A 56,342-nucleotide genomic window follows, 5' to 3' on the forward strand; every position below is an offset into this window, starting at 1 on the left:
TGGCCGGCGAGGTCCTGCCCGGTGCGCGGTTCGACTGCGAGCGAGAGCTGCCGGGCTTGTTCGGCACCCTGGAGATGATCCACGACCGCGGGCTGGCTCTGGACTGGCAGGCGCCGCCGGGCTTGCGTCTGCCCTGGGACCGGGAGGATGTGCTGGAGCTGCTCGGCAATCTGCTGGACAACGCCTGCAAATGGGCGCGGAGCCGGGTACGGCTGCGTATCGAGACGATGGCGGCGGGTTATCGGTTCAGGATCGACGACGACGGCCCGGGTATCGCCGCTGCGCGCCGCCATGAGGTGCTGAGCCGCGGCACCCGCCTGGATGAGCAGGTCAGCGGGCATGGGTTGGGCCTGGGCATAGTCCGCGACATAGTCGAAGCCTGGGGAGGACGCCTCGAGCTGCACGACAGCGACCTGGGCGGTCTGGGTGTGCGCATCGAGCTGCCCCTAGGGGCGGAGGTCGGCCGCCGGGCTTGAGCGGCGGCCATGGTGCCGTCACATGCCGTTGGCGAAGGCCCGGTTGTCCAGGTCGATGCTTTCACGCACCGGCCTCAGAGCCCTGGCGTACTTGGCCAGGATGTCCAGGTCATAGTCGATGCGGGCACGTAGGCGAAGGTCGTCCTCGTCGGCAGGCTCGGGGCCGTTCAGCACGCTCTCGACATGGCGCACGATCAGATGCTCGGGCAGGTAGCAGAGCCGGCAGTTCTTGTAGCTGGAGGCCCGCAGCTCGCTGATCGGGTAGGCGCCACCTATTCCCGCGGAGACGCCGACCAGCAGCGCGGGCTTGTGCGCCAGCTCGCTCTTGCCGGCGTAGATGAAGAAGTTCTTGATCGCCGGGCAGGCCATGCCGTTCCACTCCGGGGCGACGATCAGCACGGCATCGGCCGCTTGCAGCTGCTGCTGGTAGAGGCCCCAGGGGCCGCTATCCTCGGCGGGCCACAGCGGCAGCGGGGCGAGGCCCAGATCGATCAGGCTGCTGGAGTCCCGATCGACCAGCTCCAATTGCAGCAGACGCTGGCGGAGAAAACGGGCGACCTTGCCTGACTGGCTATTGCTGCGGCTGGAGCCGGCCACTAGAGCGATATTCAGCATTTTGCTATCCCTGAAATTAAAGCGCCCAGGCTAGCGGCGCCTGGCCCGGACGGCAAGGGCCGGGCCAGGCGTACAGGCCCATGGCAAGGAGCCTGTACACCAGTCCGCAGGCGCAACTTCAGACGCGGAACTGATCCATCAGGCTCTGCTGGTGGTTGGCCAGGCGATTGAGGTTCTGACTGACCTGCGCCGATTCGTCGGCCTGGCTGGAAATCGATTCGGTGACGTCGCGGATCGAGGCGACGTTGCGGTTGATCTCCTCGGCCACCGAGCTCTGTTCCTCGGCGGCGCTGGCGATCTGCAGGTTCATGTCGGTGATCACGCTGACCGCCTGGCCGATGCGCTGCAGGGCGGCGACCGCCTGTTCGACCTGCTCGACGCTGCCCTGGGCCTGGCGGTGGCTGCTGTGCATGCTGCTGACCACCTCGCGGGTGCCGCTCTGTAGGCCCTCGATCACCTGGCGGATCTCTTCCACCGAGTCCTGGGTGCGCTTGGCCAGGTTGCGCACCTCATCGGCGACCACGGCGAAGCCGCGGCCGGCCTCGCCGGCGCGGGCCGCCTCGATGGCGGCGTTGAGTGCCAGCAGGTTGGTCTGCTCGGCGATCGAGCGGATCACCTCCAGCACCGAGCCGATCTGCTCGCTGCTGCTGGCCAGGCCCTCGACCTCCTGCATGGCCTGGCTCATGGCGCTGGCCAGCCGTTCGATGGAAGCGGTGGTCTGGTCGATCACTCCGAGGCCTTCGCGGCTGGCCTGATCGGCGCTGCGCGCGGCTTCGGCGGCCTGGGCGGCGTTGTGGGCGACGTCCTGGGCGGTGGCGCTCATTTCCTGGAAGGCGGTGGCGACCTGATCGACCTCGCGGAACTGCTGCTGCATGCCGGCGCTGGTCTGGCTGGCGATGGCGGCCGACTGGTCGGCGGTGCCGCGGGCATCCTGCACGCTGCGTTTGACGTCGGCGATCACCGGCTGCAGCTTGTCGAGGAGGCGGTTGAACCAGCCGGCCAGCTCGCCCAGCTCGTCCTGCTTGCCGTAGTCCAGGCGCCGGGTCAGGTCGCCTTCGCCGCTGGCGATGTCCTCGAGCATGGCGGCCACACCGAGGATCGGCCGGGTCACGCCGCGGGCGGTCAGCCACATCAGCAGCAGGCCGGCCACGACCGCGGCCAGGCCGATCAGCAGGCTCAGGCTGCTATCGGCGGTGCGCTGGGCGTCGAGTTGCTGCTCCAGTTGCAGGGCCGGGCCGAGCAGGACCTGCTCGGGCACCTCCAGCAGCACACTCCAGGGTTCGGCTGCGGGGATCGGCTTGAAGGGCTGCAGCACGCGCATCATGTCGCCATGCTGCAGCTCTGCTTGGTCGCCGCTGTTGATCAGCGGGCGCAACTCGGCGGCAAACTCGCCATAGGCCTTGTCGACCGAGCTACCGAGCGCGTCGGCGTCGCGGCTGTGACCGGCCAGCAGCGCCGCGGGGCTGAAGATGCTGATATGGCCTGCGCCCGCGTAGAGGTCGCGATTGGCCTCCTGGCTCAGCTGCTGCAGGCTGTCCAGGCTGATGTCCACACCCATGACGCCGATCACCTTGCCGTCCAGCTCCAGGGGGAAGGCGATGCTGGTCATCAGTACCCGCTTGCCGCCGACCTCGTCGAAGTAGGGCTCCAGCACACAGGTCTTGCGACTGTCGCGCGGGCAGGTGTACCAGGCGTTGTAGGGATCGCCGCTGGGGCCGATCTTGGTGTCGCCGAGCATCTCCTCGTTCATCGACTCGGACTCCAGCTGGCCCGGCGAGGGCTGCGCCCAGTACAGCGAGAAGCGCCCCTGGTCGTTGCTGCCCAGTTCGGCCTGCTCGGCGAACAACTCGTCCTTGCCGTCCAGGGCATTGGGCTCGAACACCAGATAGAGGCCGAGCAGGGCCGGGTTGGCCTCCAGGCTGCTGCGTACCTGGCGGGTCAGGTCTTCGCGCAGGTCGAAGGCATCGAGGAAGCGCTTCTCGGCCTGGTCACGGAGGAACAGGATCTGCCGGGAAAAGCCCTTGCCGTACTGGTAGGCATCCATGAAGTAGCGCTGGATGCGGATCGCCTGCAGCTCGCCCCGGGCCTGCAGGCGCAGCTTGGCGCTGTCCTTGAGCATGGCGCTGCTGGAGTCGCGTACCAACGCGGCGCTGCGCGTGGATTGCAACAGCGAAGTTCCCACCAGCAGGGTGACGATGAAAATCAGGCAGAGACCGGCCAGGAGGCTGATTTTCAACTGGATGGACAGGCGGCTGGGCGACATGCAGCGCTCCCTTTATCTGAATGATGATTGGCGTGATCGGCCGACCGGCGACTTTCTTGATAGATCCGGTGCAGGTGGCACGGATGTTCGGCGATAGGAAGCGGTCGGTCTGCCGGGTGCTGAATTATGCACGATGCGATCAGTATTTCGCACGGCGTGATTTTGACAGCCACCGGTGCTTGCGGCAGAGTACGCCGCTTTTTTCCGGGCGCACGGGTAGTCGCTGCGCTCCTTGTTTCAGCGCAAGCCCCTGGGAGGGCTCTTATGAATGCAGTAATCGCAGCGGTTGGCGTCATGCTGATCCTCAGCCTGTGCCGCGTGCACGTGGTGGTCGCCCTGATCGTCGGTGCGCTGCTCGGCGGCCTGCTCGGCGGTCTGGGGGTCGAGGGCTCGCTGGCGGCCTTCAACCGGGGGCTGGGCGGGGGGGGCACCGTGGCCCTGTCCTATGCGCTGCTCGGGGCCTTCGCCGTGGCCATCGCCAAGTCCGGGTTGGCCCATGCCCTGGCCGACAGGGCGCTGGCCATGGTCGGCAAGCAGCAGGGCGAGGGCGGCACGCTGCTCAAGTGGCTGCTGATCGCCCTGCTGATGGCGGTGGCCATCGCCTCGCAGAACATCCTGCCGATCCATATCGCCTTCATCCCGCTGCTGGTGCCGCCGCTGCTCTATGTGCTGAGCAAGCTGCGGGTCGACCGGCGGCTGGTCGCCTGCGTGCTGACCTTCGGCCTGGTCACCCCCTATATGTTCCTGCCGGTGGGTTTCGGCGGGATCTTCTTGAACGAGATCCTGCTGGCCAACGTGGCCAATGCCGGGGTGGACGTCAGTGACGTCAGCCTTAGCCGGGCCATGGCCATTCCGGCACTGGGCATGCTGTTCGGGCTGCTGGTGGCGGTGCTGCTGAGCTATCGCGGCAAGCGGGTGTACGACCTGGCGAAGATCGAACGGGTCGAGCGGGTCGATGTCGCCTACAACCCCCTGAGCCTGCTGGTGGCCGGCGTGGCGATAGGCGCGGCCTTCGCGGTGCAGCTGTGGCTGGACTCGATGATCATCGGCGCGCTGGTGGGCTTCGTGATCTTCTCGCTGTCAGGGGTGGTGCGCTGGAGGGAGGCCGACGGCCTGTTCACCGAGGGCATGAAGATGATGGCGATGATCGGCTTCATCATGATCGCCGCCGCCGGCTTCGCCGAGGTGATGAAGGCCACCGGCGAGGTGAAGACCCTGGTCGACGGCGCGGCCGAGCTGATCGGCCACGACAAGGCCATCGGCGCGCTGCTGATGCTGCTGGTCGGCCTGCTGGTGACCATGGGCATCGGCTCGTCCTTCTCCACCATCCCGATCATCGCCGCGATCTTCGTGCCCCTGGGGCTGCAACTGGGCTTCAGCCCGCTGGCCATCGTCAGCATAGTCGGTACCGCCGGCGCCCTCGGCGATGCCGGCTCGCCGGCCTCCGACTCGACCCTGGGACCCACCGCGGGGCTGAACGTCGACGGTCAGCACAACCACATCTGGGACAGCGTGGTGCCGACCTTCCTGCACTACAACCTGCCGTTGCTGGCGTTCGGCTGGTTGGCGGCGATGGTGCTCTGAGGCATAGGGGCGGCATGTTGCGGCGGGGTTGCCGGGGATTCGGCGACCCCGCTTTCGTTCAGCCCAGGCTGATGGTGCTGAGCATGGCCAGTAGCGGTTGCGGGTAGACGCCGATGGCGAAGGCCAGCACCGCCACCAGCAGCAGCATCATGCCGCCGGCGCGCTGGCCCCAGTTGAACGGCGCGTCGTGGCGGCGCAGGTTGGGCTCGTTGAGGAACAGGGTGACCATCACCCGCAGGTAGTAGAACACGGCGATGGCGCTGCCCAGCACCAGGGCGCCCAGCAGCCACCAGAGCTGGGCCTGCACGCCGGCGGCGATGACGTAGAACTTGCCGATGAAGCCGGCGGTGAGGGGGATGCCGGCCAGCGACAGCAGCATCACCGTGAGCACCGCAGTCAGGTAGGGGCGGCGCCAGAACAGTCCGCGGTATTCGTACAGGGCGTCGGCATCGCGGCCGTTGTAGGGCGTCGACATCAGGGTGATCACACCGAACGCACCGAGGCTGGTCAGCACGTAGGTGGCCAGGTAGACGCCGATGGCCTCCACCGCCAAGCCCTTGCTGGCCACCAGTGCCACCAGCAGGTAGCCGAAGTGGGCGATGGAGGAATAGCCCAACAGGCGCTTGAGGTTGCTCTGCAGCAGGGCCAGCAGGTTGCCGAACAGGATCGAGGCGATGGCGATCAGGGTCAGCAGGTCGTTCAGCCAGCCGCCGGCGGTGGCCGGGGATATCTGGTACAGGCGCAGCAGCACGGCGAACACCGCGACCTTGCTGGCCGTGGCCAGGAAGGCCGCCACGGGCGCCGGCGCACCCTCGTAGACGTCCGGGGTCCACAGGTGGAAGGGCACCAGCGACAGCTTGAAGGCCAGGCCGATCAGCATCATGCCGATGCCGATCTGCACCAGCAGGCCGCTGCCGGCGGCGAGGCTGGCGCCGATCTGGCTGAAGCCGAGGCTGCCGGAGTCGGCATAGAGTAGGGCCATGCCGAACAGCAGGAAGGCGCTGCCGGCGGCCGACAGCACCATGTACTTGATGCCCGCTTCCAGCGAGTGCTTGTCGAAGAAGGCATAGGCCACCAGGCCGTAGATCGGCACCGACAGCAGCTCCAGGCCGATGAACAGGCCCGCCAGGTGCTGCGCGCCGGCCAGGACCAGGCCGCCGGCGGCCGACAGCAGCATCAGCAGGTACATCTCCTCGCGGTTGCCCGGATACCCCTGGCGGCTGCCCTGGCCGGTGCTCAGGGTGGCCTCGCCGAGGTAGGCGTGGGTCAGGGTCACGCAGGCCAGGGTGGCGACCAATATCAGGGCCATGTAGTAGCAGGCGAAGCGGTCCACCAGCAGCAGGGGCGTGACCTGTATCGGGGCGATACCGAGCACCGGGACGATCGACAGCAGGGCCAGGTTGAGGCCGAGCACCGAGAGTACGAAGGTCAGGCCGTGGTTGCGCTTCCAGGCGATGGCCAGCATCACCAGGATCAGCGTTGCGCCGGTCACCAGCAGCGGCAGCAGGGCGATGGCGTGCTGGAGGGTAAATTGCGTGGCGCTGCTTTCCATAGACCTTTACCTGACCGAGGCGAATTGGCTGAGGCTGTGGCTGAACCACTGCTGCACGCCCTGCATGCTGGCCGCCGAGGTGTCGAGCACCGGCTGCGGGTAGAGGCCGAGCAGCGTCAGCAGCATGGCCAGCCCCAGCACCATGCCCAGCTCGCGGGGTTTGAGGCCGAGCAGGGTGCCTTCCGCCTTGGCCGGGCCGAAGAAGGCGCGGTGGATCATGATCAGCGAGTAGACCGAGCCGAACACCAGGCCGCTGGCGGCCAGCACGGTGACCCAGGGCGCGCTGGGGAAGGTGCCGACGAGGATGAGGAACTCGCCGATGAAGTTGCCGGTGCCGGGCAGGCCCAGCGCCGCGGCGGCGAAGAACAGGCACAGCGCCGGCAGCCAGGGCATGCGCGCCCAGATGCCGCCCATCTCGCGCATGTCGCGGCTGTGCAGGCGCTCGTAGAGCTGGCCGCAGAGGATGAACAGCGCGGCGGCGGACAGGCCGTGGGCGAGCATCTGCACCACCGCGCCCTGCAGGGCGATCTGGCTGCCGGAGTAGATGGCGATCAGCACGAAGCCCATGTGCGACACGCTGGAATAGGCCACCAGGCGTTTGATGTCGGTCTGGGCAAAGGACAGCAGGGCGCCGTAGACGATGGCGAACACGCCCAGGCCCATGGCGACCGGGGCGAACTCCACCGAGGCGTTGGGGAACAGCGGCAGGGCGAAACGGATCATGCCGTAGGCGGCGGTCTTCAGCAGGATGCCGGCCAGGTCCACGGAACCGGCGGTCGGCGCCTGGGCGTGGGCGTCCGGCAGCCAGGAGTGGAACGGCACCACCGGGAACTTCACGGCGAAGGCGACGAAGAAGCCCAGCATCAGCAGGTATTCGGTGCCCGGCGTCAGCTCGGTCTTGAGCAGGTCGGCATAGTTGAAGGTCAGCACGCCGGTGCCGTTGTAGTGGACGAACACCAGGGCGAGGATCGCCACCAGCATGATCAGGCCGCTGGCCTGGGTGTAGATGAAGAACTTGGTGGCGGCGGTGATGCGGGTCTTGCCGGCGCTGCCGCTGTGGCCCCAGAGCGCGATGAGGAAATACATCGGCACCAGCATCATTTCCCAGAAGAAGAAGAACAGGAACAGGTCGATGGCCAGGAACACGCCCACCACGCCGCCGAGAATCCACATCAGGTTGAGGTGGAAGAAGCCCACGCGGTTCTGGATCTCATGCCAGGAGCAGAGCACCGAGAGTACCCCCAGCAGGCCGGTGAGGCTGATCATCAGCACCGACAGGCCATCGAGCGCCAGGTGCAGGCTGATGCCCAGGCGCTCGATCCACTGCAGCTGAAACTCCTGGGCCCAGCGCGGCTCGGCGCCGGGCGCCGGGGCCAGGCCGAAGTCGCCGCTGGACCACAGCCACAGGCCCATGCCGAACAGCAGGCTCATGGTCAGCAGCGCCACCCAGCGCGGCAGCGTGTTGCCCAGGCGCTCACCCAGCCAGCACAGCAGGCCGCCGATGAAGGGAATCAGGACTAGCCAAGGCAAGATCATGATGGGCGGGTTCCTTTCGCTATTAGTCAGGGTCGACCCAGCAGCACGACGGCCAGTACCAGCACGGCGCCACCGACTATGGAGGCCGCGTACCAGCGCAGCTGTCCGGTTTCGCTGCGGCTGAGGACGCCGTGGCCGCCACGGGCCAGGCGCGGGATCACGCCGATGCCGGAATCGATCGGGTCGCGACCGAGCAGCCGGCAGGCCAGCAGATAGGGACGGACGAACAGCTTGTCGTAGAGCCAGTCGAAGCCCCAGGCGGCGAACCACCAGGCGCCGAGCACACGCCCCGGCGCGGTTCGGGCAACGGCGCCGACGAGGCGGCGCCTACCGAGGAACAGCAGGGCGGCGAGGAGGATGCCGGCCAGGGCGATCAGTCCCGAGGCCAGCTCCAGGCTGTGCTTGGCCGCGCCGCCGGCGTGGCCGGCGCTCTGCGGCAGCACGCCGGCCAGCGGCGGGGTGATCAGGGCGCCGATGAAGGTCGAGAGGACGATCAGCGCCGCCAGCGGCAGCCAGTGGGCGATACCCTGGCCGGCGTGGGCCTCGACCTTGGCCTCGCCGTGAAAGGCGATGAAGATCAGACGGAAGGTGTAGATGGAGGTGAGGAAGGCGCCGGCCAGGCCGGCATAGAGCAAGCCGCTGTGGCCGCTGGCGAAGGCCTCCCAGAGGATCTCGTCCTTGGAGTAGAAGCCGGCGGTGACCAGCGGCAGGGCGGCCAGGGCGGCGCCGCCGACGATGAAGCTGACGTAGGCCAGCGGCAGTTTGCGCCACAGCCCGCCCATCTTGAAGATGTTTTGCTCGTGGTGGCAGGCGTTGATCACGCTGCCCGCGGCGAGGAACAGCAGGGCCTTGAAGAAGGCGTGGGTCATCAGGTGGAAGATCGCCGCGCTCCAGGCGCCGACGCCGAGGGCGAGGAACATGTAGCCGATCTGGCTCATGGTCGAGTAGGCGAGGATGCGCTTGATGTCGGTCTGCACCAGGGCGGCGAAGCCGGCCAGCACCAGAGTCGCGCCGCCCACCAGGCCGACCAGCTCGAGAATCTCCGGGGTCAGCAGGAACAGGCCATGGGTGCGGGCGATCAGGTAGACCCCGGCGGTGACCATGGTGGCGGCGTGGATCAGCGCCGAGACCGGGGTCGGACCGGCCATGGCATCGGCCAGCCAGGTCTGCAGCGGCAGCTGGGCCGACTTGCCGACCGCGCCGCCGAGCAGCATCAGGGTGGCGAGCCACAGCCAGTTATCGCCGGCGACGTACTTCTGCGGCGCCAACAGCAGCAGTTCCTGGATGTTCAGGGTGCCGAGCCGGGAGAACAGGATGAACAAGCCGATGGCCATGAACACGTCACCGACCCGGGTGACGATGAACGCCTTGAGCGCGGCATTGCCGTTGGCCCTGTGCTTGAAGTAGAAGCCGATCAGCAGGTAGGAGCACAGCCCCACGCCTTCCCAGCCGAGGTAGAGGAACAGCAGGTTATCGCCGAGCACCAGGAACAGCATGCTGGCGATGAACAGGTTGGTGTAGGCGAAGAAGCGCGAATAGCCTTCCTCGCCACGCATGTACCAGCTGGCGAACAGGTGGATGAGAAAGCCGACCCCGGTGACTACCCCGAGCATGGTCAGCGACAGGCCGTCCAGATACAGGGTGAAACTGGGAGCGAAGCCGTCCACCGCCATCCACTGCCACAGCAGCTGGCTGTAGGCGCCGCCCGCGGGTGGCGCGACATTGAACCGCCAGGTGACCCAGGCGGCGGTGAGCGCCGACAGGCCGACCGAGCCGACGCCGATCAGCGCCGTGGTGTTTTCCGAGCAGCGCCCGCGTGTGAGGGCCAGCGCCAGCCAGCCGAGCAGGGGGAACAGGCAGGTCAGGAAGAGTAGGTTCATCCGCGCATCTCGCTGGCTGCGTCGATATCCAGGGTGTTGAAGCGGCGATACAGCTGCAGCAGGATCGCCAGGCCGATGCTGGCCTCGGCCGCCGCCAGACTGATCACCAGGATAAACATCACCTGACCGTCGGCCTGGCCCCAGCGTGCGCCGGCGACCACGAAAGCCAGGGCGGCGGCGTTCATCATCACCTCCAGGCTCATCAGCACGAAGAGGATGTTGCGGCGCACCATCAGGCCGACCAGGCCGATGGCGAACAAGGCGCCGGCCAGGGCCAGGCCGTGCTCCAGTGGAATACCGTTCATGGCGTGGCCTCCTTGGCGTCGTGGCGACCGAGGTGGTAGGCGGCCACTAGGGCGGCCAGCAGCAGCATGGAGGCCAGCTCGACGGCCAGCAGATAGGGGCCGAACAGGCTGATGCCGACCGTCTTGGCCTCCACCGTGACCTGACCGATGAGGGCGCCGCTCGGCACGGTGAACAGCACGTAGAGCAGCTGGCCGAGCAGCAAGGCACAGAGCAGGGACGGCCCGAACCAGATGCCCGGCGTGAGCCAGTGGCGTTCCTGCTCGACGGCGGCGGCGCCGAGGTTGAGCATCATCACCACGAAGACGAACAGCACCATGATGGCGCCGGCGTAGACGATGATCTCCAGGGCCCCGGCGAAGGGGGCGCCGAGGCTGAAGAACACCATGGCCACCGCCAGCAGGGAGATGATCAGGTACAGCAGGGCGTGTACCGGGTTGGTGCCGGTGACCACCCGCAGGGTGGCGATCAGGGCGACGCCGGCGGCGAAATAGAAAGCCAGTTCCATCTTTTCAGGCCTCAGGGCAGCAGAGTCTTCACGTTGATCGGTTCGGCCTCGTTCTGCGCGGCGCCCTTGGGCTTGCCGGCGATGGCCAGGCCGGCGACGCGGTAGAAGTTGTAGTCGGGGTATTTGCCCGGGCCGGATATCAGCAGGTCTTCCTTCTCGTACACCAGGTCCTGGCGCTTGAACTCGCCCATCTCGAAGTCCGGGGTCAGTTGGATCGCCGTGGTCGGACAGGCCTCCTCGCACAGGCCGCAGAAGATGCAGCGCGAGAAGTTGATGCGGAAGAACTCCGGGTACCAGCGGCCGTCCTGGGCCTCGGCCTTCTGCAGCGAGATGCAGGCGACCGGGCAGGCCACCGCGCACAGGTTGCAGGCCACGCAGCGTTCCTCGCCGTCGGGGTCGCGGGTCAGGACGATGCGCCCGCGGTAACGCGGCGGCAGGTACACCGCCTCTTCCGGGTATTGCAGGGTGTCGCGCGGGCGAAAGCCGTGGGCGAAGATCATCGCCAGGCTGCGCAGCTGGGTGTAGGTGCCGTGGATCACATGCCTGATGTACTTGAACATGGTGTTCTCCTTACCTAGCCGCGACCAGCACCAGGGCGCCGGTCACCAGCAGGTTGAGCAGGGTCAGCGGCAGGCAGAACTTCCAGCTGAAGGCCATGACCTGGTCATAGCGCGGGCGCGGAATCGAGGCGCGCAACAGGACGAAGAGCATGATGAAGAAGGCGGTCTTGGCGGCGAACCAGAAGAAGGGAATCTGCGGCAGCAGGCCGAACGGGCCGTGCCAGCCGCCGAAGAACAGGGTCACCAGCAGCGCCGAGATGGTGACGATGCCGATGTACTCGCCGACGAAGAACATGCCCCATTTCATCCCGGCGTATTCGATGTGGTAGCCGTCGGCCAGCTCCTGTTCGGCTTCCGGCTGATCGAAGGGGTGGCGGTGGGTCACCGCGACGCCGGCGATGAAGAAGGTACAGAAGCCGAAGAACTGCGGAATGATGAACCACAGGTGCCGGGCCTGGTAGTCGACAATGTCGCGCAGGTTGAACGAGCCGGCCTGGGCCACCACCCCCATCAGCGCCAGGGCCAGGAACACCTCGTAGGACACGGTCTGCGCCGAGGCGCGCAGGGCGCCGAGCAGGGCGTACTTGTTGCTGCTGGACCAGCCGGCGAACAGCACGGCGTAGACCGACAGGCCGGCCATGGCGAAGAAGAACAGGATGCCTATGTTGAGGTCCGCCACGCCCCAGGTCGGGGTGATCGGGACGATGGCGAAGGCGATGAGCATGGCGCTCATGGCGATCAGCGGGGCCAGGGTGAAGATCACCTTGTCGGCGAAGGGCGGCGTCCAGTCCTCCTTGAAGAACATCTTGAGCATGTCCGCGGCGATCTGGAACAGGCCGAACGGCCCCACCCGGTTCGGTCCGTAACGATCCTGCCACCAGCCCAGCAGGCGGCGCTCGACGAAGCTCAGCAGGGCGCCGCAGACCACCACGACCAGCAGGATGACCACGGCCTTGACCACGGCGGCGAGAATCTCGAGCAGCTCGGGCGTCAGCCAGTTCATTGTGCGGCCTCCCGGATCGCCGTCACCGCAGCGCCGGCGATCGCCGGGGGAATGCCGGGCAGGCCGGCGGGCAAGCCGACCAGGCCACAGGCGAGATCTTCGTGCACCCGGAGTGGCAGGCGCAGGGTCTGGCCGTTCAGGGTCAGGGCGAGCAGGGCGCCTTCATCGACGCCGAGGCGCGACGCCTCCGCCCGGCCGAGGGCGACATAGGGCGCGGGGGCGCGGGCCTGGATCGGCGCGGCACGGGTGGAGGTCTCCTCGCTGCCGAACAGGTGATGCAGCGGCACCGCCTGCAGGCTGCCTTGGGCCGGGGCGAAGGCGGCACAGGGGGAAAACCAGGGTAACGGCGTGCCGGCGGCCTCGATCAGGCGCACGCCGGGATCGCCGGCGCGCAGGTGGCCGCCGACCTCGTCCTGGAACTTGTTCCAGGCCTGGGGCGAGTTCCAGCCCGGCGACCAGGCGAAGGGAATCTGCTGGCGGGGTTCGGCGGAGCCGGAATAGCCCTCCATGGAGAAGGCGAAGGCGGAGTCCTGGTCCAGAGGCTGACGGGGTTCGTGCACGCTGATATTGGCGCGCATGGCCGTGCGGCCGCTGTAGCGGTGGGGCTCGCGCGACAGCTTGAGGCCCTTGATGCGGAAACTGGCAGAGGGTGCGGCAACTTGGATACCGGCCAGTGCCGGGGTGCCGGCGGCACAGGCTTCGGTGACCTGATCCAGTTGGCTCCAGTCGACCGGCTTGTCCTGCAGGGTGCTGTGCAACGCATGCAGCCAGCGCCAGCCTTCGCGCACCAGGTTGTCGCCGTCGTAATAGGTCGGATCGAACACCTGGAAGAAGCGTTGGGCGCGGCCCTCCTGGCTGACCAGGGTGCCGTCGGCCTCGGCGAAGCTGGCGGCCGGTAGCAGCAGGTGGGCCTTGGCGGCGGTGGGGGTGTGCTGATGATCGGCGACCACCACCACCCGGGCGGCGGCCAGGGCGGCATCGACCCGGGCGGCGTCGGCGTGGCGGTAGAGGTCGTTCTCCAGCACCACCAGGGCGTCGGCTTCGCCGCAGCTGAGGGCCTGCAGCGCGGCGTCCAGGGACTGCTTGGCAAGATCCTCGCCCTGCAGCAGGGCCAGCCCCATGCTGTTGGCGTCCGGCACCACCAGGCTGATGGAGCCGTTTCTCTCGCGGTTCTTCAGGGCGCCGGCGATATTGGCGGCGGCCTCGATCAGCGTCCGGCTGCCCAGGGAGGCGCCGGATACCAGCAGCGGGCGCTCGGCGGCCAGCAGGGCATCGGCGATGCGCCGGGCCAGTGCGGCGGCGTCGGCGTCTAGGCCGGTCACGGCCGGGGCGCTCGGGTCGATGGCGTGGGCCACGGCGAAGCCGAGGCGGGCCAGGTCGTCCGGCGCGGCGTGCACGCACTCGCTGGCGACGTCGTCCAGGCGGGTGGCGCAGACGCTGGCGATGAACAGCGGGCTGAGCGCCTGCTGCGCGACGTTCTGCATCGCGGCCATGTGCCAGTCCTGAATCTTCATCGCGGCGGCCAAGGCCATGGCCTTGCCCTTGACCGCCTGGCGCAATGCGAGGGCCAGGCGCGCCGAGGTCTGGGTCAGGTCCTCGCCGAGGACGAACACCGCGTCGTGGGCCTCCACCTCGCGCAGAGTCGGCACCGGCAGCGGGCCGTTCTGCAGCACCTCGCGGATCAGCTGCAGCAGCTGCAGCTCAGCTTCGGCCAGGCCGGCGTAGAAGTGTTCGGCGCCGACCAGCTGGCGCAGGGCGAAGTTGCTTTCCAGGCTGGCGCGGGGCGAGCCGATGCCGATCACCTTGCGCTTCTTCAGCAGTGCGGCGGCCTGATCGAGGGCCGAGTCCAGATCCATCTTCATCTGGCTCAGCACCATCAGCGGCTGGCGCGGGCGGTCCGGGCGGTTGACGTAGCCGTAGCCGAAGCGGCCGCGGTCGCAGAGGAAATACTGGTTCACCGAGCCGTTGAAGCGGTTTTCGATGCGGCGGATCTCGCCGTAGCGCTCGCCGGGGCTGATGTTGCAGCCGGCGGCGCAGCCGTGGCAGATGCTCGGGGCGAACTGCATGTCCCACTTGCGGGTGTAGCGTGCGGAGTGGGTCTTGTCGGTGAACACCCCGGTCGGGCAGACCTCGACCAGGTTGCCGGCGAACTCGCTCTCCAGGGGGCCGTCCTCGACCCGGCCGAAGTAGACGTTGTCGTGCGCGCCGTAGACGCCCAGGTCGCCGCCGCCGGCATAGTCCTTGTAGTAGCGCACGCAGCGGTAGCAGGCGATACAGCGGTTCATCTCGTGGGCGATGAAGGGCCCCAGCTCCTGGTTCTGGTGGGTGCGCTTGGTAAAGCGATAACGGCGGGCGTTGTGCCCGGTCATCACCGTCATGTCCTGCAGGTGACAGTGCCCCCCTTCCGCGCACACCGGGCAGTCGTGGGGGTGGTTGGTCATCAGCCACTCCACCACGCTGGCGCGAAACTGCCTGGCCTCTTCGTCGTCGATGGAGATCCAGGTGTTGTCCGCGGCCGGTGTCATGCAGGACATCACCAGGCGACCACGGCTGTCATTCTCGTCGGCGAACTGCTTGACCGCGCACTGGCGGCAGGCGCCGACGCTGCCCAGGGCCGGGTGCCAGCAGAAGTAGGGGATATCGAGCCCCAGGGACAGGCAGGCCTGCAGCAGGTTGTCTGCCCCATCGACTTCCAGATCTTTGCCGTCTACGTGGATAGTGGCCATGTCGGTTGTCTTCTTACCCGCCGTGGCGGGCGTGGCTAATGGATTCTCGGTGGGTCGCGGGCCGGGTCGGTGGCCTCGCGACGCGATGCGTCATGCCGGGGTCAATTGGTCGCTGCCTGTGGGCGCGCTCTGGCGGGCGAGGCCCGCCTCGAACTCGCCGCGGAAATACTTGAGTGCACTGGCCAGCGGCTCCACCGCCCCCGGCGCGTGGGCGCAGAAGGTCTTGCCGGGGCCGAGGAAGTTGCACAGCTGTTCCAGGGTCTCCAGGTCGCCCGCCTGGCCCTCGCCGCGCTCCAGGGCGCGCAGCAGCTTGACGCTCCAGGGCAGGCCGTCGCGGCAGGGTGTGCACCAGCCGCAGGACTCGCGGGCGAAGAACTCCTCCAGATTGCGCAGCAGCGCCACCATGCCGACGCTGTCGTCCACCGCCAGTGCCAAACCCGTGCCCATGCGGGTACCGACCTTGGCGATACCGCCGGCGTACATTGCCGCGTCCAGGTGTTCCGGCAGCAGGAAGCCGGTGCCGGCGCCGCCGGGCTGCCAGCATTTGAGGTGATAACCGTCGCGCATGCCGCCGGCGTAGTCCTCGAACAACTCGCGGGCGCTGATGCCGAAGGGCAGCTCCCACAGGCCGGGCTGCTTCACCTTGCCGGAAAAGCCCATCAGCTTGCTGCCGTGGTCCTCGCTGCCCGGGCGGGCCAGGCTCTTGTACCAGTCCACGCCGTTGCCGATGATCGCCGGCACGTTGCACAGGGTCTCGACGTTGTTGACGCAGGTGGGCTTGCCCCAGACGCCGACGGCGGCCGGGAAGGGCGGCTTGGCGCGCGGGTTGGCGCGGCGCCCCTCCAGGGAGTTGATCAGCGCCGTTTCCTCGCCGCAGATGTAGCGCCCGGCGCCGGTGTGCACCAACAGCTCGAAGGAAAAATCGCTGCCCAGGATGTTCTGGCCCAGCAGGCCGGCGGCCTTGGCCTCGGCGATGGCGCGGTTGAGGATGTCGGCCGCGTCGACGTATTCGCCGCGCAGGAAGATATAGCCGCGATAGGCCTTGAGCGCCCGGGCGCTGATCAGCATGCCTTCGATCAGCAGGTGCGGCAGCTGCTCCATGAGCAGGCGGTCCTTCCAGGTATTGGGCTCCATTTCGTCGGCGTTGCACAGCAGGTAGCGGATGTTCAGCGACTCGTCGGTGGGCATCAGGCCCCACTTCACCCCGGTGGGGAAGCCGGCGCCGCCACGGCCCTTGAGGCCCGACTCCTTGACCCGCTGTACGATGTCCTCCGGGGCCATCTCGGCCAGGGCCTGGCGTGCGGCGGCATAACCGTTCTTCTGCTGGTACTCGTCGAGCCACACCGGCTGGGCATCGTCGCGCAGACGCCAGGTCAGCGGATGGCTCTGCTCGGGCCGGGCGCAGCGGTTGGCCGGGCCGATCGAGGTCAGCGTCTTGGCACTCATGCATAGCCCTCCAATAGCCGGGCGACAGCCTCGGGGCGGACATCGCCGAAGGTGTCGTCGTCGATCATCAGTGCCGGGGCCTTGTCGCAGTTGCCCAGGCAGCACACCGGCAACAGGGTGAAGCGGCCGTCGGCGCTGGTCTGCCCCAGACCGATGCCCAGTTCTTGTTGAATACTAGACAGCAGCGACTCATGGCCGCCGATGAAGCAGGTCATGCTGTCGCACACGCGGATGATGTGGCGGCCCACCGGCTGGCGGAAAATCTGGCTGTAGAAGGTGGCCACGCCCTCGACGTCGCTGGCCGGGATGCCGAGCACCGCGCCTATGGCCTCGGCCGCGCCGTCGGGTACCCAGCCGCGCTCCTGCTGGACTATCTTCAGCGCCTCGATGGACGCCGCCCGCGGGTCCTCGTAGTGGTGCATCTCCTCCTCGATGGCCGCGCGCTCGCGGGTGCTGAGCACGAAGCGGTCGGTTTGGATCAGGTCGGTCTGGCTCATGTCAGCGGTCCACATCGGCCATGACGAAGTCGATACTGCCCAGGTAGGCGATCAGGTCGGCCACCATGCTGCCGCGGATCACCGCGGGGATCTGCTGCAGGTGTGGGAAGCTCGGGGTGCGAATACGGGTGCGGTAACTCATGGTGCTGCCGTCGCTGGTCAGGTAGTAGCTGTTGATGCCCTTGGTCGCCTCGATCATCTGCAGGGACTCGCCCGCCGGCATCACCGGCCCCCAGGAGACCTGCAGGAAGTGGGTGATCAGCGTCTCGATGTGCTGCAGGGTGCGCTCCTTTGGCGGCGGCGTGGTCAGCGGGTGGTCCGCCTTGTAGGGGCCTGCCGGCATGTTGTTCAGGCACTGCTCGATGATGCGTACGCTCTGGCGCATCTCCTCGATCCGTACGATGCAGCGGTCGTAGGCGTCGCCGTTGTGGGCCAGCGGAATGTCGAACTCGAAGTGTTCGTAGCCGGAATAAGGGCGCGCCTTGCGCAGGTCGAAGTCGAGGCCGGTGGCGCGCAGGCCGGCGCCGGTGACCCCCCATTCGAGGGCTTCCCGGGTGTTGTACTGGGCGACGCCAATGGTGCGACCGCGCAGGATGCTGTTGTGCACGGCGGCCTTCTCGTACTCGTCCAGGCGATTGGGCAACCAGGCGACGAATTCCCTGACCAGGGCGTCCCAGCCCCGCGGCAGGTCGTGGGCGACGCCGCCGATGCGGTACCAGGCCGGGTGCATGCGAAAGCCGGTGATGGCCTCGATCACCTTGTAGGCCCGCTGGCGGTCGGTGAAGGTGAAGAACACCGGGGTCATGGCGCCGACGTCCTGGATATAGGTGCCGAGAAACAACAGGTGGCTGGCGATGCGGAAGAACTCCGCGAGCATCACCCGGATGAAGTCGACCCGGTCCGGGACCTGGATGCCGGCCAGCTTCTCCACCGCCAACACGTAGGGCAGGTTGTTCATCACCCCGCCCAGGTAGTCGATGCGGTCGGTATAGGGAATGAAGCTGTGCCAGGACTGGCGTTCGGCCATCTTCTCCGCGCCGCGGTGGTGATAACCGATATCCGGCACGCAATCGACTATTTCCTCGCCGTCGAGCTGCAGGATGATGCGGAAGGCGCCGTGGGCCGAGGGGTGGTTGGGGCCGAGGTTGAGGAACATGTAGTCCTCGTGCTCGCCGTGGCGCTGCATGCCCCAGTCCTCGGGGTTGAAGCGCGCGGCTTCCTCCTCCAGCTGCTGCTTGGCTTGGGTCAGGCTGAAGGGGTCGAACTCGGTGGCCCGGGCGGGATAGTCCTTGCGCAGCGGATGGCCTTGCCAGGTCGGCGGCATCATGATGCGGCTGAGATGGGGGTGGCCGCGGAAGCTGATGCCGAACAGGTCCCAGACCTCCCGCTCGTACCAGTTGGCGTTGGGCCAGATCGCGGTGGCGCTGGGCAGTTCGAGATCGTCTTCGGCCAGCGCCACCTTGATCATCAGGTCGCTGTTCCGTTCGATCGACAGCAGGTGATAGAACACCGTGAAGTCCGCCTGCGGCAGGCCACGGCGCTGGGTGCGCAGACGTTCGTCGATGCCGTGCAGGTCGTAGAGCATGACGTAGGGCCGCGGCAGGTCCCGCAGGAAGCGAAGCGTCTCGATCAGCCGGTCACGGGGCACCCAGACCACCGGCATGCCGGTGCGCGTGGCCTGCAGGGTCAGGGTTTCGGCGTCGAAACGGGCCTGCAGCTCGGCGACGACGTCCTGGTCGTCGGCCTTGTAGGGTGGCGGTGACACGGCGCTGTCTGCGGTCATGGTCTCGGTCGCTATCGGTCAACCTAGGGACAAAATGGGTTTCCAGCCGGCGGCCGACGTCAAACCTCGTCGGGGCTGCGCAGCTGGGTGACGGCGATGCGCTGGGCGCGTCGTTGCTCGCGCTGCGACGGCATCTCGGCGCGGTACACCCCCTGGTCGCCGACCACCCAGGAAAGCGGGCGGCGCTCCTGGCCGATGGACTCCTGCAGCAGCATCAGGCCCTGCAGGAAGGCCTCGGGGCGGGGCGGGCAGCCGGGGACGTAGACATCGACGGGGAGAAACTTGTCCACCCCCTGGACTACCGAATAGATGTCGTACATGCCGCCGGAGTTGGCGCAGGAGCCCATGGAAATGACCCACTTGGGCTCGAGCATCTGTTCGTACAGGCGCTGGATGATGGGCGCCATCTTGATGAAACAGGTACCGGCAATGACCATGAAGTCGGCCTGGCGCGGCGAGGCGCGAATGACTTCCGCGCCGAAGCGGGCGATGTCGTGGGGCGCGGTGAAGGCCGTGGTCATCTCCACGTAGCAGCAGGACAGGCCGAAGTTGTAAGGCCAGAGGGAGTTCTTGCGCCCCCAGTTGACCGCGTCATGGAGCACGTTCTCCAACTTGCCCATGAAGATGTTCTTGTGCACCTGGTCGTCTAGCAGTGGATCGGCAACGGTCTCGCGCTGGCCGATCGGATACTGCTCGTTCGGCGCATCCGGATCGACCCGAGTAAGTGTGTATTGCATCGCCAGAGCCTCATTTTTTTAGCTTCGCCTGCCGTTCGCGGCGTCCCGTCGGTGCCCAGTCGAGCCCGCCGATGCGCCAGAGATAGACAAGGCCGGCCAACAGAATCGCTATGAAAATAGTAGCTTCGATAAAGCCGGCCCAGCCGCTTTCGCGTACGGAGACGGCCCAGGCGAAGAGAAACAGGGCTTCGACATCGAAGATCACGAAGAGCATCGCGACCAGATAGAACTTTGCGGAAAAGCGCAGGCGGGCGCTGCCGGTGGGCAGCATGCCGGCCTCGAAGGGCTCATTCTTGCGCCGGCCCCAGGCCTTGCCGCCCAACAGGCTGGACAGGCCGAGCATGAAGGCGCAGAGCCCGGCGATGCCGAGCAGGAACACGGCCAGCGCCCAGTCATGGGACAAGATGGTGCTTGCTTCCGACATGCCGGTATCCCCCCTGGAAAGGAACGGCGTTCTGCGCAGCTTATTGGATTTGTTTGTCTCGGCCGCTCTGCCGTGAGCGGTCGAGACTCTGCATTGAGCTTAGGCCCGTCATGCGCGGCTGGTAAGTTTTTCGCCAACAAAATTTTAGGATAGGCCCGCAAGGCCTTGTTTTAAGACGCTGCCGGTGGCGCGAAGACAGGGCTGTGGGGCTGGCCGGGCATTGGCCCTGAGGTGCGGGAAATGGGCGACCGGGCCATTGCGGCTGGCCGCCCGAGGTATGGCTTACAGCAGGCGCCGGCCGTCCTCGCGGCTGATGATCAGGGTCGCCGAGCGCGGCCGCTTGCCGGGGCCGTCCGGCCAGGTACTGAGCAGGTTGCCAGCCGTCGACCCCTCGCCTGGATGCTGGATGTTGACGAACAGCGTGCGGAAGTCCGGGGTGGCGCTGATGCCGGTGATCTCCGCGCCCAGGGGGCCGACCAGGAAGCGCTTGAGTTCACCGCTCTTCGGATCGGCGACGAGCATCTGGTTGTTGCCGAAGGGGCCGCTGCGCAGCTGGCTGCCGCTCATGTCGGTCTGGATCCACAGGCGGCCCTCCGGGTCGAACCACAGGCCGTCGGGGCTGGCCAGCAGGTTGTCGGCGTTCAAGGGCTGGCCGTTCGGCCCTAGGCTGTCGCTTTCCGGGCCGGCCAGCAGGAACAGACTCCAGGTGAAGCTGCGTCCGGCATAGTTCCAGCTGCGTTCGCGCCAGCGAATGATATGGCCGTAGGCGTTGGCCGGGCGCGGATTGGCCGCGTCGCCCTCGCTGCGCGAACTGTTGTTGGTGAGGGTGAAGTAGACCTCGCCGTTGTCCGGATTGACCGCCCCCCATTCCGGACGGTCCATCTTGGTGGCGCCGAGGATATCGGCGGCCAGGCGGGTATTGATCAGTAGCTCGCCCTGGTCGGCGAAACTCACGCCGGCGGCGCGGCAGGCCTTCTGGAAGGCCTTGTCATGGATATCCAGGGCCAGCCACTTGCCCCTGCCATTGGCGTCGAAACGGGCGACATAGAGCGTGCCGTCGTCCAGCAGGCTGCCGTTGCTGCGGCCGGGGCGATACTTCGCGCGGCTGACATATTTATAGATGTACTCGTTCTGCGAGTCGTCGCCGGAGTAGCACACCACCGGCCGGCCTGGCTTGACCGGGGCGAATACCAGGCCTTCGTGGGCGAAGCGCCCCAGGGCGGTACGTTTGACCGGCACCGATTCGGGGGCGAAGGGGTCGATCTCGACTATCCAACCGAAGTGGTTGGGCTCGTTGCGGTAGTCGCCGGCGGCGTGGGCCGCCTTGCGGGTGGCGTCGAAGCGTTCGAACTCGTCGCCGGCCAGGGTCTCCCAGCCGTAACGGCTGCTGCTGCGCAGGCCATAGCGGCTCAGCTCCCGAGGCAGTGCGCTGTCGCGAGAGGCGAAGTAGCCGGCCCAGTTCTCCTCGCAGGTCAGGTAGGTGCCCCAGGGGGTGAAGCCGTTGGCGCAGTTGTTCTGGGTGCCGCGGGTGGCCGTGCCGTCCGGGCTGTAGCGGGTCTGCAACAGGGCATGGCCGCGGGCCGGGCCACGGATCTGCATAGGCGTGGCGGCAGTGATGCGGCGGTTGCGCGCGCTCGGCAGCACCTCCCAGTCGCCCAGCGGGTTGCGGCGAATTTCCACCACCGAGACGCCGTGGGCATTGATTTCCTTGCGGACCTCTTCGGCGCTCACGCGCTTGCCATCCATCACGGTCGGCCCGCTGAGATGGATCAAGCCGGCGTCGATGTATTCGTGGTTGAGCACCAGCAGGCCGTGATCGCTGCTGCGGCCACGGCCGCGTTGGGCATCGATGGGGAAGAAGTGCATGCCGTCATGGTGCATGCCGGTCTGCTGGGCCTGGTCTGCGGCGCTGTTGCTGGCGTCCTCGAGAAAGGCCGGATAGCTGCCGGTGATGGGCGTGCCCCAGGGAATGAAGGGCGTGGCCTGGTAACCGGCCGGGACGCTGATGGCGTCGGCACGGCTGATGGCCACAGGGGTAAAGGGCAGCCTGGTCCGCGGTCTGAACAGCGGTTGGGCCTGCGATGTACCGGCCGCTGGCGCGGCTTCGCTGGTGCCCGGCAGGGCGGCGCCGAGAAAGGCCAGGGCACCCAGCGCCGCACCGCCGGCCAGCACCTGGCGTCGCGCCAGGCCGGTGTTGATCAGCTCGTTGAAATGCGAATTGCTGGAATGGTTGCTGGGCAGTTCATCGCCACTGCCGAACAGTACGCTGTGGTCATCTTCCTGGCGCATGGGGGCTCCTTGGGGCTAATCGACGGAGCCATGACGCTAACCAAGGAAAACGACGGGACTATGACAAGGCTTGTGCGCCAGTCGACACTCAGGCCAGTTTCCGCTTCTGGGCGGGGCAGAAAAGAAAAAACCCAGCATCTCTGCTGGGTTTTTCCTACGCCACGCTCAGGCGGAATGCGGGGTTCCGCCTGGCCGAGCCGGTTCCACTCAGTGGAACTGGTTCATGGTGTTGTCTTTGCCACCGGCTTTCAGAGCGGCTTCGCCGGCGAAGTACTCCTTGTGGTTGTCGCCGATGTCGGAGCCCGCCATGTTCTGGTGCTTGACGCAGGCGATGCCCTGACGCAGTTCCTGACGCTGCACGCCTTTCACGTAGGCCAGCATGCCCTGGTCGGCGAAGTAGCCCTTGGCCAGGTTGTCGGTGGACAGTGCGGCGGTGTGGTAGGTCGGCAGGGTGATCAGGTGGTGGAAGATGCCCGCCTGAGCCGAACCGTCGCGCTGGAAGGTGCGGATCTTCTCGTCGGCGACCTGGGCCAGTTCGGTCTCGTCGTACTCCACGCTCATCAGCTTGGCGCGGTCGTAGGCGGAGACGTCCTTGCCCTCGGCAACCATGGCGTCGAATACCTGCTGACGGAAGTTCAGGGTCCAGTTGAAGGACGGGCTGTTGTTGTACACCAGCTTGGCGTTCGGGATTTCCTTGCGGATCTCGTTGACCATGGCCGCGATCTGGCCCACGTGCGGCTTCTCGGTTTCGATCCACAGCAGGTCGGCACCGTTGCGCAGCGAGGTGATGCAGTCCAGCACGCAGCGCGCTTCGCCGGTGCCCTTGCGGAACTGGAACAGGTTGCTCGGCAGGCGCTTGGGACGCAGCAGCTTGCCTTCGCGCTTGATCACCACGTCGCCGTTGCCCAGTTCGGCTTCGGAGATTTCCTCGCAGTCGAGGAAGGAGTTGTACAGGTCGCCCAGGTCGCCCGGCTCGTTGGTCACGGCGATCTGCTTGGTCAGGCCGGCACCCAGGGAGTCGGTACGGGCGACGATCACGCCGTCGTCGATGCCCAGCTCGAGGAAGGCATAGCGAACGGCGTTGATCTTGGCGAGGAAGTCGGCATGGGGCACGGTGACCTTGCCGTCCTGGTGGCCGCACTGCTTCTCGTCGGACACCTGGTTCTCGATCTGGATGCAGCAGGCACCGGCTTCGATCATCTTCTTGGCCAGCAGGTAGGTGGCCTCCGGGTTACCGAAGCCGGCGTCGATGTCGGCGATGATCGGTACTACGTGAGTTTCGTAGTTGTCGATCTTGCCCTGGATCTCGGCGGCCTTGGCGTTGTCGTCGGCGGCACGGGCGGCGTCCAGCTCGGTGAACAGCAGGTCCAGCTCACGGGCATCGGCCTGGCGCAGGAAGGTGTACAGCTCTTCGATCAGCGCGGCGACGGAGGTCTTCTCGTGCATGGACTGGTCCGGCAGCGGGCCGAACTCGGAGCGCAGGGCGGCGACCATCCAGCCGGACAGGTAGAGGTAACGCTTGTTGGTGGTCTTGAGGTGCTTCTTGATCGAGATCAGCTTCTGCTGACCGATGAAGCCGTGCCAGCAACCCAGGGACTGGGTGTAGACGGAGGAGTCGGCGTCGTATTCGGCCATGTCCTTGCGCATGATGGCCGCGGTGTACTTGGCGATATCCAAACCAGTCTTGAAGCGGTTCTGCGCACGCATACGAGCCACGGATTCCGGGTTGATAGCGCTCCAGGTGCTGCCGAAGGTCTCTTTCAGCGCAGCGACTGCCTTGATGTCGTTTTGATATGCGGACATGGTCAATCCTTCAATGTATGTGTTTGGTTGAGCACCGACTTTCCCACTCAGAACCTGCATCTCGCAGGCAATGGTTGCGGGGCTCACGACAGCACGACGAAATATTGACCAGGGCGGCGTTGAAACCGGGGGGAGGGGTGACGAGTGCACCGAGCGAGACTGCGACGGGGCCTGCTTTCCGGCTCGTGGATGCCGTAGGGCAGACTGACTTCGACTGTCTGGCTGGCTGATGCCTTAAACGCTTCCCCGTCCCTCAGGACAACTTCGTTCCAGTCGCAATCTCGTCGAACTGCCTTGTGGGCTTTACAACGCGAATCGTCTCGGGCGGTAAGCCTGGAGAGCGACCCGGAGGCCCTTTCTAGGGCCCCTGATAAGCGGGAGCGAGGCCATCATGCCTCCGCGGGAAGGGTTCGTCAAACGTTTTGTAGTGGTTTTTTACGACTACTACATAAGTCTTGCGACGACCGGCGAGTCAGTTCTGTACGGTCTTTAATCGACGACTTCGACCTTGACCCGCAGGCTCATATCCTCACGGCCCTGGGTCGCGCGGCGCTGGAGAAAATCGCCTTGCTCGGCCTGAGTCTGCTCGTTGACGCCGCCGATGCTGATCCACTCGCCCAGGCGGCCGGTGACCCGGGTGTCGGCGCTCTGCAGGTCGATCACCCCGGGTTGTGACGGACTGACGCGGTCGCGGTTGCTGCTGATGCTGATATGCACGATTTCGCCGCTCAGGCTGGCGGTGACGTAGAAGCCACGGGTGACATCGCGGTACTGGGTGGAACTCTGCAGCTGCCCGTAGTGGTCGCGCTCGTAGGTGGTGAGGGGGACGCTCTGGCCGACCTGGATCAGTGCCGGATAACCCTCGGTGGCCTGCACCTGCTGGGTGCCGCCACCACGGCTGTCGGTACTGCGCCGGATGATGCGCACCTGGTCGCGACCGCCGATCTCGCCCTGGCCGATTACCACTTCGGCGCCGCCGGCGCTGACCGAGCCGTCGGCGCGGTAGCCGCGGTCGGTCTGGTAGCTCGATTCGCTGCTGGCGACGCTGATCAGCAGGCGCCGCGGGCGGGTGTCCAGTTGTTCGAGCAACTGGCGGATCTCCGCGATCTTCGCCGGGGTCGAGTTGACGATCAGCTGATTGCCGTAGGGGCTGACCCGTCCCTCCTGACCCAGCACCGACTGCACCACCGGCAGGACCTCGTCGGCGCTGCGGTAGTTCAGGGCAATGACTTCGGTGGCCGCGCTCGCGACGAGGCTCAAGCCGAGCAGCAGGGCCGCGATCAGTAGGCGAATGCTCATAGCAGGAAGCTCCGTAGATCCGGGTCGGTGATGCTGGTCTCCCAAGCCTGGTCGAACTGCGCCTGGCGCAGGCGCACGCGGGCCGGGTCCTGGTACAGGGCGTAGCCGGCGAACTGCTCCAGCTCCGGGCGCAGCAGCAGGCCACGGTCGTCGGCCAGCAGGAAGGCGATATCTTCGCTCGGGTAGTCCGGATGCAGTTTGCGGATATGCAGGTTGCTCGACAGACGACGGGACAGACTGAGCAGGCGATGCCCTTGTTTGACCGCAAGGGTCACGTCGCGCAGGAGGATGCGCAGACGGTTCTTCGGGTTGGCCAGGAGAAAGCGCGTGCAGGCTTCCTGCACGCTGCTGTGATGGTAGAGCCAGGGTTCGAGGTCGTCGCTGAAGATGCACAGGCTGCGCTGCGCCTGCTGCAGCAGGGCCAGGGCATGGGCACGGGCCTGCTCGGGCTGGCTGAAGCGCTCCAGCGGCAGATGCTCGCCGAGCCTGAAGGGCGCAGGCTCGCGGCGCTCGGCGTCCAGCTGCGCGGGTTCTGGATTGTGCACGGCGAAACGCCCCGGTGACTCGAATTCGATGGCGGGAAGCTCCAGGGGCTCATCGTTTTCGCCTGTGTCTGGCGGGGCGTTGTCGTCGTTCATCCTGACCTCAGGGGCTAGCGCTGTGGCGTACCATATCCACGTGGGGGATGCCGGCGTCGAGGTATTCGCCGCTGACTATCTCGAAGCCTAGCCTTTCATAGAAGGCGGTAGCATGCACCTGGGCGCTGAGCATTTGTTGCTGCAGGCCACGCTTTTCCGCCTCGGCGATGACCGCACGAATCAGCGCGTCGCCGACCTTGAGCCCGCGCCAGTCCCTGAGTACCGAGACCCGGCCGATATGGCCGTCGGGCAGCAGGCGGGCGGTGCCGATCGCGTAGTCGCCCTCGTAGGCGAGGAAATGCAGGGCCTCGGCGTCTTCGGCATCCCACTCCAGCTCCGGTGGTACCGCCTGTTCGGCGATAAACACCGTTTCGCGGATGCGCCGCAACTCGGCGTTGTCCTTCTGCCAGTCGGCCAGGCGTACGTGGATCTCATTCATCGGCAAACCCCAGACTGCCTTGCTTGACCAGTTCCCACAGCAGATTACGCGCCTCGGCGTCGGCCAGCCATTGGCCGAGGTTGTCGATATGTAACGAGTCGGCCGAGCAGATCAGCTTGAGCAATTCCCGCAGACCGGCCGAGAGCAGGCGGCTCTGGCCGCTGGCGAACAGCACCAGGTCCTCGCCGACCTCGGACCAGGCCAGGCGGGCGCTGGGGTTGCGCACCAGGATGGCGCCATCCTGCAGGGCGGCGAGGAAGGCCGGCTCGTCGATGTCCAGACCATTGACCAGTTCCGGGTAGCGCGGCTCGGTCATGAACTGGCCGAACCAGGTCATCAGCAGGCGCTCGTCGCCCATATGCTCGTTGAGCAGGGCCTTGAGGCGATCCAGGGCATCGCGCTGGATCTGATGCGGGTCGCTGGTCGGCTCGGCATCGGCGTCGCTGTAGCGCTCTTCATCGGGCAGGAACTGGCCCAGGAAGTCGGTGAAATGAGTCAGCACTTCGGCGGCGCTCGGCGCGCGGAAGCCTACGGAATAGGTCATACAGTCATCCTCAGCGGTACCACAGTGGGCCAGGAGCGGCGGCAGATAGAGCATGTCGCCGGGCTCCAGCACCCATTCTTCAGTTTGTTCGAACTCGGCCAGGATCTTCAGGTCGGCGTGGTCCAGCAGCGGGCTGTCGGAGTCGCACCGCTGGCCGATCTGCCAGCGCCGCTTGCCATGGGCCTGCAGCAGGAACACGTCGTAGTTGTCGAAGTGCGGGCCGACGCCGCCGCCGGGAGCGGCGAAGCTGATCATCAGGTCGTCGATGCGCCACTTGGGCAGGAACTTGAAGTGCTCGAGCAGCTCGGCGACTTCCGGGACGAACTGATCGACGGCCTGCACCAGCAGGGTCCAGTCGCGCTCCGGCAGCGTGGCGAAGGCATCTTCGGCGAAGGGACCGCGACGCAGCTCCCAGGGGCGTTCGCCGTGCTCGATGACCAGGCGCGACTCGACTTCTTCTTCAAGGGCCAGGCCGGCCAGCTCGTCCGGTGAGATGGGGCTCTCGAAGTCGGGGATGGCCTGGCGCACCAAGAGGGGTTTCTTCTGCCAGTAGTCGCGCAGGAATTCGCGGGCCGTGAGGCCACCCAGCATTTGCAGCGGAGTATCAGGATTCATCGGTAAGCCCTTGATAGTAATAAATACCCATAAATAAAAACGCCCGGCACAGCCGGGCGTTTGCTGGGCTGTCGCCGTTTAGATGCGCTGGGCCTGGGCCACCGCGTTGCCGATGTAGTTGGCCGGGGTCAGCCGCTTCAACTCGGCCTTGGCCTCGGCCGGCATGTCCAGGCCGTCGATGAACTCGAGCAGCGCCTGGGGGCTGATGCCCTTGCCGCGGGTCAGCTCTTTCAGCTTCTCGTAGGGGTTCTCGATGGCGTAGCGGCGCATGACGGTCTGGATCGGCTCTGCGAGCACTTCCCAGCAGGCGTCCAGGTCTTCAGCAATACGTTGAGCATTCAGCTCCAACTTGCTGATTCCCTTGAGGCTCGCCTCGTAGGCGATGACGCTGTGGGCGAAGCCGACACCCAGGTTGCGCAGCACGGTGGAGTCGGTCAGGTCGCGCTGCCAGCGGGAGATCGGCAGCTTGCTGGCCAGGTGCTGGAACAGCGCGTTGGCTATCCCTAAGTTGCCTTCGGAGTTCTCGAAGTCGATCGGATTGACCTTGTGCGGCATGGTCGAGGAGCCGATCTCGCCGGCGATGGTCTTCTGCTTGAAGTAGCCGAGGGAGATGTAACCCCAGACGTCGCGGTCGAAGTCGATGAGGATGGTGTTGAAGCGGGCGATGGCGTCGAACAGCTCGGCGATGTAGTCGTGCGGCTCGATCTGCGTGGTGTAGGGGTTGAACTGCAGGCCCAGATCGCCCTCGATGAAGGCGCGGGCGTTGGCTTCCCAGTCCACCTGCGGGTAGGCCGAGAGGTGGGCGTTGTAGTTGCCCACGGCGCCGTTGATCTTGCCCAGCAACGGCACGGCCGCGACCTGGGCGATCTGCCGCTCCAGGCGGTAGACCACGTTGGCCAGTTCCTTGCCCAGGGTGGTCGGCGAGGCCGGCTGGCCGTGGGTGCGCGAGAGCATCGGCACGTCGGCGAACTTCACCGCCAGCTCGCGGATGGCGCCTGCGGTCTGGCGCATCAGCGGCAGCAGCACGTTGTCACGGCCCTCGCGCAGCATCAGGGCGTGGGACAGGTTGTTGATGTCCTCGCTGGTGCAGGCGAAATGAATGAACTCGCTGACCTTCTCCAGCTCCGGCAGCTTGGCGGCCTGCTCCTTGAGCAGGTACTCCACGGCCTTGACGTCGTGGTTGGTGGTGCGCTCGATCTCCTTGACCCGCTCGGCGTGCTCGAGGGCGAAATTGTCCGCCAGCTCGTTGAGAATCGCCTGGGCTTCGGCGGAGAAGGGCGCGACCTCGGCGATACCCTCATGGGCGGCCAGGCGCTGCAGCCAGCGGACCTCGACCAGGACGCGGAAGCGGATCAGGCCGTATTCGCTGAAAATGGGGCGCAGGGCGCTGGTTTTGCCGGCGTAGCGGCCATCGACGGGGGAAACCGCGGTGAGCGAAGAAAGCTGCATGGGAGGCGTTCTCGGACAGTCGGGCATTGAAAAGGGCGCATATCATACATGAAATCGCGGCACGGGCCGCGCTCCGCCAATCGCCTTATCAGCGCCCCGGGCGGCGGATCGACAGCAGGCTGGCGACGAAGATCAGCGCGGCGCCGAACAGCGAACTCAGGGCCGGGGCCTCGCCCCAGCGTAGCCAGGCCAGCAGGCCGGCGAAGACGATGGCCAGGTAGGCGAACGGGCCAATCAGCCCCGGAGGCGCCAGGGCATAGGCCTTGGACATGATGATCTGGCTGACGGTGGCGAGCAGGCCGATCACCAGCAGTGCGCCCAGTTCATGCGTGCCCAGCGGCTGCCAGGCCCAGGTCAGGGGAATCGCCGAGGCCAGGGCGCCGAACAGCGCGAAATAGAAGACGATGCGAAAGGCCGGCTCGGTGTCGCTCATCTCGCGGATCGAGACGAAGGCGAAGGCCGCCAGGATGCTGGCGGCCAGGCCGATCGAGGCCTGGGCGTCGAACAGGGCCGCAGAGGGCTTGGCGACCAGCAGCACGCCCACCAGGCCCACTGTGCTGGTGAGCAGCATGCGCCGGGTCAGCGGCTCCTTCAGCCAGCAGCGGGCGATCAGCGGGGTGAACAGCGGCGCCGAGTAGGTGAAGAGCATGGCGTCGGCCAGCGGCAGATGGGCGATGGCGTAGAAGAAGCAGTACATCGCCGCCAGGCCGTAGGTGGAGCGCCACAGGTGCGACTTGAGGCGTGCGGTGCGCAGCGGACGCCAGCCCCTGAGGGCGAGCAGCGGCAGGAAGAACAGCACGCCGACCAGGTTGCGGAAGAACACCACCGATTCGTTGTTGACGCTGCTGGATACCTCGCGAATGCCCATGCCCATCAGCGCGAACAGCAAGGCCGAGCAGGCCAGCAGGGCGGCGCCCTGGGCGGGCTTGACCGCGCGGGGTCGCATCGCTCAGCCGCGCAGCAGCGGGTAGAGTTCCTTGAGCAGCTTGCCGCGGCTGAACACCAGCTGCCAGCGGTGCCCGCCCAGCTGCCGCCATAGGCGCGCCGCGCGAATACCGGCGAGCAACAGGGCACGGATCTTCGAGGCGTTGCTCGGCTGCTGCAGGTGGCGCATGTCGCCCTGCACCTGGATGCGTTGGCGGAAGGTGCTGATGGTGTCCTGGTAGAGGCCGCCGCAGGAGGCGATCACGTTGTCGTGGACCAGGCCGAAATGCTCGGTTTGCTGCTGGATCTGGTCCAGGCGACTGCCCATGATCTGCAGCAGATCGTCGCGCTTGTCCAGCTGCCGCTCCAGGCCGAGCAGGGCCAGCGCATAGCGCAGCGGATCGCGCTGCAGGCTGCTCGGGTCCCGTTCCAGGGCGCCGACCAGGGCGCGATAGCCGTCGCGCAGGCCGAGGTCGTCGCCGCCGTAGATCTCCAGGGTGTTCTTGGGATCGCGCACCAGCAGGCTGCCGAGCATGCAGGCCAGGGCGGGCTCGCCGATCTGACCGGTCCTGGCCAGCTTGTCGACCAGCACCGCGGACTGGAAGACGGCGCCGAGGGCGACCAGTTGTTCCTGTATCGGCGTCATGCGTCTTCACTCTCGGGAGTCCACGGCTCGGCCGATTCGATCACGCCGCCGCCGAGGCACACCTCGCCGTCGTAGAACACCACGGACTGGCCGGGCGTCACGGCCCGCTGCGGCTGCTCGAACACCGCGCGATAGCCGTCGGTGGTCTTCTCCAGGGTGCAGGCCTGGTCGCCCTGTCGGTAGCGCACCTTGGCGGTGAGCGGGCGCGGGCGGCTCAGGTCGACCGGGTTGACCCAGTAGAGCTCCGAGGCCAGCAGGGCGCGGGAGAACAGCCAGGGGTGTTCGTTGCCCTGGCCGACCACCAGCACGTTGCGCGCCAGGTCCTTGCGCAGCACGTACCAGGGCTCGTCCCCGGCATCCTTCAGGCCGCCGATGCCCAGCCCCTGGCGCTGGCCGATGGTGTGATACATCAGGCCATGGTGGCGGCCGATGACCTCGCCGGTCGTGGTCTCGATGTTGCCCGGCTGGGCCGGCAGGTACTGCTTGAGGAAGTCGCTGAAGCGCCGCTCGCCGATAAAGCAGATGCCGGTGGAGTCCTTCTTCTTCGCCGTGGCCAGCTGGTATTTCTCGGCAATCGCCCGCACGGCGGGCTTCTCCAGCTCGCCGACCGGGAACAGGGTCTTGGCGATCTGCTCGCCGCCGACGGCGTGCAGGAAGTAGCTCTGGTCCTTGTTCGGGTCCAGGCCCTTGAGCAGCTCGGTACGCCCGTCGACATCGCGGCGACGCACGTAGTGACCGGTGGCGATCAGGTCGGCGCCGAGGGCCAGGGCGTAATCGAGGAAGGCCTTGAACTTGATTTCGCGGTTGCACAGGATGTCCGGGTTCGGCGTGCGCCCGGCCTTGTACTCGGCGAGGAAGTGCTCGAACACGTTGTCCCAGTATTCCGCGGCGAAATTCGCGGTGTGCAGCTTGATGCCGATCCTGTCGCACACCGCCTGGGCGTCGGCCAGGTCGTCCATGGCCGTGCAGTACTCGGTGCCGTCGTCCTCGTCCCAGTTCTTCATGAACAGGCCTTCGACTCGATAGCCCTGCTCCAGCAGCAGCAGGGCGGAAACGGACGAATCGACGCCGCCGGACATGCCGACTATCACGCGTGGCTTTTCTGAGGTGGGAAGATCTGGATCGGACATGGGATTTCGGCGTGGGTCTGCAAAAAAGGACGAAATTCTAACAGGCCGGCCAGGGCAAGGCGAAGACGGCGTTCAATCGCGGACCACGCTCAGGTCGTGCAGTGGGCCGGCGAGGTAGTCGTCGATGCAGCGCAGCACCAGTTCGCTGCGCCAGCGTTCGGGTTGTGCCGCCAGTTCATCGCGGCTCAGCCAGGCGATGCCGTGGATGTCGGCATCCAGCTCGCGCGCCGCATCGTGGCGCACCGGGCGGGCAACGAAGCACACGCGCTGGTAGGTCACGCCGTTGCTCGGTGCGGTATAGAGGTAGATGCCGACCACCCCGATCAGCTCGACCTCCCAGCCGGTCTCCTCGAGGGTTTCGCGCACGGCGGCCTGGCGCAGGGTCTCGTTGGCCTCGAGGTGGCCGGCGGGCTGATTGAGCACCAGACGTCCGCCCTTGAGTTCTTCTACCAGGAGGAAGCGGCCTCGGTCTTCGACGATGGTGGCGACGGTGATATGGGGGGTCCAGTCCATGGCGGGTGGCCTCGTAGCGGGGGGCGGTCATAGCAGGTGCTGTTCGTGGTTCTGCCATGGCGAAAAGCAGAAACCCCGGCACCGGGCCGGGGTTTCTGTTGCAGGCTGCGGCTTGCTAGAGCTTACGCCAGGGCAGCCAGGGCGGCGTTGAAGGTGGCGCTCGGGCGCATCACCTGGCTGGCCAGCTGCGGGTTGGCGCGGTAGTAGCCACCGATGTCCACCGGCTGGCCCTGGACCGCGGCGAGTTCGGCGACGATGCCTTCCTCGTTGTCGGTCAGGGCCTTGGCCAGCGGGGCGAACTGCGCCTGCAGTTCGGCGTCTTCGGTCTGGGCCGCCAGTTCCTGGGCCCAGTAGAGCGCCAGGTAGAAGTGGCTGCCACGGTTGTCCAGCTCACCGGTCTTGCGCGACGGCGACTTGTTGTTGTCGAGCAGGCGGCCGGTGGCCGCATCCAGGGCCTTGCCCAGCAGCTTGGCTTTCGGATTGTCGGTCTTGATGCCGGTCTCCTCCAGCGACACCGCCAGGGCCAGGAACTCGCCGAGAGAATCCCAGCGCAGGTGGTTCTCTTCGATCAGCTGCTGCACGTGCTTGGGGGCCGAGCCGCCGGCGCCGGTCTCGTACATGCCGCCGCCGGCCATCAGCGGCACGATGGAGAGCATCTTGGCCGAGGTGCCCAGTTCCATGATCGGGAACAGGTCGGTCAGGTAGTCGCGCAGCACGTTGCCGGTCACCGAGATGGTGTCCTGGCCGCGGATCATGCGCTCCATGCTCACGCGGATGGCCTCGTTGTAGCCCATCATGCGGATGTCCAGGCCGCTCAGGTCGTGCTCCTGCAGGTAGGCCTCGACCTTCTTCTGCAGCTGGCGGTCGTGGGCGCGCTCCGGGTCCAGCCAGAAGATGGCCGGGGTGTCGGACTGGCGGGCGCGGGTCACGGCCAGCTTGACCCAGTCGCGGATCGGCGCGTCCTTGGTCTGGCAGGCGCGCCAGATGTCGCCGGCCTCCACCTCGTGCTGCATCAGCACGGTGCCGTCGGCCAGGACCACGCGCATGGTGCCGTCGGCGGTCATTTCGAAGGTCTTGTCGTGGGAGCCGTACTCCTCGGCCTTCTGCGCCATCAGGCCGACGTTCGGTACGCTGCCCATGGTGGTCGGGTCGAACGCGCCGTTGGTCTTGCAGAAGTTGATCATCTCCTGGTAGATGCGCGCGTAGGTGCTTTCCGGCATGACGGCCTTGGCGTCCTTCAGCTTGCCGTCCTTGCCCCACATCTGCCCGGAGCTGCGGATCATCGCCGGCATCGAGGCGTCGACGATCACGTCACTGGGGATGTGCAGGTTGGTGATGCCCTTGACCGAGTCGACCATGGCCATTTCCGGGCGGCCGCTGTAGCAGGCGTGGATGTCCTGGAGGATCTCTTCCTGCTGCGAGGCCGGCAGCACCTTGATCTTGTCGTAGACACTGCTGATCCCGTTGTTCGGGTTGACGCCCAGTTCCTTGAACAGCTCGCCGTACTTGTCGAACACGTCCTTGTAGTAGACGCTGACGGCATGGCCGAAGACGATGGGGTGGGACACCTTCATCATGGTCGCCTTGACGTGCAGCGACCACATGACGCCGGTTTCCTTGCAGTCCTGCAGGGTCTTCTCGAAGAAGTCGCGCAGCTTGCGGCAGCTCATGAACATGCTGTCGAACACTTCGCCTTCCTGCAGGGCGAGTTGCTTCTTCACTTCGACCTGACCGTTCTTGTCGACGAACTCGATGCGCACCTCGCCGGCCTGGTCCATGGTGATGGACTGCTCGCTGGAGAAGAAGTCGCCGCCACGCATGTAGTCGGCGTGGGATTGCGAGGCCATGCTCCACTTGCCCATGGAGTGCGGGTGCTTGCGGGCATAGGCCTTGACGGCCGCCGGGGCGCGGCGGTCGGAGTTGCCTTCGCGCAGGACCGGGTTCACCGCGCTGCCGAGGACCTTGGCGTAACGGGCGCGGGCGTCTTTTTCGGCATCGCTCTGCGGGTCTTCCGGGTAGCCGGGGATGGCGTAGCCCTGGGCCTGCAGTTCGGCGATGGCCGCCTTGAGCTGGGGGACCGAGGCACTGATGTTCGGCAACTTGATGATGTTGGCGTCCGGCGTGGTGGCCAGGTCCGCCAGCTTGGCGAGGTCGTCCTCGACGCGCTTGTCGCCGTCCAGGCGGTCGGCGAAGCCGGCCAGGATGCGCCCAGCGAGAGAGATGTCGCGTGTTTCGACGGCTATGCCAGCGGAGGCGGCGAAGGCTTCTACGATGGGCAGAAGCGAGTAGGTGGCGAGGGCTGGGGCTTCGTCGGTGAAGGTATAGATAATCTTCGAGCGGGTGGGCATTGGGGGTTAACTCTCTCTTTTGCTGAGCGTACACAGAATCTCGACATGCGCAGGTAGGCGCCCTGGCTCGCCATGGGCGTGGGCCAGAAGTCGAGAACTCGCCGCGGTGATGATGGATGCACCAGTAGAGTGTCGAGCATTTCGAGTCGCCGAGCCGTGGTAGCCGTTCGGCGAGTTCAGGAGGCAGCTGCCTTTGTTCAAGGCGAGTTGACCCCGTATGACCTATTAGTCATCCGCCCAGTATATCACTGCGACCAGACGCCGCAGAACGCCCTTGTGCATAAGACCAACGAACATATGGTTCGACCCGTTTCAAGTGCGCTACTCTCGGAGGCTGAGCGCTGTTTAACCACAAGACGGAGTCCAGCATGGGATACCAAAAGATCCAGGTGCCAGCAACCGGTGACAAAATCACCGTCAATGCCGACATGTCCCTTAACGTTCCGAACAATCCGATCATCCCGTTCATCGAGGGCGATGGTATCGGTGTCGATATCAGCCCGGTGATGATCAAGGTCGTCGATGCCGCCGTGGAGAAGGCCTACGGTGGCGAGCGCAAGATTTCCTGGATGGAGGTCTATGCCGGCGAGAAGGCCACTCAGGTCTACGACCAGGACACCTGGCTGCCGAAAGAGACCCTGGAGGCCGTGCGCGACTATGTCGTTTCGATCAAGGGGCCGCTGACCACGCCGGTCGGTGGTGGCATCCGCTCGCTGAACGTGGCGTTGCGCCAGGAGCTGGACCTCTATGTCTGCCAGCGTCCGGTACGCTGGTTCGAGGGTGTGCCGAGCCCGGTCAAGAAGCCGGGTGATGTCGACATGGTGATCTTCCGCGAGAACTCCGAAGACATTTACGCCGGCGTCGAGTGGAAGGCCGGCTCTGCCGAGGCCGAGAAGGTCATCAAGTTCCTCACCGAAGAGATGGGCGTCAAGAAGATCCGCTTCACCGACATGTGCGGCATCGGCATCAAGCCGGTTTCCGAGGCGGGCACCAAGCGCCTGGTGCGCAAGGCGCTGCAGTATGCCGTCGACAACGATCGCGGCTCGGTGACCCTCGTGCACAAGGGCAACATCATGAAGTTCACCGAGGGGGCCTTCAAGGAGTGGGGCTACGAGATCGCCCAGCAGGAGTTCGGTGCCGAACTGCTCGATGGCGGCCCTTGGATGCAATTCAAGAATCCGAAGACCGGCAAGAACATCGTGGTCAAGGATGTGATCGCCGACGCCATGCTGCAGCAGATCCTGCTGCGTCCGGCCGAGTACGACGTGATCGCCACCCTGAACCTCAATGGTGACTACCTGTCCGACGCCCTGGCTGCTGAGGTCGGCGGTATTGGTATCGCGCCCGGCGCGAACCTGTCCGACAGCGTGGCCATGTTCGAGGCCACTCATGGCACCGCACCGAAGTACGCCGGTCAGGACAAGGTCAATCCGGGGTCGGTCATCCTCTCGGCCGAGATGATGCTGCGCCACATGGGCTGGAGCGAGGCCGCCGACCTGATCATCAAGGGCACCAACGGCGCCATCGCCGCGAAGACCGTGACCTATGACTTCGAGCGCCTGATGGACGGCGCCCGGCTGATGTCTTGCTCGCAGTTCGGCGATGCCATGATCGCTCACATGTAAGTCAGTCGTGGGCAAAAAAAGGCCGGTCACTTGACCGGCCTTTTTGTGGGCGAGGACTGCCCGAGTTATCAGACTTCGATCGTCGTGTCTTGCGGCTGGCTGGCGGCAGCAGGCGCTTCGGCAGAAGCCGAGGTGGCGCGAATGTTCACGGCGTGAAGCCCTTTGGGGCCTTGAATGATGTCGAAGTTCACTGGCTGGCCGGCCTTTAGCGTCTTGTAACCGTCCATCTGAATAGCCGAGTAATGGGCGAACAGGTCCTCATCACGGCCATCGGCGAGGATGAATCCATAGCCTTTGGCGTTGTTGAACCACTTGACCTTACCGCTAAGCATGCTCACATCCCTCTGCAAAGGTCTCCATCACTGGAGTATCATCCATTTCGACTCCGCGCATGAGTCGACCAAGCTGGGCGAAGGCGCGGAGCCCCTCTACCCTTAGTGGGTATTCTTTGTTTGTAACACCGTTTTGCCGATAGTCAAGGCAATGCTGCAAGTGGCTGAGAAGCCGTTCAAACTCCCTCTAGCATCAGTATTAGCCCAGCCGTGAAGCACTATTTCAGCATGCATGCAAACAGCCAGATTCGACTAACATTCAATCAGGATCGCCCTGGAACGCACGAGGACGATTCCACCGGCCTGGCCGTGCAGGAATCCAAACCGGCGTTGCAGGCACCACCGCTGTATAAGGTGGTCTTATTCAATGACGACTACACACCCATGGATTTCGTGGTCGAGGTGCTCGAGGTGTTCTTCAATCTGAACCGGGAGCTGGCGACCAAGATCATGCTGACCGTCCACACAGAGGGACGGGCCGTATGCGGGGTGTTCACCCGGGATATCGCCGAAACCAAGGCGATGCAGGTCAACCAATACGCGAGAGAGAGCCAGCATCCATTACTCTGTGAGATCGAGAAGGACGGTTAACGCCGGCCGCTTGGGCATGAGGTGAAGCTATGTTAAATCGAGAGCTCGAAGTCACCCTCAATCTGGCCTTCAAAGAGGCTCGCACCAAGCGTCATGAATTTATGACGGTTGAGCACCTCCTGCTGGCTCTACTGGACAACGAGGCCGCGGCCAGCGTGCTGCGCGCCTGTGGCGCCAACCTCGACAAGTTGCGGCATGATCTGCAGGAGTTCATCGACTCCACCACGCCGTTGATCCCGCAGCATGACGAGGAGCGCGAAACCCAGCCGACTCTAGGTTTTCAGCGGGTGCTGCAGCGCGCGGTGTTCCACGTGCAGAGCTCCGGCAAGCGCGAAGTGACCGGTGCCAATGTGCTGGTGGCAATTTTCAGCGAGCAGGAAAGCCAGGCGGTGTTCCTGCTCAAGCAGCAGAGCGTCGCCCGGATCGATGTGGTCAACTTCATTGCCCACGGCATCTCCAAGGTGCCGGGGCATGGCGGCCATTCTGAGGCCGACCCGGACCTGCAGGACGAGGAGGGGGGCGATTCGTCCACTTCGGGCAATCCACTGGACGCCTACGCCAGCAACCTGAACGAACTGGCCCGTCTGGGACGGATCGATCCGCTGGTCGGGCGCGAACTGGAAGTCGAGCGGGTGGCGCAGATCCTCGCGCGCCGGCGCAAGAACAACCCGCTGCTGGTCGGTGAGGCCGGGGTGGGCAAGACGGCGATCGCCGAAGGCCTGGCCAAGCGCATCGTCGACTCGCAGGTGCCCGATCTGCTGGCCGACAGCGTGGTTTACTCCCTGGACCTGGGCGCCTTGCTGGCCGGGACCAAGTACCGGGGCGACTTCGAGAAGCGCTTCAAGGCGCTGCTCAACGAGTTGCGGCGGCGTCCCCATGCCATCCTGTTCGTCGACGAGATCCATACCATTATCGGTGCCGGAGCGGCCTCCGGTGGGGTGATGGATGCATCGAACCTGCTCAAGCCGATGCTGTCCTCGGGCGAGATACGCTGCATAGGCTCGACCACCTTCCAGGAATTCCGCGGTATTTTCGAGAAGGATCGCGCCCTGGCGCGGCGTTTCCAGAAGGTCGACGTGGTCGAGCCGTCCGTGGAGGACACCGTCGGCATCCTGCGTGGCCTTAAGCCGCGCTTCGAGCAGCACCACAGCATCGAGTACAGCGACGAGGCCTTGCGTGCCGCGGCCGAGCTGGCGGCACGCTACATCAACGACCGGCACATGCCCGACAAGGCCATCGATGTGATCGATGAGGCGGGTGCCTTCCAGCGCCTGCAGCCGGAAGACAAGCGCGTCAAGCGCATCGATGTGGCTCAGGTGGAGGACATAGTCGCGAAGATCGCGCGCATTCCGCCCAAGCACGTCAGCAGCTCGGACAAGGAGCTGCTGCGCAATCTGGAGCGCGACCTCAAGCTCACGGTGTTCGGCCAGGACGCGGCGATCGACTCGCTGTCCACCGCGATCAAGCTGTCCCGTGCCGGGCTCAAGGCTCCGGACAAGCCGGTCGGCTCCTTCCTCTTCGCCGGCCCCACCGGGGTCGGCAAGACCGAGGCCGCGCGACAGCTGGCCAAGGCCCTGGGCATCGAGCTGGTGCGCTTCGACATGTCCGAGTACATGGAGCGGCACACCGTCTCGCGCCTGATAGGCGCACCGCCGGGATATGTCGGGTTCGACCAAGGCGGCCTGCTGACCGAGGCGATCACCAAGATGCCGCACTGCGTGCTGCTGCTCGACGAGATCGAGAAGGCGCACCCAGAGGTTTTCAACCTGCTGCTGCAGGTGATGGACCATGGCACCCTGACCGACAACAACGGGCGCAAGGCGGACTTCCGTAACGTCATTCTGATCATGACCACCAATGCCGGCGCCGAAACCGCGGCCCGGGCATCGATAGGCTTCACCTATCAGGATCACTCATCCGATGCGATGGAGGTGATCAAGAAGAGCTTCACGCCGGAGTTCCGCAACCGCCTGGATACCATCATCCAGTTCGGTCGCCTGAGTCACGAGGTGATCAAGAGCATCGTCGACAAGTTTCTCACCGAGCTGCAGGCGCAGCTCGAGGACAAGCGCGTCATGCTCGAGGTCAGCGACAGCGCGCGCGACTGGTTGGCGGAGCAGGGCTACGATGTGCAGATGGGGGCGCGGCCGATGGCGCGCCTGATTCAGGACAAGATCAAGCGCCCGCTGGCGGAGGAGATCCTGTTCGGAGAACTGGCCGAGCACGGCGGGGTCGTGCACGTCGACCTGGTCGAGGGCGAGTTGACCTTCGGCTTCGAGACCACGGCCGAAATGGCCTGAGGCGCATATTGCGTCCACACAAAAACGCCCGGCAATGCCGGGCGTTTTCACTGGTGCTTGGCTTAGCGGGCGCGGTAGGTGATGCGGCCCTTGCTCAAGTCATAAGGCGTCAGCTCTACGCGGACCTTATCGCCAGTCAGAATGCGGATATAGTTTTTGCGCATCTTTCCGGAGATGTGCGCAGTAACGACGTGCCCGTTTTCCAACTCCACACGGAACATGGTGTTGGGCAGGGTGTCGACGACAGTGCCTTCCATTTCGAAGCTGTCTTCTTTCGACATGCAGTAAAGCCCTCGGTATCCAAAGAATGGCCCGGCGCAACTGGCCCCAGGCAAAAGCGGCGTGCATTGTGCCCGAAAACGGAGGTTTCCGCCAAGACCTTCAGGTAAGGGTTATCCAGCGCTGGTTGACGAGCAGCTCTATTGGGCGGTACTGCGTCTTGTAGTTCATCTTGCGGCAGTTCTTGATCCAATAGCCGAGGTAGACCGCATGCAGTCCCAGGCGGGCCGCTTCGGCGATCTGCCAGAGGATGGCGAAACGGCCCAGGCTACGACGCTCCTCGCTGGGCTCATAGAAGGTGTAGACGGCTGACAGGCCGTTGGGGAGGGCGTCGGTGACGGCGAGGGCTAGCAGTCGGCCGCTCAGGCGGAACTCGTAGAAGCGGGAGAAGGGCAGGTCACGCACCAGAAAGGTGGAAAACTGCTCGCGACTGGGCGGGTACATGTCGCCATCGGCATGGCGCTGTTCGATATAGCGGGCGTAGAGGGCATAGTACTCTTCACTGAACGCCGGCCTTACCGGGCGCACCTGCACATCCTGGTTGCGCTTGAAAATGCGCCGCTGCTGGCGGTTCGGGCGGAACTGGGCGGCGGGGATGCGCGCGGCCACGCAGGCGGTGCAGTGTTGGCAGTGCGGGCGATAGAGGTGATCGCCGCTGCGGCGAAAGCCCATTTCCGAGAGCTCGGCATAGACCTCTGCATCCATGGGCTGGCTGGGGTCGAGGAACAGGGTCGTGGCCTGTTCTGCCGGCAGATAGCTGCAGGGGTGAGGCTGGGTGGCGTAGAACTTCAAGCGGGCCAGCTCGGTCATGGGCGACTCTCGGGGTAAGCCTTGAGTAAGTGTATGCCAGGCTGCCGTGCACGCCTAGGCGAGCCAGTCGGCGCCGCTGGGCTGGTCGAGATGCCGCTCCAGCAGCTCGGCGAATTGTTCGCGGGCGATGGCGCGGGCGCCGAAGCTGTGCAGGTGCTGTGTGGGCATCTGGCAGTCGATCAGTGCGAACCCCCAGTCTCGCAGGTGTTCGACCAGGGTCGCAAAGCCGACCTTGGAGGCGTTGTCGACGTGGCTGAACATGGATTCGCCGAAGAACAGCTGGCCCATGGCCAGGCCGTAGAGCCCGCCGACCAGCCGCTCGCCCTGCCAGACCTCGGTCGAATGGGCGATGCCTCGGCGATGCAGGTCGAGATAGGCGTCTTGCATCTCGCGGGTGATCCAGGTGCCGTCGGCATAGGTGCGCGGCGCGGCGCAGGCGCCGATGACCTCGGCGAAGGCTTGGTCGAATGTCACTCGGTAGCGTTCCTGGCGCAGCAGCTTGGCCAGGCTGCGGGAAACGTGCAGTTCCTGGGGGAATAGCACGGTGCGCGGGTCGGGGGACCACCAGAGGATCGGCTGGCCATCCTGAAACCAGGGAAAACAGCCGTGCCGGTAGGCTTGTATCAGGCGCTCGGCGCTCAGGTCGCCGCCGGCGGCCAAGAGTCCGTTGGGTTCGCGCAGAGCCCGTTCGAGCGGGGGGAAACTCAGCGAGTCACGTTGTAGCCAGGTCAGCATCGGATGGGGCCGGAGGAGGGTAGGGCGGGCGCGAGGCGCACGCCCTCAGGCTATCAGATGTCGTCGAGGAACTTCTCGGCATCCAGGGCCGCCATGCAACCGGCCCCGGCGGAGGTGACGGCCTGGCGGTAGACATGGTCGGCCACGTCGCCGGCGGCGAAAACGCCCTCGATGGCTGTTGCGGTGGCATTGCCTTCGCTGCCGCCCTTGACCAGTAGGTAGCCGTCACGCATCTCCAACTGCCCCTGGAACAGGTCGGTATTGGGCTTGTGGCCGATGGCGATGAATACGCCGGACAGTGCCAGCTCCTTGGTCGCTGCGCTGGTGGTGTCCTGCAGGCGCACGCCGGTCACGCCGGTGGCATCGCCCAGTACTTCGTCCAGGGTGTGGTTCCAGTGCAGGCGAATGTTGCCGTTCTCGGCCTTGTCGAACAGCTTGTCCTGCAGAATCTTCTCCGCGCGCAGCTTGTCGCGACGGTGGACCAGGTGGACTTCCTTGGCGATGTTGGACAGGTACAGCGCCTCTTCCACGGCGGTGTTACCGCCACCGATCACGGCGACCACCTGGTTGCGATAGAAGAAGCCGTCGCAGGTGGCGCAGGCCGAGACGCCCTTGCCGGCGAACGCTTCTTCGGACGGCAGGCCGAGGTACTGAGCGCTGGCGCCGGTGGCGATGATCAGGGCATCGCAGGTGTAGGTGCCGCTGTCGCCCTTGAGGGTGAAGGGCCGCTGCTGCAACTCTGCGGTGTGGATGTGGTCGTAGACGATCTCGGTGTCGAAGCGCTCGGCGTGCTTCTGCATGCGCTCCATCAGCGCGGGGCCGGTCAGGCCTTCGACGTCACCGGGCCAGTTGTCCACTTCGGTGGTGGTGGTGAGTTGGCCGCCGGGCTGGATGCCGGTGATGATCACGGGCTTGAGATTGGCGCGGGCGGCATAGACTGCAGCGCTGTATCCGGCCGGCCCGGAGCCCAGAATGATCAAGCGCGAATGCTTGACTTCGCTCATAAAAACACCTCATAAGCCTTTGTCACAAAAGAGAATGCATGCTCCAATTGAGCCGCACGAAAGTTGTTGCGGGCTATGCTACACCGAAGCGGGGGCGAGCGGGAGTCGTGGGCGCCGGTGGCCGCCCAGCGTGGCAGCCCCCGGGTAAACCCGTACAATAGGCCAATTTCGCCGTTACCCTATGAATCGGCGCTTGCCGACGCAGGAATAGATGCGTTTTGAAGAACTCTAGCTCTACTGCTCAGGCGCCCGTCTGGCGCCAGCAACTGTCTTACCGGCTCAAGGAGGGCGCGCTGATCGCCCTGGGCGCCCTGTGCCTGTACCTTTGGATGGCGCTGCTGACCTACGATGCCGCCGATCCGGGCTGGACCCATACCAGCAACGTCGAGCAGGTGCAGAACGCCGCCGGCCGGGCAGGCGCCTGGTTCGCCGATATCCTGTTCATGGCCTTGGGGTATTTCGCCTACGTATTTCCGTTGCTGCTGGGCGCGAAAACCCTGCAGGTCTTCCGTGCCCGCCACCAGCCCTGGCAATGGAGCGGTTGGCTGTTTTCCTGGCGTCTGATCGGCCTGGTGTTCCTGATCCTGTCCGGTGCCACCCTGGCCTATATCCACTTCCAGGCCGGCTCCAGCATGCCGGCCTCGGCCGGTGGCGCCCTGGGCGAGAGCCTCGGCCAGCTGGCGGTCAATGCGCTGAACGTACAGGGCAGTACGCTGCTGTTCATCGCCCTGTTCCTGTTCGGCCTGACCGTATTCACCGACCTGTCCTGGTTCAAGGTCATGGACCTGACCGGCAAAATCACCCTGGACCTGGCCGAACTGATCCAGGGCCTGGTCAATCGCTGGTGGACTGCGCGCCAGGAGCGCAAACAGTTGCTCGTGCAGTTGCGCGAGACCGACGAGCTGGTCAGCGAGGTGGCCGCCCCTGTGGTCCGCGACCGCCGCGAGCAGGCCAAGGTCAAGGAGCGCCTGATCGAGCGCGAGGAGGCCCTGAGCAAGCACATGAGCGAGCGCGAGAAGCGCCCCGCACCGATCATTACCCCACCCGCCGAGCCGAAACCCGCCGAGCCGAGCAAGCGCGTGCTGAAGGAGAAGCAGGCGCCGTTGTTCGTCGATGCCGCGATCGAAGGCTCCTTGCCACCGATCTCCATCCTCGACGTGGCCGAAAAGAAGCAGAAGCAGTTTTCCCCTGAGTCGCTGGAGGCGATGTCGCGCCTGCTGGAGATCAAGCTCAAGGAGTTCGGCGTCGAGGTCCTGGTCGAGTCGGTGCACCCGGGGCCGGTGATCACCCGTTTCGAGATTCAGCCGGCCGCGGGGGTCAAGGTCAGCCGCATCTCCAACCTGGCCAAGGACCTGGCGCGCTCGCTGGCGGTGATCAGCGTGCGAGTGGTCGAGGTCATTCCCGGCAAGACCACCGTCGGCATCGAGATACCCAACGAGGACCGGCAGATCGTGCGCTTCTCCGAGGTGCTGTCGTCGGCCGAGTACGACGATGCCAAGTCGCCGGTGACCCTGGCCCTGGGGCACGACATCGGCGGCAAGCCGGTGATCACCGATCTGGCGAAGATGCCCCACCTGCTGGTGGCCGGCACCACCGGCTCGGGCAAGTCGGTGGGGGTCAACGCCATGATCCTGTCGATCCTGTTCAAGTCCCGGCCGGAAGACGCACGGCTGATCATGATCGACCCGAAGATGCTCGAGCTGTCGATCTACGAGGGCATCCCGCACCTGCTGTGCCCGGTGGTCACCGACATGAAGGAGGCGGCCAACGCCCTGCGCTGGAGCGTGGCCGAGATGGAGCGGCGCTACCGCCTGATGGCAGCCATGGGCGTGCGCAACCTGGCCGGCTTCAACCGCAAGGTCAAGGACGCCATTGAGGCCGGCACGCCGCTGCCCGACCCGCTGTACAAGCGCCAGAGCATGGAGGACGAGGCGCCACTGCTGCAGCCCCTGCCGACCATCGTGGTGATCGTCGACGAATTCGCCGACATGATGATGATCGTCGGCAAGAAGGTCGAGGAGCTGATCGCCCGAATCGCCCAGAAGGCACGGGCCGCGGGCATCCACCTGATCCTCGCCACCCAGCGGCCGTCGGTGGACGTGATCACCGGCCTGATCAAGGCCAACATCCCGACCCGCATGGCCTTCCAGGTGTCCAGCAAGATCGACTCGCGGACCATCCTCGACCAGGGCGGCGCCGAACAGCTGCTGGGCCACGGCGACATGCTCTACCTGCCGCCGGGCACCGGTCTGCCGATTCGCGTACACGGCGCCTTCGTCTCCGACGACGAGGTGCACCGGGTGGTCGAGGCCTGGAAGCAGCGCGGCACGCCGGACTACATCGAAGACATCCTGGCCGGCGTCGAGGAGGCCGGCAGCGGCTTCGAAGGCGGCGGCGAGGGCGGCGGCGAAGGCAGCGAGGAGGACCCGCTGTACGACGAGGCCGTGGCCTTCGTCCTGGAAAGCCGCCGCGCCTCCATCTCCGCCGTGCAGCGCAAGCTGAAGATCGGCTACAACCGTGCCGCCCGTATGATCGAGGCCATGGAGATGGCCGGCGTGGTGAGTTCGATGAATACCAACGGCTCGCGCGAGGTGATCGCGCCCGGGCCGGCTCGCGACTGATACCGGAAAACCGACTCCATGAGGAATACCATGCGCCTGATTCGCATGCTGATGCTGGCAGTGCTGAGCATCTGCAGTTTTACCGCCCTGGCCGCCGAGGATGCCGCCGTGCAGCGCCTGACCCAGTTGCTCAGCCAGGCCCAGACCCTTACCGCGCGCTTCTCCCAGCTGACCCTGGACGGCAGCGGCACCCAGTTGCAGGAAACCGCCGGGCAGCTGGCGCTCAAGCGCCCGGGGCTGTTCCGCTGGCACACCGACGAGCCGATGGAGCAGCTGCTGGTGTCCAACGGCGAGAAGGTCTGGCTCTATGACCCGGACCTGGAGCAGGTCACCATCCAGACCCTGGATCAGCGCCTGACCCACACCCCGGCCCTGTTGCTGTCGGGCGATGTGTCGAAGATCAGCGAGAACTTCGAGATCAGCCACAAGGAGGGCGGCAGCGTGGTCGACTTCACCCTCAAGCCCAAGGCCAAGGACAGCCTGTTCGACAGCCTGCGGCTGTCCTTCCGCAGCGGCGTGCTCAACGACATGCAGCTGATCGACAGCATCGGCCAGCGCACCAATATCCTGTTCCTCAATGTGCAGATGAACGAGAGCCTGGATGACGGGCAGTTCAGCTTCGACATTCCCGAGGGCGCGGACGTCATCCAAGAGTAAGAGGCCGCCATCCGGTTCCATGGACCTGTTCAGCAAGGCTCCCGTCGCCCAACCCCTGGCCGCCCGCCTGCGCGCGGCCAGCCTGGACGAGTACGTCGGCCAGGAGCACCTGCTCGCCCGCGGCAAGCCGCTGCGCGAGGCGCTGGAGCAGGGCGCGTTGCACTCGATGATCTTCTGGGGCCCGCCGGGGGTCGGCAAGACCACCCTGGCGCGGCTGCTGGCCCAGGTCACCGACGCCCATTTCGAGACCATTTCCGCGGTGCTGTCCGGGGTCAAGGAGATCCGCCAGGCGGTCGAGGTGGCCCAGCAGCACGCCGCGCAGTACGGCCGGCGCACCATACTGTTCGTCGACGAGGTGCACCGCTTCAACAAGTCGCAGCAGGATGCCTTCCTGCCCTATGTGGAAGACGGCACGCTGATTTTCATCGGCGCCACCACCGAGAATCCGTCCTTCGAGCTGAACAACGCCTTGCTGTCCCGCGCCCGCGTCTACGTGCTGAAGAGCCTCGACGAGGCGGCGCTACGCAGGCTGGTGACGCGGGCCCTGAGCGACGTCCGGGGGCTGGGCGAGCGCCGCCTGAGCCTGCCGGATGCCAGTTTCCAGATCCTCCTGGCCGCCGCCGACGGCGACGGCCGACGCCTGCTCAACTTCCTGGAGAATGCCGCGGACCTGGCCGAGGATGGCGGCGAGATCAGCGTCGAGCTGCTGCAGGACCTGCTCGGCGACAGCCGCCGGCGTTTCGACAAGGGCGGCGAGGCCTTCTACGACCAGATCTCGGCGCTGCACAAGTCGGTGCGTGGCTCCAGCCCGGACGGCGCGCTGTACTGGTTCGCGCGCATGCTCGATGGCGGCTGCGACCCGCTGTATATCGCCCGCCGCGTGGTGCGCATGGCCAGCGAGGATATCGGCAACGCCGACCCGCGGGCGCTGACCCTGTGCCTGAATGCCTGGGACGTGCAGGAGCGCCTGGGCAGCCCCGAGGGCGAGCTGGCGGTGGCCCAGGCCATCGTCTACCTGGCCTGCGCGCCGAAGAGCAATGCCGTCTACAACGCCTTCAACACCGCGATGCGCGATGCCGCGGAGCAGGGCTCGCTGGAGGTGCCGCTGCACCTGCGCAATGCGCCGACCAAGCTGATGAAGGAGCTGGGCTACGGCGACGAGTACCGCTACGCCCACGACGAGCCCGATGCCTATGCCGCCGGCGAGGACTACTTCCCCGAGCAGCTGCCGCCGCGCCGCTACTACCAGCCGGTGCCCCGGGGCCTGGAGCTGAAGATCGGCGACAAGCTCAGGCACCTCGCCGAGCAGGATCGCGCCAGCCCGCGGCAACGGAGAAAGCCATGATCGGCGCCACCCTGGCCGTGGCGGCCGGCGGCGCGACGGGCTGCCTGCTGCGCTTCGCCACGGCGAACTGGATCAATGCCCACTGGCCGCAGCATTTCAATATCGCCACCCTGGCGGTGAACCTGGTCGGCTGCCTGCTGATCGGCTACCTCTACGGGCTGTTCCTGTTGCGCCCAGAGGTGCCGCTGGAGCTGCGCGCCGGCTTGATCGTCGGCTTCCTCGGCGGCCTGACCACCTTCTCATCCTTTTCCCTCGACACCCTGCGCCTGCTGGAAAGCGGCCAGGCGCCACTGGCCATCGGCTACGTGGCGCTCAGTGTGTCGGGTGGCCTGCTCGCGACCTGGGCCGGCCTATCCTTCACCAAACTCTGATCGACGAGAACCCGACATGCTCGACTCCAAATTGGTGCGCACCCAACTGCAAGATATTGCCCAGCGCCTGGCGACCCGCGGCTTCGAACTGGATGTAGCGCGTTTCGAGGCGCTGGAGGCCCAGCGCAAGACCGTACAGACCCGTACCGAACAATTGCAGGCCGAGCGCAACAGCCGCTCCAAGGCGATCGGCCAGGCCAAGCAGCGCGGCGAGGACATCGCGCCGCTGCTGGCCGACGTCGACCGCATGGGCAACGAACTGGATGCCGGCAAGCAGGAGCTGGATGCCATCCAGGGCGAGCTGGACAGCCTGCTGCTGAACATCCCCAACCTGCCGCATGAGTCGGTGCCGATCGGCGACGACGAGGATCACAACGTCGAAGTGCGCCGCTGGGGCACGCCCAAGCAGTTCGATTTCGAGATCAAGGACCATGTGGCCCTGGGCGAGCAACACGGCTGGCTGGACTTCGAGACCGCGGCCAAGCTGTCCGGCGCGCGTTTCGCCCTGCTGCGCGGCCCCATCGCCCGCCTGCACCGCGCCCTGGCGCAGTTCATGATCGACCTGCACACCCGCGAGCACGGCTACGAGGAGGCCTACACCCCCTATCTGGTGCAGGCCCCGGCCCTGCAGGGCACCGGCCAGCTGCCGAAGTTCGAGGAAGACCTGTTCAAGATCGGCCGCGAGAACGAGGCCGACCTGTACCTGATTCCCACCGCCGAGGTGTCGCTGACCAACATAGTCGCCGGCGAGATCCTCGAGGCCAAGCAACTGCCGCTCAAGTTCGTCGCCCACACTCCATGCTTCCGCAGCGAGGCGGGTGCCTCCGGCCGCGACACCCGCGGCATGATCCGTCAGCACCAGTTCGACAAGGTGGAAATGGTGCAGATCGTCGAGCCGAGCACCTCCTACCAGGCGCTGGAGGAGCTCACCGGCAATGCCGAGAAGGTCCTGCAGCTGCTCGAGCTGCCGTACCGGGTGCTGGCCCTGTGCACCGGCGACATGGGCTTCGGCGCGACCAAGACCTACGACCTGGAAGTATGGGTGCCGAGCCAGGACAAGTACCGGGAGATCTCCTCCTGCTCCAACTGCGGCGACTTCCAGGCGCGGCGCATGCAGGCGCGCTTCCGCAACCCGGAGACCGGCAAGCCGGAGCTGCTGCACACCCTCAACGGCTCCGGCCTGGCGGTGGGCCGCACCCTGGTGGCGGTGCTGGAGAACTACCAGCAGGCCGACGGCAGCATCCGCGTGCCGGAAGTGCTCAAGCCCTATATGGGTGGCATCGAAGTGATCGGCTGAGCAGTCGGGTGGAAAGGGCCCCGGGTCTTTTCCACCCAATCCCGCCCGCGCTGGAAGATGCTGCGCGGTTTTCCACCCCTACCTTTCTTGCTCGTCGAGGCCGCGATGGATTTCCTACCCCTGTTCCATAAGCTGCAGGATCGCCGGGTGCTGCTGGTCGGCGGCGGCGAAGTGGCCCTGCGCAAGGGGCGCCTGTTGGCCGATGCCGGTGCGACGCTGCGGGTGGTGGCGCCCGAGGTGCGCGACGAGCTGCGCGAGTTGGCCGGGCAGGGCGCCAATCAGCTGCTGTTGCGCGGTTACCGGCAGGAGGACCTGGCCGGCACGGCGCTGGTCATCGCCGCCACCGACGACGAGCCGCTCAATGCGCAGATTTCCGAACAGGCCCAGGCCCTCGGCATCCCGGTCAATGTGGTGGATGCGCCGACGCTGTGCAGCGTGATCTTCCCGGCCATAGTCGATCGTTCGCCGTTGATCGTCGCGGTCAGCAGCGGCGGCGATGCGCCGGTGCTGGCACGGCTGATACGGGCCAAGATCGAGACCTGGATTCCCGCCGCCTATGGCCAGTTGGCCGGCCTGGCCAGGCGCTTCCGCGCCCGGGTCAAGGCGCTGCTGCCCGACGTGCAGCAGCGTCGGGTGTTCTGGGAGGAGGTGTTCCAGGGCCAGGTCGCCGAGAGCGTGTTCGCCGGCAAGCCCCAGGAGGGCGAGCGCCTGCTCGAGGCGAAGATCGCCGGCGCCGCGCCCCAGGCTCTGGGCGAGGTGTACCTGGTCGGCGCCGGGCCGGGTGACCCGGACCTGCTGACCTTCCGCGCCCTGCGCCTGATGCAGCAGGCCGACGTGGTGCTCTACGACCGCCTGGTGGCCCCGGCGATCATCGAGCTGTGCCGGCGCGACGCCGAGCGCATCTACGTCGGCAAGCGCCGCGCCGAGCATGCCGTGCCCCAGGAGCAGATCAACCAGCGCCTGGTGAGCCTGGCCAAGGCGGGCAAGCGGGTGCTGCGCCTGAAGGGCGGCGATCCCTTCATCTTCGGCCGCGGCGGCGAGGAGATCGAGCAGCTGGCGGCCCAGGGCATTCCCTTCCAGGTGGTGCCGGGCATCACTGCGGCCAGCGGTTGCGCGGCCTATGCCGGCATCCCGCTGACCCATCGCGACCATGCCCAATCGGTGCGCTTCGTCACCGGCCACCTCAAGGACGGCAGCTGCGACCTGCCCTGGTCCGAGCTGGCGGCGCCGCGCCAGACCCTGGTGTTCTACATGGGCCTGGTCGGCCTGCCGCTGATCTGCGAGCGGCTGGTCGCCCACGGCCGCGCCGCGGACACCCCGGCGGCGCTGATCCAGCAAGGCACCACCAGCAACCAGCGGGTCTTCACCGGCACCCTGGCCAACCTGGCCGATCTGGTCGGCCACCACGAAGTGCATGCCCCGACTCTGGTGATAGTCGGCGAGGTGGTGCAGCTGCGCGACAAGCTGGCCTGGTTCGAAGGAGCGCAGGCCGACGTCTGAGTCCGGGGCTCGGCCGCTCAGGGCCGCTGCCAGCCCCCCTTGCCGGGCAGGCGCTCACGGTCGTGGGGGCGGGCGAAGTCCAGCGCCGGCCCGCGCGGCACTATGCCGGTCGGGTTGATGGAGGCGTGGCTGGCGTAGTAATGGTTCTTGATGTGCTGCAGATCCACGGTGGGCGCGACACCCGGCCATTGGTACAGCTCGCGCAGCCAGTGGGACAGGTTGGGATAGTCCTCGATGCGTCGCAGGTTGCACTTGAAGTGACCGTGGTACACGGCGTCGAAGCGAATCAGGGTGGTGAACAGGCGCCAGTCGGCCTCGGTGAGGTGCTCGCCGGCCAGGTAACGCCGCTCGCCGAGCAGGGCGTCGAGGTGGTCCAGCTCGGCGAACAGCTCGGCGAAGGCCTCCTCGTAGGCCTGCTGGCTGGTGGCGAAGCCGGCGCGGTAGACGCCATTGTTGACCGCCGGGTAAATGCGCTCGTTGAGGGTGTCGATCTCGCCGCGCAGCGCCTGTGGGTAGAAGTCCAGTCGATTGCCGGTCAGGCCGTCGAAGGCCGAGTTGAACATGCGGATGATCTCCGCCGACTCGTTGCTGACGATGCGTCTTTGCCGCTTGTCCCACAGTAGCGGCACGGTCACCCGGCCGCTGTAGCGGGCATCGTCGGCGGTGTAGCGCTGATGCAGGAATGCATGGTCATCCAGCGCATCGCCCGTGGAACCGTGATCCGGGTCGAAGGTCCAGCCGTCATCGCGCATCAGCCAGCCGACCACCGAGACCCCGACCAGTTCCTCCAGCCTCTTGAGCCTGCGCAGGATCAGGGTGCGGTGGGCCCAGGGGCAGGCCAGGGATACATACAGGTGATAGCGGCCAGCCTCGGCGGCGAAGCCGCCTTCGCCGCTCGGCCCGGGGGCGCCATCGGCGGTGATCCAGTGGCGCCGCTGGGCCTTCTCGCGCTTGAACTGGCCGTCCTCGCCCGTGTCGTACCACTGGTCGTGCCAGCGCCCATCGATCAGCAGTCCCATTGCGTCCGTCCTCTTCTGTTGGAAAGTAGAGGTTCAGTCTATCCAGACCTGCTCGATAGAAAAACGCAAAACCATGGCTTATATGATCGACTAACTAGATGGGTCTCCGGGCTTCCCAGCGCCGTTGGGCCTCGGCGAAGGCTTCCTCGCGCGGGGTGCCCAGGGCGCGTAGGGCCAGGGCCATGGTGCTCAGCACGGCCAGCCGGCCGTAGGCATCCTCGGCGTCGTCGCGCCAGAACGCCAGCAGATGCGCGGGTTCCAGGTGCTCGGGTTTGACGTGGCGCTGCGGCGACAGGGGTGGCCAATCTTCGTCCCAGGTGTTCCCTTGGGCCGTGCCGTAGAGGTGGCTGGTGGCGTCGGGGTTGATCTCGATCTCGCCGCCTTCGCCCTTGATCACCACGGCGCTATCGCCGAGCAGTTGGCTGGCCTCGCGGTGCACCGCCTGGTAGCCGGGATGGAAGATGCTCTGCAGGCCGCAGCGCGCGCCAAGGGGATTGAGGATGCGCGCCAGGGAATGGATGGGCGAGCGCAGGCCCAGGGTGTTGCGCAGGTCGATCATGCGCTGCAGCTGCGGCATCCAGGCCCCCAGCGGGATGAAGGCCAGGCGCTGGTCGTCCAAAGCCCGCTCGACTTCGCCCCAGTTCTGGCACAGGGGGATGGCCAGCGGGGCGAGGCACTGCTCGCTGTACAGGCGCCCGGCGGTGTGGGCGCCGCCGCCGTGCAGGAGGATGCGCACGCCACTCTGGGCCAGGGCCTTGGCCGCCAGGAGGAACCAAGGCAGGTGGCGCTTCTTGCCGGCGTAGCTCGGCCAGTCCAGGTCCACGGCTATCGGAGGCGCCTGCAAACGCTCGCGGATGGCCTCGGCGAAGCCGGCCATCTCCTCGGCGCTCTCCTCCTTGTGCCGCAGCAGCATCAGGAAGGCGCCGAGCTGGGTGTCCTCGACTTTGCCGTCCAGCAGCATGGCCATGGCTTCGCGGGCCTCGGCGCGGGTCAGGTTGCGCGCGCCGCGCTTGCCCTTGCCGAGGATGCGCACGAACTGGGCGAAGGGGTGTTCGGGTGGGGCTGCGAGGTTCATAGGCAGTTCGTCGGTTTGGGCAGGCCCGCCAGCTTGGCGGCGAGTTTGGCGGGAGCGCCTTTGAACAGCAGGTTCAGGTGCAGGCTGCTGCCTTTTTCCGGTCCCAGCTTGAGCGCCGCGTACTTGATCAGCGGGCGATTGGCCGGCGACAGCTGGAACTCGGCATAGAAACTGCGCAGCAGGTGGAGGATTTCCCAGTGATCGTCGCCCAGGTGCAGCCCCTCATCGCGAGCCAGGGCCTCGGCCACGGCTGCGGACCAGTCATCCAGCTCGGTCAGGTAGCCATCCTTGTCCAGTGCGATGGCGCGACCATCGACCATCAAGTGCTTCATAGCCAGCTGTTGACCTTGGCGAAGCGGCAGCTGAGTGCGACGAACCCCGGATAATCCACCGCCTGCACCCGGGAGGGAGGGGCGATGGCCCGGGCTTCGAGGTCTTCGGCCAAGGCAAACAGGGCAACGCCTTCGGGCACCTGCTCGAGTGCCTGACGCGGCGCGCTGCCGGCGCTCAGGGCGTACACCGCGTTTCCGCTGAGCAGCAGGCCATCGGTCGGCCCGAGCAGGCGCAGGCAGCTGCTCAGGCGGCTGTCGGAGAAGGGCGAATGGGAGAGTACGTGCAGGGTTGCCATCAGAGGGTAATCACCTGGTCATAGCGGTCGATAAGCGCCTTGAGAGCCTCGTCATCCAGTATCTCGGCGGTCAGCGCCAGCGGTTGATCGGCCAGGCCACGCTCTTGCAGGCTGCAGGCCGCGGCATACAGCGACTCGACGCCGAACATCGGTAGCGCCTGCAGGTTGGCACCCAGGTCTTTCTGCTGCAGGGCCTTGGGCTGTTGCCGCGGGATGAGCTGAAATACTCCGTCATCGAGAAACAGCAGGGCGATCGGCAGGTCGAAGGCACCGCCGGCCAGGGCGATGTCCAGTGCCTCGCGGGCGCTAGGGCCCGCCCAGGGCGCCTGGCGGCTGATGATCAGCAGGGATTTACTCATCTCACGGGCCTCCAAAGCACAGCAGGCGATCGGCCGTCTGCGCCGCTTCATGCAACTGGCCCAGGCCGGACAGTTCCCAGGGCGCCTCCAGGTTGGCCGCGCTGCGACCATAGCGCCGGGCTTCCTCCTCGTTGAGCACGCCGCGACGCAGAGCCGCGGCGATGCACACCACGCCGTCGAGCTGGTGCGCCTGGACGAACGCGCGCCATTCGGCGGGCAGGTCCAGTTCATCCTGGGGGGGGATCACGTTGTTCGAAGCGCTGTGCACGCCATCCTGATAGAAGAACAGGCGCACGATCTCATGCCCGCCGGCCAATGCCGCCTGGGCGAAGCGCAGGGCGCGGCGCGAGGAGGGCGCGTGGGGGGCGGAAAACAGGGCGATGGCGAATTTCATGGGTAGGCCAAGCGGGAAGTCTGCCGGAATGATAAAGCCTGCACGCGCAAGATGCTCGCCGCAGGCATGAAAAAGCCCGCCGAAGCGGGCTTTCGATTGGCGCGGATGGATCAGTCGTCGCCCATCAGGCCGAACAGCTGCAGCAGGCTGACGAACAGGTTGTAGATCGACACGTACAGGCTGATGGTGGCCATGATGTAGTTGCGCTCGCCGCCGTGAATGATCTCGCTGGTCTGATAGAGGATGCAGGCCGAGGAGAACAGCACGAAGCCGGCGCTGATCGCCAGTTGCAGGCCGCTGATCTGGAAGAAGAAGCTGGCCAGGATGGCGCCGAGCAGGACGAAGAAACCGGCGGTGATGAAGCCGCTGAGAAAGCTCATGTCCTTGCGGGTGGTCAACACGTAGGCGGACAGGCCGCAGAACACCAGGGCCGTCATGGAGAACGCCGAGCTGACCACTTCCGCACCGTTGGCCATGCCCAGGTAGCGGTTGAGGATCGGGCCCAGGGTGTAGCCCATGAAACCGGTCAAAGCGAGGGTGGAGACCAGGCCCCAGGGCGAATTACGCAGTTTCGCGGTGAGGAAGAACAAACCGTAGAAGCCGATCAGCACCACGAAGATATTCGGGTAAGGCACGTTGGCCCGTTGGGCGAAGAACGCCACCAGGCCGCTGAAGGCCAGGGTGATGGCCAGCAGGCCGTAGGTGTTGCGCAGGACGCGGCCAACCTCTTGTTGCTCAACCTGCGAGTGGCTGAGAGCGTAATCTTGTTCGCGCATGGCGACACTCCTTATTAAAGTGCTGGTGGTTCCGTGATCAGGCTGAACTCGATCATAACAGAGCATAGGACAGTGCCAAGCCGCAGAGTTTGACAGTGTGTTGCGTTCCGGTAAGATTGCCGCCCGCAGCAACGCCGGAAGCGTGGCAGAGCGGTTGAATGCAACGGTCTTGAAAACCGTCGAAGGGGAAACTCTTCCGTGAGTTCGAATCTCACCGCTTCCGCCATACGACTGAAAACCCCTGATCGCCCCACGGCTCAGGGGTTTTTTCGTTTTTCAGCCCGTTGTTGATCCTGCGCCGCCGATCTGTCACCGCGCCACCCTGCAGCTGTTGCCCTTTCCTTGGTGTACGCCTGTCGTCCCGCTGGCTTGTCGGGCCGGCAGGGCTTCGCGGTCAGGCGTTGCGACCCGATAAGCGAGAGCCATCCGCGATGAAGCCTGGGCTGCGGCCTTTTCCGGGCGCTCGGCGTGGGCAGGCGTCTGGCACTCGTTGCGCAATGCCCGCCGTATGGTGCGTCTCTCTCCGGTCAGTCCGAAACTATTGCATGGTCTGCGCAGGCGGACTCAGGTGATTGGTCTTGCGTAAATTAATTAAAAATACCTTATAAAACAGCTATCTATGCGTGCAGATAGTGATGGCTTGGGTTGTCGACAAATCCTTGACAATGCGTGGGGCCGATTCTTTAGTTAGCTGTGGGAGAGGGATGATTTATCAGTTTTTCGCGAAGGAGAGGGCGCGAATAACCTTGGAACAACGCTAGGGGAGATTGTGATGGACCGGCCAATACGCACCCCGGACAAGGGGATGTCTGCTCACAATCGAATTCTGTCAGTTCCTCCGCATGGTCCTCCCGCCTCCTGAGCCGTAGTGCCGACGAACTACGGCGCCATTCCTAAGTCCTCGCAGTTTCGCGACAGGGTTGCAGTTGACTGCCGCGAAGAGGGCTTGTTGTGGCCCTGGATTGAGTCAGCTGCATCCGTGTTCTGCGCCGATCGCGCGGGGGTGCTTCATGCGGCCTTGACAGTGGCCGGGCTGCGAGAAAACGCTAACGAGGACAACGCCATGAAGACCCTGTTACTGGAGAACGTGGACAGACTAACCCCAGGGGATTGGAAGATTTCCGTCCGTGCGGGTGGTTGGGAGCCGGTTCCCGCGCTGGCCAGCGAGCTGTCGGAGGGCGAGGGCCGGCGTGACTTCCTGAGGCTCACGGCGGCGGCCATGGCCGCCCCGCTATTGTTCGCCTCCGCCGACAGCGAGGCCCGCCGGCGGCGCCGTGGACGCGATCCGGAGCCGGACCCCGAGCCCGATGAGCCGACTCCGCCGGCCGTGCCGCCCAGCCCGGCGAGCATTCCCTGGGTCATGGAGTTGCCGGAGGAGCCCCCCGTGCTGGAGGCCAGCGAACTGGACCCGCTCCCCACCGGTTTGGCGCAGACCGCCCTGGGCGAATGCGGGCGTGACAAGCACCAGCGCTGGGCCGAGCTGTATGCCACCCCACGTGAGTACCCGCCGGTTCACTACATGTTGAGCGTGGAGGAAAACGACGACTGGGAATTCAACCCGGCCTACCCCAAGCAACGTATCTGGGGCTTCACCGGCGACTCGTCCAAGGCCACCACCCCGGGGCCGACCATCCTGGCCCGCTATGGCGAGCCGGTGGTGGTGCGCTTTCGTAACAACCTGCCGCAGAACCATGTCGGCTTCGGTTCGCCGGAAATCTCCATGCACCTGCACAACGCCCACGTCGGCTCCGAGAGCGACGGCTTCCCCGGCGACTACTTCAGCCCGCTCAAGGCCGGCCCGACCCTGGCCGCGCCGGGACGCTGGAAGGACCACTTCTACTCGAACATCTACGCCGGCTACGACGAGCTGCAGAACGGTATCGGTGACGAGCGCAACGCCCTGGGTACCCTGTGGTACCACGACCACACCTTCGACTTCACCGCGCCCAACCTGTATCGCGGCATGGCCGGTTTCTACCTGCTGTACGACCATATCGACTCGGGCGACGAGCGCGACCCCAGCCCGACGGCCCTGCGCCTGCCCAGCTACCCCTACGACTATCCGCTGAGCTTCGGCGACCGCCGCTTCGGCGC

General features: G+C 65.8%; 51 protein-coding genes, 1 tRNA gene and 1 pseudogene (2 of these 53 only partly in view). 13 read left to right on the forward strand and 40 right to left on the reverse strand.

The window, feature by feature from the left end:
• A protein-coding gene (locus ACSX1C_RS05215; RefSeq protein WP_439888535.1) for a sensor histidine kinase crosses the window boundary here: on the forward strand, positions 1-476 show its 3' portion. The gene continues 859 nt to the left of window position 1, outside the view; only the last 476 of its 1,335 coding nucleotides appear in the window; its start codon lies off the left edge, out of view; the stop codon is at positions 474-476.
• Between the two features lie 18 nt (positions 477-494).
• Here ACSX1C_RS05215 and ACSX1C_RS05220 read toward each other — a convergent pair whose 3' ends face one another.
• The 3 genes and pseudogenes from ACSX1C_RS05220 to ACSX1C_RS05230 all read right to left on the reverse strand — a co-directional run.
• Positions 495-1,091, reverse strand: a complete 597-nt coding sequence (locus ACSX1C_RS05220; RefSeq protein ID WP_439888536.1) for an NADPH-dependent FMN reductase — start codon at positions 1,089-1,091, stop codon at positions 495-497.
• 118 nt (positions 1,092-1,209) lie between these two features.
• Positions 1,210-1,965, reverse strand: a complete 756-nt coding sequence (locus ACSX1C_RS05225) for a methyl-accepting chemotaxis protein (protein WP_439889370.1) — start codon at positions 1,963-1,965, stop codon at positions 1,210-1,212.
• Positions 1,966-2,067: 102 nt separating this feature from the next.
• Positions 2,068-3,354, reverse strand: a pseudogene (locus tag ACSX1C_RS05230) (PDC sensor domain-containing protein); the annotation flags it as partial.
• 264 nt (positions 3,355-3,618) lie between these two features.
• Here ACSX1C_RS05230 and ACSX1C_RS05235 point away from each other — a divergent pair.
• Positions 3,619-4,938, forward strand: a complete 1,320-nt coding sequence (locus tag ACSX1C_RS05235; RefSeq protein WP_439888537.1) for a Na+/H+ antiporter family protein — start codon at positions 3,619-3,621, stop codon at positions 4,936-4,938.
• A 58-nt stretch (positions 4,939-4,996) separates the two neighbouring features.
• Here the strand turns inward: ACSX1C_RS05235 and nuoN are convergent, their stop codons facing one another.
• The 25 genes from nuoN to ACSX1C_RS05360 form a co-directional block, all read right to left on the reverse strand.
• Positions 4,997-6,490 (reverse strand): NADH-quinone oxidoreductase subunit NuoN, encoded by a 1,494-nt coding sequence (nuoN, locus tag ACSX1C_RS05240; protein WP_439888538.1) that lies wholly within the window; start codon positions 6,488-6,490, stop codon positions 4,997-4,999.
• A gap of 6 nt (positions 6,491-6,496) precedes the next feature.
• The gene (gene nuoM, locus ACSX1C_RS05245; protein ID WP_439888539.1) at positions 6,497-8,026 is read right to left on the reverse strand and encodes an NADH-quinone oxidoreductase subunit M; all 1,530 of its coding nucleotides are present in this window, start codon (positions 8,024-8,026) and stop codon (positions 6,497-6,499) included.
• Positions 8,027-8,052: 26 nt separating this feature from the next.
• Positions 8,053-9,906 (reverse strand): NADH-quinone oxidoreductase subunit L, encoded by a 1,854-nt coding sequence (nuoL, locus tag ACSX1C_RS05250; RefSeq protein ID WP_439888540.1) that lies wholly within the window; start codon positions 9,904-9,906, stop codon positions 8,053-8,055.
• Positions 9,903-10,211 (reverse strand): NADH-quinone oxidoreductase subunit NuoK, encoded by a 309-nt coding sequence (nuoK, locus tag ACSX1C_RS05255; protein ID WP_439888541.1) that lies wholly within the window; start codon positions 10,209-10,211, stop codon positions 9,903-9,905. The genes nuoL and nuoK overlap by 4 nt, the downstream gene beginning before the upstream one ends.
• Complete coding sequence (gene nuoJ, locus ACSX1C_RS05260; protein WP_439888542.1) at positions 10,208-10,717, reverse strand: NADH-quinone oxidoreductase subunit J; 510 nt, start codon at positions 10,715-10,717, stop codon at positions 10,208-10,210. The genes nuoK and nuoJ overlap by 4 nt, the downstream gene beginning before the upstream one ends.
• A gap of 11 nt (positions 10,718-10,728) precedes the next feature.
• Positions 10,729-11,277: an NADH-quinone oxidoreductase subunit NuoI gene (gene nuoI, locus ACSX1C_RS05265; protein ID WP_318641406.1), complete on the reverse strand. Its 549-nt coding sequence runs from the start codon at positions 11,275-11,277 to the stop codon at positions 10,729-10,731.
• 10 nt (positions 11,278-11,287) lie between these two features.
• Entirely contained in the window at positions 11,288-12,280 is a 993-nt protein-coding gene (gene nuoH, locus ACSX1C_RS05270) for an NADH-quinone oxidoreductase subunit NuoH (protein WP_439888543.1), read from the reverse strand.
• Entirely contained in the window at positions 12,277-15,006 is a 2,730-nt protein-coding gene (gene nuoG / locus ACSX1C_RS05275) for an NADH-quinone oxidoreductase subunit NuoG (protein ID WP_439888544.1), read from the reverse strand. The genes nuoH and nuoG overlap by 4 nt, the downstream gene beginning before the upstream one ends.
• Positions 15,007-15,096: 90 nt before the next feature.
• Positions 15,097-16,452 carry an NADH-quinone oxidoreductase subunit NuoF gene (nuoF, locus tag ACSX1C_RS05280; RefSeq protein WP_439888545.1) on the reverse strand — a complete coding sequence of 452 codons (1,356 nt, stop codon included), beginning with the start codon at positions 16,450-16,452 and terminating at the stop codon, positions 15,097-15,099.
• Positions 16,449-16,949, reverse strand: coding sequence for an NADH-quinone oxidoreductase subunit NuoE (gene nuoE / locus ACSX1C_RS05285; RefSeq protein WP_439888546.1), 501 nt, complete (start codon positions 16,947-16,949; stop codon positions 16,449-16,451). The genes nuoF and nuoE overlap by 4 nt, the downstream gene beginning before the upstream one ends.
• 1 nt (position 16,950) lies before the next feature.
• The gene (gene nuoC / locus ACSX1C_RS05290; RefSeq protein ID WP_439888547.1) at positions 16,951-18,732 is read right to left on the reverse strand and encodes an NADH-quinone oxidoreductase subunit C/D; all 1,782 of its coding nucleotides are present in this window, start codon (positions 18,730-18,732) and stop codon (positions 16,951-16,953) included.
• A gap of 59 nt (positions 18,733-18,791) precedes the next feature.
• Complete coding sequence (locus ACSX1C_RS05295; protein ID WP_439888548.1) at positions 18,792-19,469, reverse strand: NADH-quinone oxidoreductase subunit B; 678 nt, start codon at positions 19,467-19,469, stop codon at positions 18,792-18,794.
• Between the two features lie 10 nt (positions 19,470-19,479).
• Complete coding sequence (locus tag ACSX1C_RS05300; RefSeq protein ID WP_318641391.1) at positions 19,480-19,893, reverse strand: NADH-quinone oxidoreductase subunit A; 414 nt, start codon at positions 19,891-19,893, stop codon at positions 19,480-19,482.
• Positions 19,894-20,175: 282 nt separating this feature from the next.
• Positions 20,176-22,182 carry a PhoX family protein gene (locus ACSX1C_RS05305; RefSeq protein WP_439888549.1) on the reverse strand — a complete coding sequence of 669 codons (2,007 nt, stop codon included), beginning with the start codon at positions 22,180-22,182 and terminating at the stop codon, positions 20,176-20,178.
• A gap of 207 nt (positions 22,183-22,389) precedes the next feature.
• Positions 22,390-23,985, reverse strand: a complete 1,596-nt coding sequence (locus ACSX1C_RS05310; RefSeq protein ID WP_439888550.1) for an isocitrate lyase — start codon at positions 23,983-23,985, stop codon at positions 22,390-22,392.
• 489 nt (positions 23,986-24,474) lie between these two features.
• Positions 24,475-25,284: a secretin N-terminal domain-containing protein gene (locus ACSX1C_RS05315; RefSeq protein WP_439888551.1), complete on the reverse strand. Its 810-nt coding sequence runs from the start codon at positions 25,282-25,284 to the stop codon at positions 24,475-24,477.
• Positions 25,281-25,922 (reverse strand): histone acetyltransferase HPA2, encoded by a 642-nt coding sequence (locus tag ACSX1C_RS05320; RefSeq protein ID WP_439888552.1) that lies wholly within the window; start codon positions 25,920-25,922, stop codon positions 25,281-25,283. Before ACSX1C_RS05320 ends, ACSX1C_RS05315 begins: the two co-directional genes overlap by 4 nt.
• 7 nt (positions 25,923-25,929) lie before the next feature.
• Entirely contained in the window at positions 25,930-26,361 is a 432-nt protein-coding gene (locus ACSX1C_RS05325) for a GNAT family N-acetyltransferase (RefSeq protein WP_318641379.1), read from the reverse strand.
• A complete protein-coding gene (locus ACSX1C_RS05330) occupies positions 26,354-27,520 on the reverse strand; it encodes a ribosomal protein uL16 3-hydroxylase (protein WP_439888553.1) in 1,167 nt (388 codons plus the stop codon). Before ACSX1C_RS05330 ends, ACSX1C_RS05325 begins: the two co-directional genes overlap by 8 nt.
• Before the next feature lie 78 nt (positions 27,521-27,598).
• Complete coding sequence (purB, locus tag ACSX1C_RS05335) at positions 27,599-28,969, reverse strand: adenylosuccinate lyase (protein ID WP_439888554.1); 1,371 nt, start codon at positions 28,967-28,969, stop codon at positions 27,599-27,601.
• 88 nt (positions 28,970-29,057) lie between these two features.
• Positions 29,058-29,915 (reverse strand): DMT family transporter, encoded by an 858-nt coding sequence (locus tag ACSX1C_RS05340; RefSeq protein ID WP_439888555.1) that lies wholly within the window; start codon positions 29,913-29,915, stop codon positions 29,058-29,060.
• 3 nt (positions 29,916-29,918) lie between these two features.
• A complete protein-coding gene (hflD, locus tag ACSX1C_RS05345) occupies positions 29,919-30,539 on the reverse strand; it encodes a high frequency lysogenization protein HflD (protein WP_318641371.1) in 621 nt (206 codons plus the stop codon).
• Positions 30,536-31,669, reverse strand: coding sequence for a tRNA 2-thiouridine(34) synthase MnmA (mnmA, locus tag ACSX1C_RS05350; protein ID WP_439888556.1), 1,134 nt, complete (start codon positions 31,667-31,669; stop codon positions 30,536-30,538). The genes hflD and mnmA overlap by 4 nt, the downstream gene beginning before the upstream one ends.
• A 72-nt stretch (positions 31,670-31,741) precedes the next feature.
• Entirely contained in the window at positions 31,742-32,182 is a 441-nt protein-coding gene (locus tag ACSX1C_RS05355; RefSeq protein WP_439888557.1) for an NUDIX hydrolase, read from the reverse strand.
• Positions 32,183-32,304: 122 nt separating this feature from the next.
• On the reverse strand, positions 32,305-34,530 hold the full coding sequence (locus tag ACSX1C_RS05360) for an NADP-dependent isocitrate dehydrogenase (protein WP_439888558.1): 2,226 nt from the start codon (positions 34,528-34,530) through the stop codon (positions 32,305-32,307).
• 368 nt (positions 34,531-34,898) lie between these two features.
• Between ACSX1C_RS05360 and icd the strand changes: the two genes are divergently transcribed.
• Positions 34,899-36,155 carry an NADP-dependent isocitrate dehydrogenase gene (gene icd / locus ACSX1C_RS05365; protein WP_439888559.1) on the forward strand — a complete coding sequence of 419 codons (1,257 nt, stop codon included), beginning with the start codon at positions 34,899-34,901 and terminating at the stop codon, positions 36,153-36,155.
• Between the two features lie 68 nt (positions 36,156-36,223).
• Here the strand turns inward: icd and cspD are convergent, their stop codons facing one another.
• Positions 36,224-36,487, reverse strand: a complete 264-nt coding sequence (gene cspD, locus ACSX1C_RS05370; RefSeq protein ID WP_439888560.1) for a cold shock domain-containing protein CspD — start codon at positions 36,485-36,487, stop codon at positions 36,224-36,226.
• A gap of 228 nt (positions 36,488-36,715) precedes the next feature.
• On the opposite strand from cspD, the gene clpS reads away from it, so the two are divergent.
• Positions 36,716-37,078, forward strand: coding sequence for an ATP-dependent Clp protease adapter ClpS (gene clpS / locus ACSX1C_RS05375; protein WP_318646328.1), 363 nt, complete (start codon positions 36,716-36,718; stop codon positions 37,076-37,078).
• A 29-nt stretch (positions 37,079-37,107) separates the two neighbouring features.
• Positions 37,108-39,378 (forward strand): ATP-dependent Clp protease ATP-binding subunit ClpA, encoded by a 2,271-nt coding sequence (gene clpA / locus ACSX1C_RS05380; RefSeq protein WP_318641359.1) that lies wholly within the window; start codon positions 37,108-37,110, stop codon positions 39,376-39,378.
• A gap of 62 nt (positions 39,379-39,440) precedes the next feature.
• Here the strand turns inward: clpA and infA are convergent, their stop codons facing one another.
• The 4 genes from infA to trxB all read right to left on the reverse strand — a co-directional run bounded on the left by infA (position 39,441) and on the right by trxB (position 42,206).
• The gene (gene infA / locus ACSX1C_RS05385) at positions 39,441-39,659 is read right to left on the reverse strand and encodes a translation initiation factor IF-1 (RefSeq protein WP_002553999.1); all 219 of its coding nucleotides are present in this window, start codon (positions 39,657-39,659) and stop codon (positions 39,441-39,443) included.
• Between the two features lie 100 nt (positions 39,660-39,759).
• Positions 39,760-40,467: an arginyltransferase gene (locus ACSX1C_RS05390; protein WP_439888561.1), complete on the reverse strand. Its 708-nt coding sequence runs from the start codon at positions 40,465-40,467 to the stop codon at positions 39,760-39,762.
• A gap of 54 nt (positions 40,468-40,521) precedes the next feature.
• Complete coding sequence (aat, locus tag ACSX1C_RS05395) at positions 40,522-41,202, reverse strand: leucyl/phenylalanyl-tRNA--protein transferase (RefSeq protein WP_439888562.1); 681 nt, start codon at positions 41,200-41,202, stop codon at positions 40,522-40,524.
• Positions 41,203-41,255: 53 nt separating this feature from the next.
• Positions 41,256-42,206 carry a thioredoxin-disulfide reductase gene (gene trxB, locus ACSX1C_RS05400; RefSeq protein ID WP_318639667.1) on the reverse strand — a complete coding sequence of 317 codons (951 nt, stop codon included), beginning with the start codon at positions 42,204-42,206 and terminating at the stop codon, positions 41,256-41,258.
• A gap of 218 nt (positions 42,207-42,424) precedes the next feature.
• On the opposite strand from trxB, the gene ftsK reads away from it, so the two are divergent.
• The 6 genes from ftsK (at position 42,425) to cysG (ending at position 49,997) form a co-directional block, all read left to right on the forward strand.
• Positions 42,425-44,827: a DNA translocase FtsK gene (ftsK, locus tag ACSX1C_RS05405; RefSeq protein WP_439888563.1), complete on the forward strand. Its 2,403-nt coding sequence runs from the start codon at positions 42,425-42,427 to the stop codon at positions 44,825-44,827.
• Positions 44,828-44,857: 30 nt separating this feature from the next.
• A complete protein-coding gene (lolA, locus tag ACSX1C_RS05410) occupies positions 44,858-45,484 on the forward strand; it encodes an outer membrane lipoprotein chaperone LolA (RefSeq protein ID WP_439888564.1) in 627 nt (208 codons plus the stop codon).
• A 19-nt stretch (positions 45,485-45,503) separates the two neighbouring features.
• The gene (locus ACSX1C_RS05415; RefSeq protein ID WP_439888565.1) at positions 45,504-46,829 is read left to right on the forward strand and encodes a replication-associated recombination protein A; all 1,326 of its coding nucleotides are present in this window, start codon (positions 45,504-45,506) and stop codon (positions 46,827-46,829) included.
• The gene (gene crcB, locus ACSX1C_RS05420; RefSeq protein WP_439888566.1) at positions 46,826-47,200 is read left to right on the forward strand and encodes a fluoride efflux transporter CrcB; all 375 of its coding nucleotides are present in this window, start codon (positions 46,826-46,828) and stop codon (positions 47,198-47,200) included. Before ACSX1C_RS05415 ends, crcB begins: the two co-directional genes overlap by 4 nt.
• Positions 47,201-47,216: 16 nt before the next feature.
• Entirely contained in the window at positions 47,217-48,497 is a 1,281-nt protein-coding gene (gene serS / locus ACSX1C_RS05425) for a serine--tRNA ligase (protein WP_439888567.1), read from the forward strand.
• 105 nt (positions 48,498-48,602) lie between these two features.
• Entirely contained in the window at positions 48,603-49,997 is a 1,395-nt protein-coding gene (gene cysG, locus ACSX1C_RS05430) for a siroheme synthase CysG (RefSeq protein ID WP_439888568.1), read from the forward strand.
• A 17-nt stretch (positions 49,998-50,014) separates the two neighbouring features.
• Here cysG and ACSX1C_RS05435 read toward each other — a convergent pair whose 3' ends face one another.
• The 7 genes from ACSX1C_RS05435 to ACSX1C_RS05465 form a co-directional block, all read right to left on the reverse strand.
• Positions 50,015-51,016, reverse strand: a complete 1,002-nt coding sequence (locus tag ACSX1C_RS05435; protein ID WP_439888569.1) for a glutathione S-transferase family protein — start codon at positions 51,014-51,016, stop codon at positions 50,015-50,017.
• Positions 51,017-51,110: 94 nt separating this feature from the next.
• The gene (locus tag ACSX1C_RS05440; protein ID WP_439888570.1) at positions 51,111-52,091 is read right to left on the reverse strand and encodes a glycosyl transferase family protein; all 981 of its coding nucleotides are present in this window, start codon (positions 52,089-52,091) and stop codon (positions 51,111-51,113) included.
• Complete coding sequence (locus ACSX1C_RS05445) at positions 52,088-52,423, reverse strand: TusE/DsrC/DsvC family sulfur relay protein (protein WP_439888571.1); 336 nt, start codon at positions 52,421-52,423, stop codon at positions 52,088-52,090. The genes ACSX1C_RS05440 and ACSX1C_RS05445 overlap by 4 nt, the downstream gene beginning before the upstream one ends.
• Positions 52,420-52,719 (reverse strand): sulfurtransferase complex subunit TusB, encoded by a 300-nt coding sequence (gene tusB, locus ACSX1C_RS05450; RefSeq protein ID WP_439888572.1) that lies wholly within the window; start codon positions 52,717-52,719, stop codon positions 52,420-52,422. Before tusB ends, ACSX1C_RS05445 begins: the two co-directional genes overlap by 4 nt.
• Positions 52,719-53,078 (reverse strand): sulfurtransferase complex subunit TusC, encoded by a 360-nt coding sequence (tusC, locus tag ACSX1C_RS05455; protein WP_439888573.1) that lies wholly within the window; start codon positions 53,076-53,078, stop codon positions 52,719-52,721. Before tusC ends, tusB begins: the two co-directional genes overlap by 1 nt.
• A gap of 1 nt (position 53,079) precedes the next feature.
• Positions 53,080-53,472 (reverse strand): sulfurtransferase complex subunit TusD, encoded by a 393-nt coding sequence (gene tusD / locus ACSX1C_RS05460; protein WP_439888574.1) that lies wholly within the window; start codon positions 53,470-53,472, stop codon positions 53,080-53,082.
• 110 nt (positions 53,473-53,582) lie between these two features.
• Positions 53,583-54,248 carry a Bax inhibitor-1/YccA family protein gene (locus tag ACSX1C_RS05465; RefSeq protein ID WP_318639654.1) on the reverse strand — a complete coding sequence of 222 codons (666 nt, stop codon included), beginning with the start codon at positions 54,246-54,248 and terminating at the stop codon, positions 53,583-53,585.
• Between the two features lie 136 nt (positions 54,249-54,384).
• On the opposite strand from ACSX1C_RS05465, the gene ACSX1C_RS05470 reads away from it, so the two are divergent.
• Together ACSX1C_RS05470 and ACSX1C_RS05475 are read left to right on the forward strand one after the other, a co-directional pair.
• A tRNA-Ser gene (locus ACSX1C_RS05470) sits at positions 54,385-54,474 on the forward strand.
• 837 nt (positions 54,475-55,311) lie between these two features.
• A protein-coding gene (locus ACSX1C_RS05475) for a multicopper oxidase family protein (RefSeq protein WP_439888575.1) crosses the window boundary here: on the forward strand, positions 55,312-56,342 show its 5' portion. Its footprint extends 880 nt past the window's final position; 1,031 of the gene's 1,911 nt are visible here — the first part of the coding sequence; its start codon is at positions 55,312-55,314; its stop codon lies beyond the right edge, outside the window.

The organism is Pseudomonas sp. MBLB4123 (genome assembly GCF_051904775.1).
Taxonomy (GTDB): domain Bacteria; phylum Pseudomonadota; class Gammaproteobacteria; order Pseudomonadales; family Pseudomonadaceae; genus Aquipseudomonas; species Aquipseudomonas benzenivorans_B.

Coding starts and splice junctions, on each gene's coding strand:
- aat (WP_439888562.1), bottom strand. CDS start 41,202: ATGCTGACCTGGCTACAACGTGACTCGCTGAGTTTCCCCCCGCTCGAA.
- ACSX1C_RS05310 (WP_439888550.1), bottom strand. CDS start 23,985: ATGTCCGCATATCAAAACGACATCAAGGCAGTCGCTGCGCTGAAAGAG.
- nuoF (WP_439888545.1), bottom strand. CDS start 16,452: ATGAGTGCCAAGACGCTGACCTCGATCGGCCCGGCCAACCGCTGCGCC.
- ACSX1C_RS05235 (WP_439888537.1), top strand. CDS start 3,619: ATGAATGCAGTAATCGCAGCGGTTGGCGTCATGCTGATCCTCAGCCTG.
- trxB (WP_318639667.1), bottom strand. CDS start 42,206: ATGAGCGAAGTCAAGCATTCGCGCTTGATCATTCTGGGCTCCGGGCCG.
- ACSX1C_RS05300 (WP_318641391.1), bottom strand. CDS start 19,893: ATGTCGGAAGCAAGCACCATCTTGTCCCATGACTGGGCGCTGGCCGTG.
- ACSX1C_RS05220 (WP_439888536.1), bottom strand. CDS start 1,091: ATGCTGAATATCGCTCTAGTGGCCGGCTCCAGCCGCAGCAATAGCCAG.
- ACSX1C_RS05305 (WP_439888549.1), bottom strand. CDS start 22,182: ATGCGCCAGGAAGATGACCACAGCGTACTGTTCGGCAGTGGCGATGAA.
- tusB (WP_439888572.1), bottom strand. CDS start 52,719: ATGGCAACCCTGCACGTACTCTCCCATTCGCCCTTCTCCGACAGCCGC.
- clpS (WP_318646328.1), top strand. CDS start 36,716: ATGCATGCAAACAGCCAGATTCGACTAACATTCAATCAGGATCGCCCT.
- nuoG (WP_439888544.1), bottom strand. CDS start 15,006: ATGGCCACTATCCACGTAGACGGCAAAGATCTGGAAGTCGATGGGGCA.
- ACSX1C_RS05415 (WP_439888565.1), top strand. CDS start 45,504: ATGGACCTGTTCAGCAAGGCTCCCGTCGCCCAACCCCTGGCCGCCCGC.
- nuoJ (WP_439888542.1), bottom strand. CDS start 10,717: ATGGAACTGGCTTTCTATTTCGCCGCCGGCGTCGCCCTGATCGCCACC.
- nuoM (WP_439888539.1), bottom strand. CDS start 8,026: ATGATCTTGCCTTGGCTAGTCCTGATTCCCTTCATCGGCGGCCTGCTG.
- ACSX1C_RS05340 (WP_439888555.1), bottom strand. CDS start 29,915: ATGCGACCCCGCGCGGTCAAGCCCGCCCAGGGCGCCGCCCTGCTGGCC.
- cysG (WP_439888568.1), top strand. CDS start 48,603: ATGGATTTCCTACCCCTGTTCCATAAGCTGCAGGATCGCCGGGTGCTG.
- tusD (WP_439888574.1), bottom strand. CDS start 53,472: ATGAAATTCGCCATCGCCCTGTTTTCCGCCCCCCACGCGCCCTCCTCG.
- ACSX1C_RS05320 (WP_439888552.1), bottom strand. CDS start 25,922: ATGAACGACGACAACGCCCCGCCAGACACAGGCGAAAACGATGAGCCC.
- ACSX1C_RS05465 (WP_318639654.1), bottom strand. CDS start 54,248: ATGCGCGAACAAGATTACGCTCTCAGCCACTCGCAGGTTGAGCAACAA.
- ACSX1C_RS05440 (WP_439888570.1), bottom strand. CDS start 52,091: ATGAACCTCGCAGCCCCACCCGAACACCCCTTCGCCCAGTTCGTGCGC.
- ACSX1C_RS05390 (WP_439888561.1), bottom strand. CDS start 40,467: ATGACCGAGCTGGCCCGCTTGAAGTTCTACGCCACCCAGCCTCACCCC.
- ACSX1C_RS05360 (WP_439888558.1), bottom strand. CDS start 34,530: ATGCCCACCCGCTCGAAGATTATCTATACCTTCACCGACGAAGCCCCA.
- nuoC (WP_439888547.1), bottom strand. CDS start 18,732: ATGACCGCAGACAGCGCCGTGTCACCGCCACCCTACAAGGCCGACGAC.
- mnmA (WP_439888556.1), bottom strand. CDS start 31,669: ATGTCCGATCCAGATCTTCCCACCTCAGAAAAGCCACGCGTGATAGTC.
- ACSX1C_RS05330 (WP_439888553.1), bottom strand. CDS start 27,520: ATGAATCCTGATACTCCGCTGCAAATGCTGGGTGGCCTCACGGCCCGC.
- ACSX1C_RS05225 (WP_439889370.1), bottom strand. CDS start 1,965: ATGCAGCAGCAGTTCCGCGAGGTCGATCAGGTCGCCACCGCCTTCCAG.
- nuoE (WP_439888546.1), bottom strand. CDS start 16,949: ATGAGCCAGACCGACCTGATCCAAACCGACCGCTTCGTGCTCAGCACC.
- lolA (WP_439888564.1), top strand. CDS start 44,858: ATGCGCCTGATTCGCATGCTGATGCTGGCAGTGCTGAGCATCTGCAGT.
- crcB (WP_439888566.1), top strand. CDS start 46,826: ATGATCGGCGCCACCCTGGCCGTGGCGGCCGGCGGCGCGACGGGCTGC.
- clpA (WP_318641359.1), top strand. CDS start 37,108: ATGTTAAATCGAGAGCTCGAAGTCACCCTCAATCTGGCCTTCAAAGAG.
- ACSX1C_RS05315 (WP_439888551.1), bottom strand. CDS start 25,284: ATGAGCATTCGCCTACTGATCGCGGCCCTGCTGCTCGGCTTGAGCCTC.
- ACSX1C_RS05445 (WP_439888571.1), bottom strand. CDS start 52,423: ATGAAGCACTTGATGGTCGATGGTCGCGCCATCGCACTGGACAAGGAT.
- nuoN (WP_439888538.1), bottom strand. CDS start 6,490: ATGGAAAGCAGCGCCACGCAATTTACCCTCCAGCACGCCATCGCCCTG.
- nuoL (WP_439888540.1), bottom strand. CDS start 9,906: ATGAACCTACTCTTCCTGACCTGCCTGTTCCCCCTGCTCGGCTGGCTG.
- ACSX1C_RS05435 (WP_439888569.1), bottom strand. CDS start 51,016: ATGGGACTGCTGATCGATGGGCGCTGGCACGACCAGTGGTACGACACG.
- nuoK (WP_439888541.1), bottom strand. CDS start 10,211: ATGAACGGTATTCCACTGGAGCACGGCCTGGCCCTGGCCGGCGCCTTG.
- infA (WP_002553999.1), bottom strand. CDS start 39,659: ATGTCGAAAGAAGACAGCTTCGAAATGGAAGGCACTGTCGTCGACACC.
- nuoH (WP_439888543.1), bottom strand. CDS start 12,280: ATGAACTGGCTGACGCCCGAGCTGCTCGAGATTCTCGCCGCCGTGGTC.
- hflD (WP_318641371.1), bottom strand. CDS start 30,539: ATGACGCCGATACAGGAACAACTGGTCGCCCTCGGCGCCGTCTTCCAG.
- nuoI (WP_318641406.1), bottom strand. CDS start 11,277: ATGTTCAAGTACATCAGGCATGTGATCCACGGCACCTACACCCAGCTG.
- ACSX1C_RS05355 (WP_439888557.1), bottom strand. CDS start 32,182: ATGGACTGGACCCCCCATATCACCGTCGCCACCATCGTCGAAGACCGA.
- serS (WP_439888567.1), top strand. CDS start 47,217: ATGCTCGACTCCAAATTGGTGCGCACCCAACTGCAAGATATTGCCCAG.
- cspD (WP_439888560.1), bottom strand. CDS start 36,487: ATGCTTAGCGGTAAGGTCAAGTGGTTCAACAACGCCAAAGGCTATGGA.
- purB (WP_439888554.1), bottom strand. CDS start 28,969: ATGCAGCTTTCTTCGCTCACCGCGGTTTCCCCCGTCGATGGCCGCTAC.
- ACSX1C_RS05295 (WP_439888548.1), bottom strand. CDS start 19,469: ATGCAATACACACTTACTCGGGTCGATCCGGATGCGCCGAACGAGCAG.
- tusC (WP_439888573.1), bottom strand. CDS start 53,078: ATGAGTAAATCCCTGCTGATCATCAGCCGCCAGGCGCCCTGGGCGGGC.
- ACSX1C_RS05325 (WP_318641379.1), bottom strand. CDS start 26,361: ATGAATGAGATCCACGTACGCCTGGCCGACTGGCAGAAGGACAACGCC.
- icd (WP_439888559.1), top strand. CDS start 34,899: ATGGGATACCAAAAGATCCAGGTGCCAGCAACCGGTGACAAAATCACC.